Source organism: Micromonospora sp. NPDC048839, assembly GCF_040649915.1.
GTDB lineage: Bacteria > Actinomycetota > Actinomycetes > Mycobacteriales > Micromonosporaceae > Micromonospora.
On sequence record NZ_JBEZGL010000005.1, the window covers coordinates 170,193 to 226,889 of the forward strand.

The window sequence follows — 56,697 nt, forward strand, 5'->3', positions numbered from 1 at the left end:
CTGGCTGCCGCCGCTGGTGAACACACCGTCCGCGGTGGGACCGAGCCCGATCCGTTCGGCGGTCCAGTCGATCAGCCGCCGCTCGATGAGTGTCGCTCCGGCGCTCTGGTCCCAGGTGTCGAGCGACGAGTTCACGGCGGTGAGCACCGCCTCGCCGAGCAGCGCCGGGATCGCCACCGGGCAGTTGAGGTGGGCCAGGTAGCGGGGGTGGTGGAACCAGACGGCGTCGCGCAGGTAGACGTCCTCCAGCTCGTCGAGCGCGGCGCTCGCGTCGCCCAGCGGCCGGTCCAGGTCCACCCGGTCCACCAGGGGGGCCAGCTCGGCCGGCGTGATGCCGGTGAGCGGGCGGTCCACCGTGGCCACCCGGCGGGCGACCCGGTCGACGCCCTCGGCGATGGTCCGCCGATACTGCTCGACCGAGCCGTCCTGCAACAGGTGGGCCCGCGCGGCGGCCGGCGCCGGTCGTGGCGCGGTGGTCTCGACGGGGTACGTCGGCACGGTCACTGGATGTCCTTCCACGTTCTCGACGAGGGCAGCCGGAACCACCCCCGGGGCGGTCGTGCGCCTCCGGGGGCAGTGCTGCCGTTCAGCTGACCTTTTTCGCGTTGCGGGTGGCGGACGTCGCGGCGTCGGTGCCGCGTACGGCCGACCGGATGGCCGGGGTGGCGACGCCACCGGCGCCCGGCAGGCCACCGCGAACGGGGCGACGGGCGGACGGGGCATCGGGCATGGTGGTGTCTTTCGATCAGGGGTGGCCGGGGTCGACCAGGGCAGCGAGGTTAGGTTAGCCTAACCTCGGTCATTGTCAACAGCGGTTCGCCGTCACACCACTGGGGAGCCCACACGTGAATGCTCGGCGTTTCCGCGACCCGTGGGGCGTACCGCACCTGCGGGCCGACGACCCGCTCGCGCTGGCGGCGGCGCAGGGCCGGGTGACCGCGTACGACCGGGCGTGGCAGATCGAGGTGGAACGGCATCGCGCCCAGGGCAGCAGCGCCGCCTTCCTCGGCGTCGACGCGCTCGGCTGGGACCGGTTCGCCCGGCAGGTCCGGCTCGACGACACCGCACGCCGCTGCCACGCGGCACTCGACCCGGCAACCGCCGAGTGGGTGGGCGCGTACGTGGACGGGGTCAACGCGGGCCTCGCCGCCGGGGCGGCACGGACGCCGGAGTTCACCAAGACCGGGCTGCGACCGGGCCGGTGGGAGCCGTGGACACCGCTGGCGGTCTGGCTGGGCCACCACATCCTGTTCGCGGGGTTCCCGGGCAAGCTCTGGCGTGAGCACGTGGCGCAGCGGCTCGGCCCGGAGGCGGTCGACGCGTTCGCCACCGACGGTCCCGCCGTGGCCGGCAGCAACGGGTGGCTACTCGCCGCCGCGCGCACCGGCACCGGCGCGGCGCTGCTCGCCGGTGACCCGCACCGGTTCCTGGAGGATCCCGGCGTCTACCAACAAATCCGGTTGGCCTGCCCGGAGTACGACGTGGTCGGGTTGGCGGTGCCGGGCGTGCCGGGCATCGCGCACTTCGGGCACACCGGTGCGGTGGCGTGGTCGATCACCAACGCGATGGCCGACTACCAGGACCTGTACGCCGAGCAACTGCGCCGCGACGGCGACCACGTGCAGGCCCTCGGCCCGGACGGTTGGCGGCCGGTGCACGCCCACGTCGAGACGATCCTGGTGGCCGGGGCCGACCCGGTCCAGGTCGAGGTGGTGGAGACCGATCGGGGTCCGGTGATCAGCGGCGGGCCGGACGACGCGACGGCGATCAGCCTGCGTTACCCGCCCCGGGTACGCGCCGAGCTGGGCTTCGCGACGCTGCCGGAGCTGCTGCGCGCCCGCACCGTGACCGATGTGGACCACGCGCTGCGGCACTGGGTGGAGCCGGTCAACGTGGTGCAGGCGGCGGACACCGCCGGTGGGCTGCTGCACCGGGTCGCCGGGGCGGTGCCGGTGCGGCATCCGGACAACGGCCGGCGGGTGGTCCCCGCCTGGGAGGCCGCGCACGCCTGGCGGGGCTGGTACGCGCCGATGCCCCGAGCCGAGGTGGTCGGCCGGGCCGTGATGGCCAACGAGCGGGGGCTGGCCACGCCGCTCGGCGTCGAGTTCGCCCCACCGCACCGGGCACACCGGATCGCCGAACTGCTCGACACCGGGCACGCCTGGACGGCCGACGAGATGGCCGCGGTGCACACCGACACTCACCTGGGCTCCGCCGGGCCGCTGCTGGCGGTGCTGGCCGAGTCGACCGGGCTCGGCCCGACCGCCGCGGCGCTGCGCACACGGCTGCTGCGCTGGGACCGACGGATGGCCGCCGACAGCACCGACGCGGCGGAGTTCGCCCTCCTGCGGGCCGCGGTCGTCCGCCGGTTCGCCGCCCACCCGGCGCTGGCCGCGCTGGCCGAGCCGCCCCCGTACCCGGAGGTGTTCGCGCCCTGGTTGGCGCTGACCCCGCGCGTCGGTCACGCGCTGGAGCACCTGCTCGGCGCGGCCCCGCTGCCCGGCGTGGACGTGGCCGCGCTGGTGCGCGCCGCGGCCGAGGAGGTCGCCGAAGCGGCGGACGGCCCGGTGCGGTGGGGGGACCTGCACCGGCTCGCGGCCTGGCGGGCGCTGCCCGACCCGGACGCCGGACCCGGCCCCGGACTCGACGGCGACCACGACTGTGTGCTGGCCACCTCCAGCGTGCCCGGGGTCACCCACTGGTGCTTCCGAGGGCCGGCGGCGCGCTTCGTCTGGGATCTGGCCCGGCGCGAGGACAGCCGCTGGGTGGTCCCGCTGGGCGCCTGCGGGGTGCCCGGCGACCCGCACCACGACGACCAGACTCCCGCCTGGCTGGCCGGAAAACTGTTGCCGGTGACCACGTCCTGGGACCAGCTCACCGAGGAGCGGGAATAGGACGGCCGCCGGCCGGGATGCCGAGGCACCCGACCGGCGGCCGGTCACACGGGCGTCAGCGCAGGCCGAACGCCCGGGTGATGTGCTGACTCACGGTGTTGCCGGCGGCGTCCCGCGCGGTGGTGCGCAGGCTCACGAAGCCGGCCTTCGCCGGTGCGGCGAGCGAGGTACGCCAGCCGTCCCCGTGCCGGCTCAGGCGCTGCTTCTGCCAGGTCGCCCCGTCGTCGTAGGACACCTCGACGGTGACCACGCCGACCGTGCCCGAGACACCGGGCAGGTGGGCGGCGACCACCGTCAACGGTGCCCGCCGCGACGCCCTGCCGGCGGAGTCGAGGGCCACCCGGTAGTCCAACTGGATCATCGGCAGCACCGCCGACGACTCCTCGCCGGTGGCGGCCGAGGTGAAGCCCCACTCGGTGCGGGTCTGCCGGGAGTACGGGTTGGTCCAGGCGGCCCGGTCGTTCTCCACCACCAGCCGGTACGGCAGACGCTGCGCCGCCAGGCCGGAGACCTGGAGATACTCGGCGTTGCCCCAGTTCAGCTCCCGGTCACCCTGGTAGAGGGTGGTCCGGTTGACCATGTCGTAGTTGGCACGCGCCTCACCGATGTGACCACCCCCGTCGCCCCAGCCGGGCGCCGGCAGATAGAGGGTGTCCAGGTAGCGCACCGGCACGTAACCCCCGCCCATCCGGGGTCGCTGGATCGGCCCGAACCACTCGACGGCGCTCGGCCGGCCGGCCGGATAGGTGGCCACCTCCATCAGGTGCTGGCCCGTCTCGCCGACGATGAACGCGTCGTCGATCCACCGCTCGCCGGCGGTCACCCAGTCGGTACGCCGACCCTGGGCCGGGACGGTCTCCTGGTTGCCCGAGGCCATGCCCTTCCAGACGTCGGTGCGGAACTCCAACGCCTTACCCGGCCGGTAGTTGCGGAACTCCACGTCGACCCGGGCCAGGTCCCGCTTGGCGGGCCGGTAGGTGGGGTCGGCCGGCACGGTGCCCGTCCAGTGGTGCGCCACGTCGTACAGGTAGGTGGTCTCCGGGTGCGACTCGGCGGTCAGCCGCACCGGGCCGTGGCCCAGCGCCGCGATGAGCTGGTCGCCCTCGTCGGCGGTCAGCGTCGCCACGGTCACCGGGGCCGGGCTCTGCGGGCTCCACGGCGTCTCGTCCCAGGGGTCGAGCCGACCGACGCCGTCGTTGACCACCAGCAGCAGCTTCGCCCCGGCCGCCGCGACGGCCCGCGCCTGGGCGGCGATGTCCACGGTGTCGCTGCGCCGGACCACCACCGCCCGGTCCCGGACCGGACGCTTGGCCAGCCCGGCCGCCGAGGTGTCGGCGACGTAGACCGCGTCCAGCTGGCGACGACCGGCCGGCAGCGCGGGGGTCGCCCGCTTCACCAGCAGATCGTCGTACGCGCGGCCGGCCGCGGAGATCGTCAACGCCGGCTGTTCGAGCCGCCACCGGGCACCGAACTCGAACTCGCCGTCGGTGACCGTGCGGCTCGTCGGCAACGCCCACATGCTGTCGTACGAGTCGTTGGGCAGCACCTGACTCTCGGTGAGGCCGTTCGCGGTGGACCGGTGGATGTCCATCCGCAGCGAGGTGGCCGTGACCTGCTGCGGCACCGTGGCCCGTACCTGCCGGGCGGCCCGCGCGTCCAGGGTGACGGTGCGGTCGCGGTCCAGGTCGACGTCGGTGAAGCTGAGCATCGCCATGCCCTTGGAACGCGGCCCGTTCACGCCGCGCACGTCCGCGGTGATCCAGCCGGTCCAACTCGCCACCGGCAGCCGCAGCGTGGCGGTGCCGCTCTCGGGCAGGTCAACGGCGGTGAACAGCCCGTCGGTGGTGAGGATGACCTTGCCGACGAGCGGTTTGCCGTCCCGGTCCTTGGCGACGAGCGTCAGGTTCTGCCGCTGGCCCTCCTTACCGGCACCGATCAGGGTGCGACCGCGGACCACGCCGGCGTCGTCGGTGGCGACGATCATGCCGCTGACCTGCTTCTCCACCGGCAGCTTGTCGTACGCCGCGGTCAGCGTCACCGTGGCGGTGCCGCCGGCGGGCACGGTGACCCGGTCGGCGGAGAGGGCGAAGAGGCCGGCCGGCGCGGTGGTCGCGTCGAGGGCCAGCTTCAGCGTGACCGGCGTGGCGCCGAGGTTGGTGTAGGTGACCGTCCGGTCGACGGTCCTCCCCGGCTGCTGCGGCCAGGCCTGGAAGCCGGAGTACGCGCTCGGGGTGGCGAAGACGGTGGCCCGGGTGGCGGCGACCGCGTCGACCCGACCGGCACCCGCCTGGTACGGGGTGTACTGCGGGGTGGCCTTGACCGTGCTGACCAGCGCCTCCTTGATGCGCTGACCGGTCCAGTCCGGGTGCGCCGCGGCAACCAGCGCCGCCGTGCCGGCCACGTGTGGGGTGGCCATCGACGTGCCGCTCATCAGCGTGTAGTCCCCCGACCCACCGCGTACGTAGTGGGAGCGGGCCGCCAGGATGTCCACGCCGGGCGCGGTGATCTCGGGCTTGAGCCCGCCGTCGCCGGCGCGTGGCCCCTGGCTGGAGAAGTCGGCGAGGTGGTCGGTGGCGTCCACGGCCCCCACGGTGAGCGCGGAGTCCGCGGCTCCCGGGCTGCCGATGGTGGCCGGGCCACTGTTGCCGGCGGCGATCACGAACAGCGCGCCGGTCTCGGCGCTGAGCCGTTCGACGGCCTGGCTCATCGGGTCACTGCCGTCAGTTGCCTCACCGCCCAGGCTCATGCTGACGACCCGGGCCTTCTGCTCGCGGGCCGCCCACTCCATGCCGGCGATGATCCACGAGTTCTGCCCGCTGCCCTCGCTGTTGAGCACCTTGCCGATGTGCAAGCGGGCACCGGGGGCGACGCCCCGCTCGACCCCGCCGGACGCGGCGCCGGTGCCGGCGATCGTCGAGGCGACGTGTGTCCCGTGGCCCTTGTAGTCGAGGATGTCCGGCTCCTCGGGCACGAAGCTGCTGGACTCGGCGATCTGCCCGGCGAGGTCCGGGTGCTCGGCGTCGGCACCGGAGTCGAGGACCGCGACGTCGACACCGGTGGCGGTGTTGCCCTCGGCCCAGACGGTCGGGGCGCCGATCTGCGCGGTGGAGTCGGCCAGATCGGCGTGGACCCGTCCGTCCAGCCAGACCTTGGCGATGCCGTTGGCGAGGGTCGGGGCGGCACCCGTACGCCGGGCGGTGCCGGCGGTGAGGGCGGTCCAGAACCGGTCGGCGGTGGCGCGCTGTCGCGTCAACGCGGCACCCCGCACACTGTCGAGCGGGCGGACCAGCTCGGCGCCGTCCACTGTGGGGCGGGTACGGGCGCGGACCGCCGCGTCGGTCATCGTGACGATCAGCGGCAGCTTGTCCGTGTGGGTGTCGTCGTAGCCGTCGGCGATCAGCTCGGTGACGTTGAACAGTTGCCGGTCCAGCACGCCGCTGGTGACGTACGGCAGCGCGCTGTCCGGGTAGACGTACGTGTCGCCGTTGAGCACGGTGCGGTGGAAGGTCGGCGTGCTGCCGTCCGGGCGGCGCACGGTCGACACGGTGCTGCCGTCCGCCGCGGTGGTCACCGTGACCGTGTCACCGGTGATCAGCGTGACGGTGGACGCACGTCCGGCGGCGGCCGGGGGAAGGCCGACCGGACGGTCGGGGATGGTCGGCGGGGCGGCGGACGCCCCCGCGGCGGGTGGGGTGAACCCGGCCGCCAGGGTGAGGGCGGTGCCGAGGGCGATCAGCCCGGATCGGCGACGCCGGCGAGACAGAGCCAAGATGACCTCTTTGCGTCGAGAAGTGGTACGCCGCACAGCATCGACGCAACACCCACCCTCGATGCCCACCAACCCCCGACGCACTTACGCCATGGCACAAACCCGCCACCCCCACTCCCCCGCACCGGCCAGCACCAACTGGATCACCAAGACCATCGGCGTCTCCGCCCAAGCGCTGCGGATGGACCGCATCCTGCACGAAGCCATCACCACCGCCGGAGACGTGCGCCGCCAGACCGACATGTTCGGCGTGTCCGTTCCCCGCCGAGTGGTACGCCTTCACCGGCATCGAACCCGCCGAACCACATACCAGAACGCCGCTGCCGTAGGGTGCCCGCATGGAAATCCCCGGCCTTGGAACGGTGACCGAGGACCTCGACGGGTGGTACCGCAGCGAACCCATCACCGTGCGAGCCCTGGGCGATCGCATCCTCTACGTGATGGTCAACGGCTACGACGACGACCCGGCCAAAGAAGACTTCCACGCGGCCATCGCCGCGTTCCTCAGCATCGACGGCTCCGTCCTGGAGGCCGCCGCACCAGCAATCTTCGACTACTACCAGGACGTCGAATCCGAGTTCGCCGACGGCTCCATGCCCATAACGATCTCCAGCTCTGACCAGGTCTGGGCGCACATCCACCCTGTCGAGGTTGCCGTCGAGCGAGACAGCTTCCGCGACCAGCACGTCTACGTCACGGTCGAGTGCAACTGCGACTGGGAGCCCGAACACGGACTCCAGATCGTTCTGCGAGACGGCCGAGCAGTGACCAAGGTCGGCCCATACGACGGCCACCTCACCAACGCAGCCGCCTTCAACCGCGACGACCTTGAAGGCGTCGTCTACCACCGACTGAGGCCGTCCGGCACCCGCCGCCCTCAATCGACGGACGGCGATCATCCTGCCGTCAGTTCGTGAACCACGGACTCGGATAGCCGCATAGCTGCGTACCTCCCGTCAGTTCCGGCGCAACGACACTTCGGAATTCGCGAACTCGCGGACGTTACGGCGGGAGGAGGAGTCAGCGGGAGGGGCGGGTCAGCTCGGCTAGGGCGTCGAGCTGGGTCGGGTCGGACAGGGCCGAGCCGACCGCCACCACCCGTACGCCGGCCTGGAGGAACGCCTCGGCGTTGCCCGCGTCCAGGCCACCGGTCGCGACGAAGCGCAACTGCGGCAGCGGGCCGGCCATGGCCTTGAACCAGGCCGGCCCGAGCGAGATCGCGGGGAACGCCTTGAGCCAGGTGAGCCCGTGCCGCAGCGCCTGCTGGGCCTCGGTGGGAGTGGCCACACCGGGCAGGTGCGGCAGACCACGGGCGGCGGCCGCGTCGGCGATCGCGAGGTCCAGGCCGGGCGCCACGGTGAACTGGGCGCCCGCGTCGGCGGCAGCCGTGACCTGCTCGACATCGAGCACGGTGCCCGCGCCCACGATCCGGCCGCGCGCGGTGCCCGCCTCGACGGCGGCGCGCAGCGACGCCACGGCGTCCGGGGTGGCCACCGGCACCTCCACCACGTCGATGCCGAGGTCCCAGGCGCGCTCGGCGAGCCGAACGGTCTCGGCGACCGGCAGGCCGCGCAGGATCGCCATCACCCGGGCGCTGCCGAAGATGTGCTCGAAGTCCGCTGTGGTCATGGTGCACTCCATCCGAGATCGCGGTGAATCTGTTGCCTGCTGGCCCGGTCGAACGCCGACCTGGCCGGGTCGGACGGCGACGGCATGACTCAGGTCGTCGCCCGGGCGCCGGTCAGGTCGAGCGGCGACCAGGCCTCGACGGGGGCGTCGATCAGCCTCTCGAACCAGGCCCATGCCGGGACCGGGGCGTTGTCGCCGCTGCTGGTCAACGCCTGTGCCGCGACGAGATGCCCGAGGCGCAGGCGTCGCACGGGATCGAGGCCGCGCAGCAGCCCGGCCAGGTAGCCGGCCGCGAACGCGTCTCCGGCGCCGACCGGCTCCACCACCGCCACCAGAGGCGCGGATACGAAGACCGGCTCGGCGTCCCGGCACAGTGCGGTGGCACCCACCGCGCCATCCTTGACCACCACCGTCTCCGGCCCGGGCAAGAGCCGGCGTACGGCCATCGGATCGGCGGTGCCCCACAGCGTCTCCGCCTCGTCCTGCCCGACGAAGACCAGGTCGCTGCGGTCGGCCAGGTCGCGCAGCACCGGCGCGGCCTGCTCGGCGGGCCACAACCGGCCCCGGTGGTTGACGTCGAAGCTGACAAGCGCCCCCGCCAGCGGCCGGTCCGCCACGGCGTGCTCGACAAGCGCCCGGCAGGAGGCGGAGAGCACCGGCGTGATGCCGGACAGGTGCAATACCCGGGCACCGGCCAGACCTGGTGCGGCAAGCGTGTCGGGACCCATCCGGGAGGCCGCCGAGCCCGCGCGGTAGTAGTGCACGGCGGTGCCCTCCGGGCTCGGGTCCTTGACGTACAGGCCGGTGGGGGCCGCGGAGTCCACGCTGACCTGGTCGACGCGGACGCCGGTGGCGGCGACGTGCCGGACGACGGCCCGGCCGAAGGGGTCGTCGCCGACCCTGCTCGCCCAGGCCGCCCGGTGCCCCAGCCGCGCCAGGTAACCGGCCACGTTGGACTCCGCGCCGCCGACCGAGACAGCGACCCGGTCGGCGTGCTCCAACGGCTCGCCCGGCGCGGGGCAGAGCACCACCATCGTCTCCCCGACCGTGGCCACCTCGATCGGCGCGGAGCCCGGGACGGTCGCGTCGTCAGGTGGGGAGTCGGTCGGCATCGGGCACACGTCCTCGCGGCGGGGGTGCTGGGCGTCGCCGAGCCTAGGTGTTCGGACGCGAGACGGGCAACCCGTCATACGTCACACCTCGACGCTCACGGCACCGTCAGCGCGTACGCGGCCAGCACCTCCCCGATCGGCTGGTAGTAGGTGGTGCCGCCGGAGGTGCAGTTGCCACTGCCGCCGGAGAGGATGCCGAGGATGGTGCCGGTGGAGGCCACGTAGAGCGGCCCACCGCTGTCGCCCGGCTCGGCGCAGATGTTGGTGCGGATCAGGCCGTAGATCACGCCGGTGGCGTAGTTGACGGTCTGGTTGAGGCCGGTGACGGTGCCGCACCGCACGCCGGTGGTGACGCCGCTGCGACAGACCGCCTGACCGACGTACGCGGTGCCGGGTCCGTGGATGGTCAGCAGACCCGGGTACGTGTAGACCGCGCTCGGGTGGGCGATCCGCCCGGTGTAGCGGATCAACCCGTAGTCGTTTGTCGGATAGCTGGTGGCGGTGCGGGTGCCGAGCACGGTGGTCCGCGCGCTGTCGGTGTACCAGGTGGCGGCGGCGGTGGTGCAGTGCCCGGCGGTGATCACGTAGTAGGTGCTGCCGCTGCGCGCGTTCGCGCCGAGCGAGCAGCGCGCACCACCGCCGTAGATGCCCTGCCCGCCGGCGATCAGGGGGCGCAGCGTTCCGGGTTCGCGGCGCAGCGCCACGCCGGCCCGGTCGGTCACCGCCCGCAGTGCGGCCAGCTCGCTCGGGGCCACGGTGTCGTCGACGGTGAGGGTCATCCGGCCGGTGGCGGGGTCGAGACCCCAGGCGGTGCCGGCGGTGCGTACCCCGGTCAGTGTGGCCACCGCGTCGGCGGCCCGGTCCGGGACGGCGGCCCGCACCGTGCTGGGCGTGCCGAGCAGGAGGGTGGTCAGGACGAGGGCGACGAGCGGGGAGCGGCGCATCCGAACCTCCGCGAGGATCGAGCATGACGGATTCCCTCAAGCATCGCCCCGGGTCCGCCGCCATGGCAACCTCCGGCCGCCCCCTCCCCGACCGGCGGGAATCGCCGATCCGGAGACGGACCCCGCCGACGCCGCCGATAATCCTCGGGAATACGGCGGGAGGCCGGGCATGACCACCGGAGAAGACGCGGCGCTGGTACGTCGGATGGAGGGGTCGACCCGGGCCACACTGCTGGAATTGCTCTTCGACGTCGTCTTCGTGGCCGCCCTCGCGCTGCTGTCGACACTGTTGACCGAGGAGCACACCTGGGCCGGCAGCGCCAAGGTGCTGCTGATGCTGACCGCCATCTGGTGGACCTGGTCGCTCACCGCGACCACCACCGAGTTCTACAACCCGCGGCAGCGCCCGATCCAGGCCGTCCTGATGATCGCCATGGTCGGCTCGGTGGGGATGGCGGTGGCGCTGCCGATGGTCAGCGTCGCCCACCTGCTGCTCTTCGTGATCTCGTACGTCGGCACGCACGTGACCCGCTGCATCATCCTGGTCGTCGCCCTGCACCGGCAGGGGCACCAGACGGCCAGGGAGCGGGCCACCCGCTTTCTGTTCTGGTTCACGGTGTCCGGCGTCTTCTGGGTCACCGGCGCGCTGTCCCCCCGTCCCAACTGGGGACTCTGGACCATCGCCATCACGATCGACCTGGTCGCCTCGGCCGCCCGCTACCCCACGCCCCGGCTGGGCAAGGTGCCCATCGACCAGTACAAGCGGATCACCGGGCACCTGGGCGAGAGGTACCAGCAGTTCGTCATCCTGGCCCTCGGCGACATCATCCTGTTGCCGACCCTGCAGGTCAGCCGCGGCGAACTCGAATTTCTCCGGGTCGTCGGCCTGCTCTGCGCATTCGCCACCATGCTGCTGCTCTGGCAGATCTACGTGTTCCGCGCCAGCGAGTTGTTGGTGGCGGCCGAGGCCAGGGCGCCCCGGCCGGTACGGCTGGCTCCGTACACCCATCTGGTGCTGCTGGCCGGTGTGGTCGCCACGGCGGCCTCGTTCGAGATGGTCGTCCGCCATCCGACCGGCACGACACCGGTGCGGTGGCTCGTGTTGATCATCGGCGGCCCGGCGCTGTTCGTGCTCGGTCGCGTCCTGTTCGCCCTGCTGGTGGGCTGGACGGTGCCGTGGCCGCGGGTGGCCTGGCAGCTCACGCCCCTGCTGGTGCTGCCGTGGGCTGGCGGCTGGCCGCCGCTGCTGGTCGCCGCCGTCGTGGCGCTCGCGCTGGCTGGTCACGTCCTCGTCCCCGTCGGAGACCGGGAGACCACGCCGGGGCTGAACGTCCGGCGAACCGACGACGACTGACCTCCGGCGAGGTGCGGGCCGACCCGACGCCGCCCTCCTCCCTGACCGGTGGGAATCGCCGATCCGGGGACGGTCTCCACCGGCACCGCCGATAATTCTCGGGAGACACGGCGGGAGGCCGGGCATGACCACCGGAGGCACCGCGGCACTGGTACGCCGGCCGGACGGGTCAACCCGGGCCACGCTGCTGGAACTGCTCTTCGACGTGGTCTTCGTGGCCTCACTCGCGCTGACCTCGACGCTGCTCGCCGAACGCCACACCTGGGCCGGCGCGGCGACGGTGCTGCTGATGCTGACGGCGATCTGGTGGACGTGGTCGGTCACCTCCACCACCACCGAGTTCTACGACCCGCAGCAGCGCCCCATCCAGGCCATCCTGATGGTCGCCATGGTCGGGTCGGTGGGGATGGGCGCGTCGCTGCCGAAGGTCACCAGTGGGCACGCGCTGGTCTTCGCCATGGCGTACGTCGGCACGCACGTGATCCGCGGCATCATCCTGGTCACGAAGTTGCACCAGCAGCGGCACCGGTCGGCCATGATCCGCGCCACCCGGTTCCTGTTCTGGTTCCTGGTGTCCGGCGTCTTCTGGATCAGCGGCGCGCTGTCCGAGACGGCCCTCTGGACCCTGTGGAGCATCGCCATCACGATCGACCTGGTCTCCGCGGCGGCCCGCTACCCCACTCCCGGACTGGGCCGGGTGCCCTTCGACCAGTACGAGCGGACCACGGCGCACCTGGGAGAGCGGTACCAGCAGTTCGTCATCCTGGCCCTCGGCGACATCATCCTGGTGCCCACCCTGCAGGTCAGCCGGGGCGAGTTCGCCGGGCTCCGGGTCGCCGCGCTGTTCTGCGCGTTCGCCATCATGCTGCTGCTCTGGCAGGTCTACGTGTTCCGGGCCGGCGAGCTGCTGGAGGCCGGTGCGAAGGCGGGTCGGCCGGCGCGGGTGGCGCCGTACACCCATCTGGTGATGCTGGCCGGCGTGGTCGCCACGGCGGCCTCGTTCGACCGGGTCGTCACCCGGCCGACCGGCACGACACCGGTGGGGTGGCTCCTGCTGATCCTGGGTGGTCCGGCGCTGTTCGTGCTCGGCCGCGTCCTGTTCACCCTGCTGGTGTCCATGGTCGTGCCGTGGCGGCGCATGCTCTGCCTCCCCCTGCCGCTGCTGACGCTGCCCTGGGCCGGCCGGTGGCCGCCGCTGCTGGTCACCACGGCCGTCGCGCTCGCGCTGGCGGCGCACATCCTGATACCGGGGGCGGCCCGGGAGACCACGCCGGGCCTGCGGGTGCGGCGACCCGACGACTGACCCGGCCCGGTCAGCCGAGGTGTCGGCCGGCCCACTCGGCGAGGTCCCGGGCGCACGCGTCCACCGACTCCCGCCAGGTGCGCGCCGCGCCGTCCCCCGCCTCGTCGCTGACCTGCTTGACCAACCGGCACGGCACACCCGCCTGCGCGGCCGCCCACGCCACCGCGTACCCCTCCATGTCGACCAGGTCGGCGCGCTGCGCCAACCGGTCCCGCGCCGCGTCGTCGGCCACGAACGTGTCACCGGTGGCCAGCACCGCGCCCTCGGCGGTCAGGGCCAGCGGCGCACCGTAGGTCTCGCCGGTGAGCGTCCGCAGCAGGTCGGTGTCCAGATCGTGCTGGAGCACGGTGGCGACCTCGTGGATGCCGGCCCACCCGGGGCGCAGCGCGCCCGCCGTACCCAGGTTGAGCAGCAGGCTGGGGCGCGGCCCGGCAGCCAGCACGGCGGCCACCGCGCTGGCGGCGTTCACCTTGCCCATGCCGGTCAGCAGCACCGGCAGCTCGGGCGGGAGATAGCGGGCCTCCTCCCCGACGGCGAGCACCACCAACGGACGATCGGCGCGGACCGTACCCCGAAGATTCACCGGAGCATCGTACGAGCCGGCTTCGGGGCCGGCGACGTCAGTCCGTGGTGAAGCGGTACACGACGAAGTCCTTGTCCGCGCCGCAGGCGATCACGTGGGTGTTCCACGAGCAGGACGAGCTACGGACGTCCTTCAGCTCGCCCAACTCGTCGACCTCCCCGGATTCGGCCCACACGCCGGCCAGCACCCGGTTGTCCGCGACGACGCTGGGCGCCTTGGCGAAGACCAGCAGGTTGCCCGCGTCCAGCCGGACCCCCACACCGCTCCGGTCGCGCAACACCGGCTGGCCGGAGGCGTCGAAGAGGGTGAACGCCGGCTCCGGGTACTCCCGCTGGGCGAGCAACTGCTCCCCCACCGGCACCAGGTCGGTCACGCCCGGCGCCGGCCAGTGGTCCGCCTGTTCGCCCTCGGTGGCCGCCACCACCTCGGTGCGCTGGACGTCGCTGTTCGGGACCTGCAACAGGCACGCCCGCCGCTCACCGCAGGCCACGAGTGCCTTCGGGCGCTGCTCGTCGTTGCCGGAGCGGTAGAGCACCACCGGTTCCGCGGTGGACCCCAGGTCGTACGCCAGCAGCTGGTACCCGCCCTCGTTGGCGGCCACGAACAGGCGGTCCTCGTGGGCGACCACCAGATCGTCGAGGTCGGCGACGTTGCCCCACTGGCGGAGCACCTTGCCGGATGCCAGGTCGAGCAGTCGCACCGACCGGTCCGCACCCACCTGGACCAGTCGCCGCCCCTTGTCCGCCCACGGGTCGCGGGGCGTGCCGTCGAGGAAGGCGGGTCCACCCGCCGCCTCGTCGCTGCCCACCGGCCGGACCACGGTGCGACTGCTGTCGTACTGGTCGCGGGGATTCGGCTGGTTCCACTTCTCGGTGCCGTCGCTCAGGCGCAGCCCGACCAGCCGGGCCGCCCCCCGGTCCACCAGCACCGCCGTGTCGTCCGCGACGTAGATGTCGTCGTCACCGCGCACTGTGCGCTGCCAGCGCTGGGTGCCCGAACGACCGTCCAGGACAGCCAGCGGGCGCGGGGTGCTGTCGCCCGGCGCGTCGGCGAGGACCGCGACCGCACCGGGGGCGGCGATGATCGCCTTCCAGTCGTCGGCCCGCACGTCGGTCGCCCTGCGCCACAGCTCGTCGCCGGTGCCGGTGTCGACCGCCACCACCTCCAGCCGGTCGTCCGGCAGGGGGAACCCGAGGTAGGCCCGGTTGCCGAGGACCGCCGTCCACATCTCGGGCGGTCGCTCGCCGCCGGCCGTCGGCCGGGACAGTTCGCGCAGCGACGACGCGAACTCCAGGTCCGGGTAGCGGTCCCGGGTCAGGTACAGCGTCGCGGCGGCGCCCACCCCGAGCAGGGCCAGCACCGCGCCCAGCACCACCCAGCGCGCCCGCCGCAAACCAGGAGCGCCCGCCGGGCCCTGCGGCGCGGCACCCGCCCAACCGGGCGCGGGCGAGCCCGGCGGAGCACCCGCCCAGCCTTGCGCGGGCGAGCCCGGCGGCGCGGGCGGACCGGCCGGTGGGGCACCCGCCCAACCCGGTCCCGGCGCGGGCGAGCCCGGCGCGGGCTGCGACGGCACGGCCCCCGCCGGCCCCGCCGGCGCGGGCGGACTCACCGGAGCCGGTGGGGCGAGCTGCGGTCCGGCGTACGCCGGTGTGGGCACCTGTCGGCGCAGCGGGAGGTCGGTCAGCGCACCCTCGGCCACCGGCAGCTCGGGCTGGTCGAGCACCGTCGGCGCCACCCCCAGTTCGGTGTGCAACATGCGGGCCACGAGGGGGATCCGCGACGAGCCACCGACGAGGAACAGCCCGGCGAGCTGGTCGGGGCTGAGCCCGGCGGCGGCGATCACCTCCCGGGCCCGGTCCACCGCGCGGCGCAGCAGCGGCGTGGCCGCCCGCTCGACGTCGGCCCGGGTGAGCTGGACAGCTTCGGGTACCCCCGGCACCGCGACCGGCGCCACCGTCGAGCGGGACAGCGTCTCCTTCGCACCTCGTACCTCGTCCCAGAGCCGCACCTGGTCGCGGCGTTGCGTCGGGTCCTCCGGTCGGATCAGCCGGGTCCACTGCGCGGCGTGCCGTTCCCCGACCAGTTCGCCGACCCGCCGCACCAACGCGGCGTCGAGATCCAGACCGCCCAGGTCCGGCAGGCCACCGTCGGCGACCACGCTGAACCCGGAGTCACCCCAGGGGTCCGCTCCCTCGTTGCGCAGCACCGCGACGTCGAGCGTGCCGCCGCCGAAGTCGAACACCGCGATCGCGTCGCCGACCGGCACCGGACGATGCAGCACCTGCGTGTAGTAGCGGGCGGCGGCCACCGGTTCCCGCAGCAGCCGGGTGCCCGGCGGCGTGGGCCCGGCGAGGGTGTGCTCGGCCACCTGCGGCCAGCCCGCCAGCAGCAGGGCGTCGGCGAGCACCTGCCGCCGCGTCGCGTCCCAGGCGGCTGGGCAGGTGAGCACGGCCGGGGGCAGGAACCCCACCGCCCCCACCGCGGCCCGCGCGACCGCCGCCAGCACCGCGGCGAGCAGGTCGGCCGGCGGGTACGAGCGGTCGCCGAGCACGATCGTCGGCTCGTCCACCCGGCGCTTCGGGTTCGCCTCGAACCGGGCCGGATCCGTCTGTGCCAACCGGCGGGCGTCCCAACCGGTGTGCAGGGTGCCGTCCGGGTCGGCGTACACGGCGGACGGACTGAGTGGCTGACCGTCCATCAGCAGCGGACGGGTCCGCCCGTCCGGCCAGCGCAGCACCGCGACCGTGTTGGACGTACCGAGGTCGACGCCGAGGGCGAAACCCTCGTGCTGGCCTGCCATCTGCCCGATACCTCCGCCGCGACGAGGGGAACTCGACCCCGCATCGTACGCAGGCCCCGCCGCACCGCTGATCAGTCGGTCAGGTGCCGGATCCCGACGATCTCGCCGCCGCTGGTCTCCCCGGTGGGACGAAAGCCGAGCTTCAGGTAGAACCGCTCCGGGCCGTCCGTCCCCGGTTCCCACGTCGTGAACACGCGGTCGTGCCCGCGGTCGCGCGCCTCGGCACAGACGGCCCGCACCGCGAAGCGGCCGTACCCGCGACCCTGGTGCCCGGCGGCGATGTTCAACCGCCACAGGCCCGAGCGCCTGTCGTCCGGGCTGGCCGGGTCCCACACGATGTCGAAGAAGCCCATCAGGAAGCCGACGATGTCGTCTCCCTCGACGATCAGCCGTGGCCACGCGATGTCGGGCTGCGCGTACGCCTCGGCGAGAGACCAGGCGACCGGAGACGAGAACTTCTCCTGCTCCGGTCGCACGCTCACCCGGCAGGCGGCTTCGACGTTGTCCGGGGTGATCTGCACGAGTCGCGGCACGCGGGCCACCCTATCGGTGCCGGGCCGGTGCGGGCCTACTGCCAGCTCGGCCGTTCGGCGAGGACGCGGTCCCAGTCGACAGTGCGGACCCACTCCGCGTATCGGTGCCAGACCACGTCCGGGTACCTGGCGCGCAGCCCGTCGATGTCGACGAAGTCGGTGTTGTCCTCGAACCGCTGGAACATGTCGGCGATCTCGTCGCCGGCCCACTGCCGGACCTGGTCCAACGGCATCTGCTGGTACGGGATCTCGCGGCCGAGCACGTCGCTGAGAATGCGGGCCGCCTCGTCGCCGGTGACCCGGTCGGAGGCGACGTCGATCCGTTCGCCGACGAACCGGTCCGGGTGCTCGACGGCGTGCACGGCGAGACCGGCGATGTCGCGGACGGTCACCTGGTCCAGCGGCTTGCCGGCCGTCAGCGGATTGGCCAGGAAACCGTCGGTCAGGCGGCTGAACCCGACGTTGAGCGCGTTCTCCATGAAGTACACCGGCCCGAGGACTGTGGCCCGGACCTGCTGATCCCGCAGGTACGCCTCGACGAGTTGCTTGCTGTCGGCATGGTCGAGGTCGGTGGGCGTCAACCGGCCGGCACCGCGTACGGACGAGTAGACCAGGTGCGCGTCGACCCGCGCCGCGACGTCGACCAGGTGGCGTCCCTGGGCGACCTCCTCGTCCTTTCCGCCGGATCCGAACGGAACGGACAGGCCGAAGATCGCATCGACGTCCTTGGCGGCGTCGGTGAGGCCCTCGGGGTGGGCCAGGTCGCCGGTGACGAGCCGGACTCCGGCGGTGGAGAGCGCCACCGCGGCGGGCGAATCGGGTGACCGCACGTAGGCGACGACGTCGTGGCCGTGGTCGAGCAGCAGGTCGGCGACGGCACCGCCCTGCCTGCCGGTGGCGCCGATGACGAGAACGTGTGCCATGAGGGTGCTCCCTGACTCGCGGTTCTGGACGCCACCGATTCTCTGGCCTCAACCTCGATTGAGGTCAAGTTCTAGGCTTGGCCCCATGCCCAGGGCGCGCACCACGTTTCACGAACTCACCGTCGGCCAGGTCGCCGACCGCAGCGGAGTCGCGATCTCCGCGCTGCACTTCTACGAACGCAAGGGCCTGATCCGCAGCAGCCGGACGGCGAGCAACCAGCGCCGGTACGCCCGTGACACGCTGCGCCGGGTGGCGTTCATCCGGGCCTCCCAACACGTCGGCATCTCGCTCACGGCGATCCGGGAGGCCCTGGACCAACTGCCGAGCGAACGCACCCCGACCCGCGACGACTGGGCTCGCCTGTCCGCCGACTGGCGCAGCGTCCTCGACGCGCGCATCGAGCACCTGCGGGCACTGCGGGACGACCTCAGCGCGTGCATCGGGTGCGGCTGCCTCTCCCTGCGGGACTGCCACCTGACCAACCCCCGCGACGTGCTGGGCCGCGAGGGTCCCGGCGCCCGCCGCCTACCAACACCGCAACCGCCGTCCCCGCCCCCGCCCCCGCCCCCGCCGATCATGAGGTTGGCGGGTCCTCCGGAGATCCAATGACCCGCCCACTTCATGATCAACCAGGACGGTCCGGGTCAGCTTTCGGTGCAGCGGTCGGAGAGGGCGTAGCGCAGGAGCACCACATCGCCGATCTGGCGGGCCTCGACCAGCCGGGCGCGGCGGCCCGGGTGCCAGGGGAAGCTCCCCTCGCCGACGAACCGGGGCGCCCGGCCGTCGCCGACGAAGAACGGGGCGACCACCAGGTGCAGCTCGTCGGCGAGACCGGCGGCGAGGAACTGGGCGTGCACCGTCCCGCCGCCCTCCACCATCAGCCGCCGTACGCCCCGCGCGGCCAGGTCGCTCAGCAGCCACGTGGGGTCGACCGGCTCCCCCGCGTCGACCACGGTGGCCAGTCGACCAATGCGTTCCCGGGTCTTCTCCAGCGCGCCGGTGGCGCAGTAGACGAGCCGGGTCGGGTCGCCCGCGGTGAAGAACCGGGCGGTCGGGTCGAGGTCACCGCGGGCGGTCAGCGTGACCTTGGCGGGCGAGGCGGGCCGACCACCCGCCACCCGTTCGGCCCGGCGGCTCGCGGAACGCACCAGCAGCCGGGGATCGTCACGGCGGACGGTGCCGGCGCCGACCAGGATCGCGTCGCAGCTGGCCCGAACCGCGTCGACCCGGTCCAGGTCGTCGTCGTTGGACAACAGCAACCGCTTGTCGGACGCGTCGTCGATGTACCCGTCGATCGAGGCGGCGCAACTGAGCAGCACGTACGGCCGCGTCGGCGCCGGGATGCGGCTCACTTGTCGACAGGCAGGTCGGGCCCGACCGAGACGACCTCCGCCGCCTTGGCAGCCTTGGCGGCCAGGTATTCGGCGTTGGCTGGCGACAGGAAGACGCTCGTGGGCACCTCTTCGGCGACGTCCACCCCGAGGCGGGTCAGCTGCACGGCCTTGTCCGGGTTGCTGCTCAGCAGTCGGATCCGCGGCACCCCGAGCGTGCTCAGCATCTGCGCGGCGGCGGTGTAGTCCCGCTCGTCCTCACCCCGGCCCAGCGCGACGTTCGCCTGGTAGGTGTCCAGCCCGGCGTCCTGCAACGCGTACGCGTCGAGTTTGGCGTACAGGCCGATGCCGCGGCCCTCCTGGCGCAGGTAGAGCAAGAAGCCACCAGCCTCGGCGATCCGCTGCACCGCCTCGCGCAACTGCGGCCCGCAGTCGCAGCGTTGGCTGCCGAACACGTCGCCGGTCAGGCACTCGCTGTGCGGGCGGACCAGCGGCGGCTCTCCCCCGGCGGCGAGCCGGTCCAGGGCGCCCGCCCAGTCGCCGAGGCCGAGCGCGAGGTGCTCCCGGCCGTCCACCAGGCCCTTGAACGAGAACACCCGGACCGTCGTGGTGTAGCCGTCGGGAAACGTCAACGGCACCGTGACCTGGGTACGGATCGTGGCTACCGGCAATGCTTCGGGCATGGGACTCCTTTGTCCGGCGTCACCGACGTGCGGCGACGCGTACGTCTCACAACCGATCAACAACCGCCGGCGGGGGCGGCTTCCCGGGCGGCGGCCGGGTGTCGGTTCCGTCGCACCAGCAGCACCGCGGCTCCGGGCAGGCTGGCGACGAGGATCAGGGCACCGTAGACGGTGGCGGTGGCGACGCCCTCGGCCGCGCTGAGGCCGGCCGCGCCGAACACCCACGCGGCAACTCCCTCACGGGGTCCGAAACCGGCGACGTTCAGCGGCAGGCCCATGGCGAGCAGGGCGAGCAGCGTCAGCGGCAGCAGCCGTGCCAGCGGGGCGTCGGATCCGGCGGTACGGGCCGCCACCAGGAAGGTGGCCAGGTGACCGGCGACCATCACCGCGGAGGCGATCAGCACGCCGAGCCAGGTGCGCCGGGACAGCAGCCCGGACCGCACGTCCGCCCCGGCGGTGCGCAGCGCCCGCGCCCAGCGCGAGGGGCCGGCGTTCGGCACGGCCCGGGCCAGCAGCACCGCGACCAGCCCGGCCGCGATCAGCAGCGCGACGGCGAGCGGCAGATACGCTCGCACCGGGGAGGGGAAGGCGGCGAGCACCACGACCGCGACGCCGACGAGCACCACCTGCCCGGCGGTACGTTCCCAGACCACCGCGCGGATGCCCCGGCTGACGTCCCCGGCGTCGCGGCCGTGGCGGACCGCCCGGTGCACGTCACCGAGCACCCCGCCGGGCAGGGTGGCGTTGAGGAACACGGCCCGGTAGCAGTGCGCCACCGCGGTCGCCAGCGGCAGCCGCACGCCCAGGCCCCCGGCGACCAGACTCCACCGCCACGCCGCGCAGACCGTGGTGAGCACCCCGATGACCAGCGCGGCGGCCAGGGCCGGCGCGTCGATCAGCTTGACGCCGGCGACGAACGGGCCGCTGCCCACCTGCCACAGCAGGACGGCGAGCAGACCCACCCCGCCGACCACTCGTGCCCAGGCCCAGAACATCGACGCCGCCCCTCCCCTTGAAGATCGTCCACTTGTTCTAGTGCACGTACCCAGGGGGTGAACGGTTCATCCACCCGCGAGGAGGTCACTGTGTTCGACAAGCACGCCGAGCCGACCGGCCGCCGCGTCGGCCAGTCGACGCCGGGCGTACGCCTCGGCCGGGCCGGCCAGGTCGGGGCGTTGCGCGCAGGCCGCGCCCAGCCAACCCCGGAACCACTCGGCGGCCAGGTCGGCCTGCTCCGGGCCGAGCCGCCACGGGCTGGGCCGTTCCCGCACGTCCACGCCGCGTCGGGCGAACGCGGCGGCGGTGGCGGCGGCGGCGTCCGGGCCGAGCAGTCGTCGGCCGTCGACGGTACGTCGTTGGTGGTCGTTGAACGCGGCCTCGACCGCCGCGTCCAACGGGTCGGCCGGGGTGAGTCGAACCCGCCCGGTCACCGAGACGGCGAACAGGGTGGGTCGGCCGACACAGGCGGCCACCACGCGTTCGATCTCCTCGGCGGTCAGCATGTCCAGCAGCGCGGACGCGGTGACCAGGGAACCGTCGGCCAGATCGGCGGCGCTGAGCCGGGTGAGGTCGCCGCACCGGGTGCGTACGGTGACCGGGGCACCGTCGGCGGCGACCACGCCGGTCATGCCCGCGGCGGCACGCGACAGCAGGTCGGCGTCGCGGTCGTGCAGCACCCAGTGCTGCGGGCCGGGCAGCCGGGTGGCCAGCCAGCGGCTCATCGAGCCGGTGCCACTGCCCAGGTCGTGGATCACGGTCGGCGTGGCACCGGTAAGCCGGGGACGGACGGCGTCCAGCAGGTCCTCGGCCCGCGCCGCCGCGTCGGCCGGCTCCCGCAAGCGCAACCAGTCGGCGAACGGCAGGGTCTCCTCGACGGTCATCGCGCGACCTCCTCCAGTACGGCGGCCAGCGACGCGGTCGTCACCGTCCAGTCGGTCAGGGTGTGCCGCCGGGCGAGAGCCGACCACCGCAGCCGGGCCCGCAGCAGCTCGTCGCCCAACCACCAGCTCAGCGCGCCGGCCAGGGCGGCCGGATCGTCCGGTGGCACCAGCAGCCCCGGCACGTCACCGTCGGCGGTCCGGCCGAGCGCCTCGGGTAGGCCACCCACCTGGGTGGTCAGCACCGGCAGGCCCCGGGCGAGTGCCTCGGTGACGACCATGCCGTACGTCTCGCCCCGGGAGGGCAGCACCAGCAGGTCGGCGGCGTCGTACGCGGCGTCGAGCGCTGCGCCGGTCAGCGGCCCGGCGAACCGCACCCGGTCGGCGAGGCCCGCGCCGACGAGCCGGTCACGCAGCCGGCGCACCAGCTCGGGTTCCCGGGTCAGCGTGCCGGCGCAGACAAGCGTCCAGGTCGACTCGGCCCGCACCGTCAACGCGTCGACGAGCACGTCGTGGCCCTTGTGGTGGGTGACCGCGGCCACGCAGAGCAGCCGGTTCCCGGCGGCCGAGCCGGGGGGCGCCAGCGGAGCGGGCGTCACGCCCGGCGGCGCGACCCGGATCCGGTCGCGGCGCAGCGGGTGGCGCAGCAGCAGGCGGCGGCGGGTCCACTCGCTGGTGGTGACGACGGCCCGCGCGGCGGCCAGCGCCCGGCCCTCCGCCTCGTCGTCGAACGGCATGTGCACGAGGACGACCAGGCGCAACCGGTCGGCGTGCGGGGCGAGCAGGTCCGGCACGGTCGAGGCGACCAGGCCGTCGAGCAGCACCACGGCGTCGTCCGGGGTGGCGGTGAGCACCGCGGCCAGTGCCGCCCGATCGGCCGGCCCGGGGCTCGGCCAGGCCCCGGGCACCGCGTGTTCGTGCACCGCCCAGCCTCGGTCGGTGAGCCCCGCGCAGACGCGCCGGTCGTAGGTGTTGCCGCCACTGGGTGTGGCGGGGTCGTCGATGTCGCCGGGCAGGATGACGTGCACCGTACGGCTGGTGCTACCCGAGCCGGCGGGGGGCGTCGCCCGGCCCGCATCGATCACAGTGACCGCTCGTAGCTGGCCCAGGCGACGTGTGACTCGTGCAGGGTGACGGTGATGCCGGCGAGCTCGCGGGCGCCGGCGCCCAACTGGCCGGCGTGCACGCGCTCGGCCAGCCGGTCCGCGACCGTGCGGGCCAGCACCTCGGTGGTGGTGTTCACCCCGGCGAAGGCCGGCTCGTCGTCGAGGTTGCGGTAGGTCAGCTCACCCAGGACGGCCCGCAGCTGCTCGGTGGCCAGGCCGATGTCGACCACGATGCCGTCGGCGTCCAGGTCGGCGCGGCGGAACGTCGCGTCCACCACGAACGTCGCCCCGTGCAGGCGTTGGGCGGGACCGAACACCTCGCCCTGGAAACTGTGGGCGATCATCATGTGATCCCGAACGGTCACGCTGAACACGGTCACTCCCCGTCGTCGTAGGTGATGAGGTGGCAGAGGGCGGTCAGGTCGCCCGCGCTCAGTCTGGTGAGGACGTCGGGCAGCTCCGCGAACCGGGACGCGCCGGTGATCAGCGCGTCGAAGGCCGGATCGTCGAGCAGGTCCAGGGCGAGCGCCAGCCGGTCGGTGTAACTGCGCCGTCCCCGCCGGGCGGGAGCGACCATGCCGACCTGACTGCTGCGTACGGTGAGCCGACCGGAGTGGAACGACCCGCCCAACGACACCTGCACCGGGCGGTCGCCGTACCAGCTCAGCTCGATGACCGTGCCCTCCGGCGCGAGCAGGTCCAGGGCGTGTTGCAGGCCGGCGCCGGTGGCGCTGGCGTGGACGACCAGGTCGCGGTCGCCGCTGGCGTCGGCTGGCTGGGCGAACCCGACGCCGAGCGCGCCAGCCACCCCGGCGCGGCGAGTGTCGACGTCGACGAGTTCGACCTGCACGCCGGGGAACCGGGCGAGCAGGGCGGCGACGCAGCAGCCCACCATGCCCGCGCCGATCACGGTGACCCGGTCGCCGACCAGCGGCGCGGCGTCCCACAGCGCGTTGATCGCGGTCTCCACCGTGCCGGCGAGCACCGCCCGGGCGGGCGGCACCCCGTCCGGCACGGGCACCACGGCGGCGGCCGGCACGACGTAGGCGCTCTGGTGCGGGTGCAGGCAGAACACCGTGCGCCCGAGCAGCTCCGGCGGACCCTGTTCGACCTCGCCGACGCTGAGATAGCCGTACTTGACCGGGCCGGGGAAGTCACCCTCCTGAAAGGGCGCGCGCATCGCGGCGTACTGGTCGGTGGGCACCCGGCCGGCGAAGACGAGCGTCTCGGTGCCCCGGCTGACCCCTGAGTAGCGGGCCCGGACCAGCACCTCGTCGGGGCCTGGCGTCGGCAGCGACACCGGCCGGATCTCCGCCGTGCCGGGCTCGCTCACCCAGCAGGCGTACGCCTCGCGGATCACCGTCGCGCACCTCACCTTTTACTCCCGGCCAAACAGCTCGGCCGTCCCCGGTCGGGTCGTCGATCATAAACACGGAGGTACCGCGTCCACAGTTCGACGTTCTCCGGTGATCGGCCGGGGGGCGTCGCCAGCCGTGCTGGCGATGCGGCACCGGTCTCGTGCCTCGGCTGTGCTCAGAGGTCCGATGCCGCCCGGGTGCCATCGCCTGCCCCGATGCGTTGATCATGGATCAAGGGGCGTTGGCTTTCGGGCATCCGCCACCCTATGGTGGGGGGATGCCGTGGGTGACCTTCCGCTCGCCAGCCGTCACTGACGTGATGGCTGGCAGTGCTGTCCGCGTCGTGACGATTCCGCGCGGCAAGGCGTGCATGGGGGTGCCGATCGTCGGCGCCTTGTACATCGTGCCCACGCTCGGGACGTCGAGCCTGGCGCGTACCGGCCGAGGCCCTCCCGCGGAATCGTTGCATCCCAGAACGACCGCAGGGCGAAGCTACTCAGGCTTCGGCCCTTTTTCTTTTCCTCGTCTTTCTGAAGGGCAGACCATGAGCATCGATCAACGCGCTGTCGAGCACGGCTGGCTGGCTGATCTACGAGCGTCCCTGACGGACGAAGTCGCGACGCAGACGGCTCGACTACGGGAACTGACCGAACTCAACGACGACACCGGCGACCCGGGCGAGGCCCACAACCAGGCCGCCCTGCTGGTGGCCACCCGCCGCCACATCGAGCAGATCACCGCTGCGCTGAGCCGGATCGCGGATGGCACTTACGGTGCCTGCGAGAGGTGCCGCGAGAGCATCCCGGCCGAGCGCCTCGAAGTCCTCCCGCATGCCCGCTTCTGCGTGCCGTGCCAGGAGAAGCACAAGGGGTGACACCTGGGCTGGTGCGAACTCGCGCGGGCCGGAGCGGAGGGGATCCGAGCCGGCCCGCGCGGCCCGCCACCCGGGACGATCTCGGCTACGGCCAGTCGACCGGCTAAACGGACAAATGCCCGTTAAATACCCTTTTCTCCCTATACGCTCCCCTGGCACATTCGAACCAACGGGGGCGTGATGAGGATTTCTTCGTGGGGTAGTCGCAGGTCACGGGCCGCGGCGCTGGTCGCCGTCGGCGGCGTGCTGGCAGTCAACACGCTGCTGGCGTTGACGCCGGCCGAACCCCCGCTGGGCCAGGTGCTGGTCGCGGCCGAGGACATCGGGCCGGTCAACCCGGTCGCCGAGGCGCTGAGCTTCGGGGTGATGACCGAAGGCAACGCCGGTGTGTTCAGCGACGAGAACGAGGGCACCCTCGCCGTCGGTGGTGACCTCACCTTCGGCAGTTACCAGTTGGCCGGGGCCACCGCCGGGTCGTTCGTCGTGCCGGGCGACGCCAACCCGACCGCCCTGGTCGTGGGTGGACGGGTGAACTTCGCCGGCAGCGTCGGCGGCAGCCGGCTCCAGGTACTCAACAGCGGGTACGCCAAGGTCGGCGACCTGACCGGCACGTTCGTCCGGGACACCGACAACAACGGCGCCCAGGTCAACACCCGGATCCTGCCGTCGGACAACTACGACGCCGCACCTCGCGTCGAGTTGGTCACCCGGCAGCCGGTCGCCAGCGTCGGACCCGCCTCCCCGATCAACTTCGCCGGCGCCTTCGCGAGTTTCCGCGACACCACCGCCGGGCTGGCCACCTGCGACAACACGGTGGTGCTGCGCACACCGAACGGTGACGTGCTGCCCCGGCCGATCCCGGCGGGCAGCAACGCCGTGGTCACCCTGACCCCCGGTGTGACGAACGTGCTCAACCTCAGCGCGAGCGATCTGAGCAACATTCAGACGCTGACCTTCGCCAGCCAGCCCACCGCGGACACTCCGCTGCTGGTCAACGTGGACACCAGCGGTGTCGGCAACGACTTCGCCTGGACCGCCCCGAACTTCTCCGGCATCGGCGGCGCGCAGGCGCGCTACATCCTGTTCAACTTCCCGACCGCCACCGCGCTCACCCTCACCCAGGGGGCGGCCACGGTCGAGGGCACCATCTACGCCCCCAACGCCAGCCTCACCGACCTCTCGGCCAGCAACACCGAGGGCAGCGTCATCACCCGGACGCTGGACCACCGCGGCGGCGAGATCCACTACTTCCCGTTCAGCACCACGCTCGCCTGCGCGGGTGGCACCCCGGCGGACATCGACCTGGTCAAGTCGTCGACCACCACGGTGATCACCAGCGTCGGCCAGCAGGTCCCGTACTCGTTCCACGTGGTCAACACCGGCGGCGTCCCGCTCACCAACATCTCGGTCACCGACACGCAGACCCCGCCGTCGTCGAACGGCAACCTGGGTCCGATCACCTGCGCCGTCACCACCCTCGTCCCCGGGGCGCGGACCGCGTGCACCGCCACCTACACCGTCACCCAGGCCGACCTGGACAACGGCGGGGTCACCAACGTGGCCACCGCCCAGGGCACACCGCCAGGTGGTCCCCCGGTCGTCTCCGAACCGGAGACCCTGACCATCCCGGCGCAGGGGCTCACCGCCGCCGTCACCGTGGTGAAGTCGTCCACCACCGCGTCGATCGGCTCCGTGGGCCAGCAGGTGCCCTACCGCTACCTGGTCGCCAACACCGGCGGCGTGACCCTGACCAACATCGCCATCACCGACGTGCAGGCACCGCCGTCGTCGAACGCGAACCTCGGCCCGATCACCTGCCCGCTCACCACGCTGACTCCGGGCCAGACCACCACCTGCACCGCCACCTACACGGTGACCCAGGCCGATCTGGACAACAACGGGGTCACCGACACCGCCACCGCCCGGGGTACGCCGCCCAGTGGCACACCGGTCACCTCGCCACCCTCGACGCTTACCATTCCCGAGGCGGGGCTGACCCCCTCGATCGCGGTGACGAAGACCTCCACCACCGCGTCGATCACCACGGTCGGGCAGCAGGTGCCCTACTCGTTCCACGTGGTCAACACCGGCGGACTCACGTTGACGAACATCAACGTCACGGACGTGCAGGCGCCGCCGTCGTCGAACGACAACCTCGGGCCGATCACCTGCCCCGTCACCACTCTCGCCCCCGGGGCGCGGACCGGGTGCACCGCCATCTACACCGTCACCCAGGCCGACCTCGACAACGACCAGGTCACCAACACCGCCACCGCCCACGGCACCCCGCCCGGGGGCGGCACGCCGGTGGACTCACCACCCTCGACGCTGACCCTGCCGGAGACCGGCCTGGTCGCCTCGATCGCGGTGGTGAAGACCTCCACCACCACCGCGATCACCACTGTCGGGCAGCAGGTGCCGTACTCGTTCCACGTGGTCAACAACGGCGGGTTCACGCTGACCAACGTCGGCGTCACCGACGTGCAGACGCCGCCGTCGTCGAACGACAACCTCGGCCCGATCACCTGCGCCGCCACCACCCTCGCCCCCGGCGCGCAGACGGCGTGCACCGCCACCTACACGGTCACCCAGGCCGATCTGGACAACGGCTCGGTAAGCGACACCGCGACCGCGCAGGGCACCCCGCCCGGCGGTAGGCCGCCCGTGCAGTCCCCACCATCGACGTTGATCATCCGCACCGACGCCGTCTTCCCGGCCATCGCGCTGGTGAAGTCGTCCACCACCGAGGCCATCAGCTCGGTGGGGCAACAGGTGCCCTACCGCTTCCTGGTCGCCAACACCGGCGGCGTCACCCTGAACAACGTCAACGTCACCGACGTGCAGGTACCCCCATCGTCCAACGCGAACCTCGGCCCGATCACCTGCGCCGCCACCACCCTCGCTCCCGGTGATACCACCGTCTGCACCGCCACCTACACGGTCACCCAGGCCGACCTGGACAACGACGAGGTCACCAACGTCGCCACCGCGCACGCCATCCCGGCGGGGACAGAGGAACCGGTCGACTCGGACCAGTCCGTGCTGACCATTCCGGCGGCCGACGTCACCCCGTCGATCGCCGTGGTCAAGTCGTCCACCACCACGTCGATCACGACGGTCGGGCAGCAGGTGCCCTACCAGTTCCTCGTGATCAACAACGGGGGCGTCACCCTGACCTCGGTCACCGTCACCGACGCGCAGACGCCACCCTCGTCGAACGCGAACCTCGGGCCGATCACCTGCCCGCAGACCACGCTCGCGCCCGGTGCGGTGACCGCCTGCACCGCCACCTACACCGTCACCCAGGCCGACCTGGACAACAACGCGGTCGTCGACGTCGCCACCGCGCACGGCAACCCGCCGGGCAGTGACACTCCCATCGACTCGCCGCCCTCCACGCTGACCATCCCGGAGACCGGACTGGCCGCCGCGATCACGGTGGTCAAGGTCTCCGAGACCGTCACGATCGGCGCGGTCGGGCAGCAGGTGCCCTACCGGTTCCACGTGGTCAACACCGGCGGGCTCACCCTGACCACCGTCAACGTCACCGACGTCCAGACGCCGCCGTCGTCGAACGCCGACCTCGGGCCGATCACCTGTACGACCACCACCCTCGCCCCCGGCGCGTCCACCGACTGCACCGCGACGTACACCGTCACGCAGGCCGACCTCGACAACGGCGGGGTCACCGACACCGCCACCGCACACGGGACGCCGCCGGGCGCCACGCCGGTGAACTCGCCGCCCTCGACGCTGACCATCCCGGAGGCGGGACTCGTCGCCGACATCGAGGTGATCAAGTCGTCGACGACGGTGGCGATCACCGCGCCGGGGCAACAGGTGCCGTTCACCTTCCTGGTGGTCAACACCGGTGGCCTCACGCTCACCGGCGTGACCGTCAACGACACCGTGCTGCCGCCGTCCGAGCGCGTTCTGCTCGGGCCGATCACCTGCGGTCCGCAGGACATCCCGAACGGCACGGTGACGCTGTCGCCGGGTGCCTCCATCCAGTGTCGGACTACCTACACGGTGACCGCGGAGGACTTCGCCGGCACGGCGCTGATCAACGTCGCCACCGCCACCGGCACACCACCGTTCGGGCCGCCGCCGGTCTCCCCGCCGTCGTCGCTGGACATTCCGATCCCGCACCCGGAGATCGCCATCACCAAGGCGGTGACGCCCAGCGTGGTGTCCGCGGCCGGTGACACCGTCACGTACCAGTTCGTGGTGACCAACACCGGCAACACGTCGCTCAGCGCGGTGACGGTCGACGAGACCGCGTTCTCCGGCACCGGCACGCCCGGGGCGATCACCTGCGGCACGCCGCCGGTGGCCAGCGGCGACGTCACCCTGCCGGCCGGAGGAAGCACCACCTGTACGTCGACCTACACCGTCACCGCGGCCGACATCGAGGCCGGCAGGATCACCAACACCGCCGTCGCCGCCGGCACGCCGCCGACCATCCCCGGGCAACAACCACCGGGACCGGTACGCTCCCAGCCGGCCACCGCCGAGGTCACGGCCACCCGGGGTGCCGCGATCACGGTGGTGAAGTCCAGCAGCACCGACAAGATCGGCCGACCGGGTCAGCAGGTGCCGTTCCAGTTCGTGGTCACCAACACCGGCCAGGTGGCGCTGACCGGTGTGACGATCACCGACACGCTGACCGCCCCGGCCTCGGCGGCCAACCTCGGGCCGATCACCTGCGGCCCGGAGCGGACCCCGAACGGCTCCGTCACGCTGGCCGCCGGCGCTGCCGTGACCTGCACTGCGACGTACACGGTCAGCAAGGCCGTCTACCACCACGGCTCGCTGCGCAACACCGCGACGGCCACCGGCACCCCGCCGGACGGTCCGGCGCCGGTCTCCCCGGAATCGACCATCACCATCCCGGTGAAGGGCAAGCTCCCGGTGACCGGCGAGTCGTTCCCGATCGGGGGCTGGATGACCGCCGGCCTGCTGGCGGTGCTCCTCGGCGCCACGTTGCTGCTGATCGTCCGGCAGCGTAGGACCCGCGCCTAGCGCGGAACGATCGCGAGGGTCGGACCGGAGGGGAACCGGTCCGGCCCTCGCGCCGCGTCACCACCATCACCGCCTGCTGCGGCATGGCCCGCCGGACACGAACGTCAGACGGTGCTGTCGTCCCGCAACCAGTCGACGAAGGCGCCCATCCGCTCGGCGCTCCAGCGTCTCCGGGCCGAGTACCCGTACCAATTACCTTCGGTCAGCTCGAAGCGCAACCGCGTGAAGAGCCCGGGGCGATAGGCGGGGAGACTGATGCCCAACCGCCTCACGAATTCCTCCGCGCCGCTGATCAGGCGATCGAGGTGGCCGGGCTTGAGCTCGAGATCACGCACGGCGGTCATGACCACCGCCAACTCCGCGATGCCCGCATACGCGGATGGGCCGCCGTCGTCCGGCACCTCTCCCATCTCGCAAAGGATGAGTTGCGACACCTCATCCGCGGGCACGCCGTACGTCGCGTAGGTGTACCTGGTCACCCGCTCGGCGAACTGGCGAATCTCGGCATGGTTGCGTGGGTCGGGGTCGAGCCATTCGAGCGCGACCCGGAACATCCCCCTCACCACACCCCCCAAGGCTCGTCGGTCCAGGAACGCCCTCGGTTGCAGGCGACGCGCCAGCGAGCGATTTCCGAGCAGGACGGCGTGCCAGTAGTAGCCCTGCACCGAACTCAGCCCGCTCGCCCGTCCCGTGGTCATGCCCGGAGGGTACGAACGATCTGCCAGCGGCCAGGGCCGCAAATAGTCAACACGAGGTCGCTGAGGTCCGGGTGTCCGGCGTCCTGGATGCCCCGAAGTCACTGATCCGGTGTTGATCCGGCCGGTCGGGCGCGGACGTGCAGCCGCTCGCCCTGCGGGCCGAAGAGGCTGAGGGCCTCGGCGACACCGGGACCGGGGTTGAGCACGAGGTGCGGGATGCGGGTGTCGAACTCGGCCACCTCGCCCGGGCTCAGGGTCAGGTCGCGGTCGCCGAGCAGCAGGCGCAGCCGGCCGGAGAGCACGTAGAGCCACTCGTACCCCTCGTGGGTCTGCGGGGTCCGCTCCCCCGCCGTCGGATCCGGCGGGAAGATCTGTTTGAACGCCCGCAGGCCACCCGGCCGGCGGGTCAGCGGCAGGAACGTGATGCCGTGGATGACGATCGGCTTGGGGCGGACCCGGGGGTCGCCGGTGGTCGGCGCGTCCACCAGCTCGTCCAACGCCACCTGGTAGGCACGGGCCAGCGGGAGCAGCAGCTCCAGGGTGGGCCGGCGACTACCGGACTCCAGCCGGGACAGGGTGCTCACGGAGATGCCGGTCAGGTCGGCGAGCTGCGTCAGGGTGGTCCCGCGCTGGTGGCGCAGGGCGCGCAGCCGTGGGCCGACGGCCGCCAGCGCGGCAGTGTCCTCGTTTGCCATAACAGCAACAATAGTTGCCACTTTTCCGGAGGCGACGGATCGTGGGCTCAGCCGACAAGGTCAGAGGGAGATACCGGTGGACGAGACATACGACGTGGTGGTGGTGGGCGGTGGCGCCGCGGGGCTCAGCGGAGCCCTGGCGCTGAGCAGGGCGCGACGGTCGGTGCTGGTGATCGACGCCGGCGAGCCGCGCAACGCGCCCGCCGGCCACGTGCACAACTACCTGGGACGGGAGGGAACACCGCCGGGCGAGCTGCTCGCGGTCGGGCGGGCCGAGGTCGCCGGGTACGGCGGACAGTTCCGCGCCGGCCGGGTGGAGGCCGCGACCCGCGACGACGACGGGTTCCGGCTCGACCTCGACGACGGGAGTGCGGTGCGGGCCCGTCGACTGCTGGTGACCACCGGGCTGACCGACGAGTTGCCCGACGTGCCCGGCGTGGCCGAGCGGTGGGGCCGCGACGTGCTGCACTGCCCGTACTGCCATGGCTGGGAGGTCCGGGACCGGCGCATCGGCGTGCTGGCGACCGGGCCGCTGGCCGTGCACCAGGCCGAGATGTGGCGACAGTGGAGTTCCAGCGTGCTGCTCCTCCTGCACGACGCTCCGGCGCCGGATGCGGAGACCGCCGAGCGGCTCGCCGCCCGGAGCATCGCGGTGGTGCCGGGTCCGGTCGCCGCGCTGGAGGTGACCGAGGACAAGCTGACCGGCGTACGGCTGGCTGACGGCCGGGTGGTGGCGCTGGACGCGGTGGTGGTCGCGACACGGCTGACTCCCCGCGCCAGCCTGCTGGTGGGGCTGGGCCTCGCGCCGGAGGAGGTGATGATGGGCGAGCACGTCATCGGCGCCCAGATCCCGGCCGATCCCACCGGCGCGACGAGCGCCCCGGGCGTCTGGGTGGCCGGCAACGTGGCCGACATCCGTGGCCAGGTGATCACGTCCGCCGCGGCCGGCCTCACCGCCGCCGCGGCGATCAACGCCGATCTCATCGCCGAGGACACCCGTGCGGCGGTGACGGCGTACCGCCAGATGGTGGCCACGGCGTTCGAGGAGCCGGCGTGGGAGGAGCGCTACCAGTCCCGGCCCTCGGTGTGGAGCGGCCGACCCAACCCGCAGCTGGTCGCCGAGGTCGCGGACCTGACGCCGGGGCGCGCGCTGGACGTGGGCAGCGGTGAGGGCGGCGACGCGGTGTGGCTGGCCGAGCGGGGCTGGCGGGTGACGGCGGTGGACATCTCCACCACCGCGTTGAGCCGGGCCGCCACGCACGCCGACACCGTCGGCGTCGGCGACCGGATCGAGTTCACCCACGCCGACCTACGCGACAAGCCACCCGCCGAGCAGGCGTACGACCTGGTTTCCGCGCAGTTCATGCACCTGCCGCCGGTGCAGCGGCAGGAGTTGTTCGCCCGACTGGCCGAGGCGGTGGCGCCGGGAGGTCTTCTGCTGATCGTCGGACACCACCCGTCGGATCTGTGGACGTCGGCGCGCCGGATGCACATGCCGGACATGATGTTCACCGCGGAGGACGTGGCCGCCACCCTGGACCCAACGGTTTGGGAGGTGCTGACCGCCGAGGCCCGCCCCCGTCCGGCCACCGACCCGGACGGCCAGCCCCTCACCCTGCACGACGCGGTCCTGCTGGCCCGCCGCCGCTAGCGCCCGAAAGCCGTCGATCGTGGAGTTGTGGTGCCGGAATGATGGTGGTCCACGACCTATGTCAGCCGCCACAACTCCACGATCGAGGCGGGAGCGGGGGACGATACGAGACGTGGTGGGGCGGGACTTCGCATGTGGTGGGCTCGGCGGTAGCGTTGCGCCACACTGACGGCCCGCGGGGCAGGCGACCGCCCACCCGCACGCCCCCGATCGTACGGAGGATGGTGCATGTCCATCGGCGCTGAGCCGCACGCAGCACGCGACGATGCGGCCTCGCGGCCGAGCTTCGAGCTCGCCCTGCGCGGCTATGACAAACGCCAGGTGGACCGGCACCTGGAGCAGCTCGACGGCCAGATCACGATGCTGAGCGGCGAGCACGGCCGCTCCGCGGTCCGGGTCCGGGAGCTGACCGCCGAGGTGCAGCGGTTGCGCACCGAACTGGCCGAGATGCGGGAGCAACCAGTGCAGGTGGACCGCGCCTCGATCCACGATCTGGGTCCGATGGTCGCCGAGATCATGACGCTCGCCGACAAGCAGGCCGCGATGATCATCGAGTCGGCCACCGACCGGGCGAACGAACTGCGCAGCGAGTCGGAGCGGATCCTCACCGACACGCGGGAGCGGGCCGCGCAGGCACGGCAGGACCTGTCCGAGGAGTTGGCGACCCGGCGTTCCGAACAGGAGCAGGCCCACGAGGAGCGGCGCACGCTGGCCGAGGCCGAGTTGACCGCGATCCGCGAGCACGCCGAGCAGTTGCGCGCCGACGGTGAGGCCGCCCACGAGCGCGCCCAGCACGAGGCGAAACGGATCACCGAGCAGAGCGCCCAGCAGCTGAACCAGACCCGGGTCGCCGCCGACGCGCTGATGAAGTCGGCCCGTACCCAGATCCAGCAGGAACTCCAGTCGGCCCGCGCCAAGAACCAGCAGGAGATGGCCCAGTGGCAGGCCAGCGTGGAGCGGGAGGTCAACGAGCGGCGGACCGCCGCCGAGCAGGACATCGCCGAGCAGCAGGCCGCCACCGAGCAGGAGCTTGCCGAGCAGCGCAGCGCGACCGAGCAGCAGATCGCCGCTCTGCTGGCCGAGGCCGAGCAGCACGTCACCGAACTGCGTAACCGGGCCGACGAGCAGGCTGCCAGTCACCAGGAGCAACTCACCGCCCTCCAGCAGGACATCGGGGAGCGCCGGCAGGAGGCCGGGGAGCTGCACGCCGAGCTGGACACCGCCCGCCAGCAACTCGCCGAGATCCAGCAGGAGGGCGAGACGCTGGAGAACGAGCTGTCGCGGATGCAGCAGCGGCTCAGCGAGGTCCGCCGGGACCTCACCGCCGAGAGCGCCCGACTGGAGGAGGCCCGTCGCGCCGGCGACTCCGCCGAGCGGCACGCCAAGGAGGTACGCGCCCGGGTGCAGCGCGAGGCGAAGCGGGTCGCCGACCTCGCCGCCGCCGCGGTCATGGCGGCGGCAGCCGGTGGTCCGGAGACCGCCGAGTATCCGATGGTCGGCACCCGGTCCCACCTCGACCGGCCCAGCACCGACCGGCCGAGCACCGACCGGCCCTTCGTCGACCGGGACGGTGGCGGGCGGGCCGAGAGCGACCAACCCGGCAACGACCAGTCCGTTACTGATCAGTCGAGGACCGACCGGTCCGATGCCGACCCGTCCGACGGTGAGCGCTCCGGTGCCGACCTGTCCGACAGTGAGCGCTCCGGTGCCGACCTGTCCGACGGTGAGCACCCCGGCGGTCGGACCACGGTGGACGAGCCGGTGGCCGCGTCTGCCGACCGGGCGGCCGGCCCCGGCGGGCACATGCAGGAGCCCGAGCGGATCTTCACCCGGCCGGACGCTCCGACGCCCGTGCCGTTCCTCGCCTTCGGACAGCCGGTCAGCGAGAACGGCGCGGCCCGGCACTGACCTCGACCACGGTCGTCCCGGGTCCGCAGCGAACTCGCACGGTCCCGGGACGATCAAGATCATCCTCGTCAACTCCTGTCGACCCAGTTACATGATCACCGCCGGTGATCTTGGATGGATCCGGCCCCTCCGGGGGCACTTTCGTACCAAGATCTACTTGTCGGCCACGTACGTGCGCTGAGTCGCACCCCGGCCGCCGGTCGACGCCCCGCCTCACGAGGGAGGTTGGGCTGACCGAGCCAGATAGCTCCGCAGCTCGGCGACCTCCGCAGCGGTGAGGACGGGGGTGAAGTCGAGGTGCTCGCTGGGGTGGATGGCGGTGCCGGAGCCGGCCACCGTGACGAACCAGGCGCCCTCGTGCCCGAACCAGTGGAATCTGGATGCGTGGCCTGATGACGATGCGGTGCATGGCGGAACATGCCACGGAGGCATGTCCGGCCAATTGGCGTAGTCCAGTCCGGCTGCGGCGTTGGGGACCAACAGATCGTCATCACGATCGGTGCACGGATCTTCCGCTGACAAGGCGCGGCGATCGTGAGCGTGCTGCCTGATCGACCGATGCGGCTGCGGGAGCAGTGCTGGCGCCAACCAAACACTGGCCCGCAGCCCGCAGTTCCGCCCCCCGGCGGACTCGATTGGCCGCCCACCTCGTCGCCCAGCTGCCGGACACGGCCTACACGCTCACCGACCTGGGCCGCGGCGCCTACCAGGCATTGCGTCCGCTCGTTCGCTGGTCCGACGTGTGGGCCTCGGCCCTGGGCGAGGACGGCGAGAACTGAACCGCGCAGCACCACCCCTGGCGCTTCGGAAACCGAATCGTTACCGTGCTTCTGAATCCGAAGCATCTGGAAGGTGGCCATGGCTCGCATCCCAGCGCTCGAACCGCCGTTCGCGCCGGACGTGGAGACACAACTCGCCACGATGATGCCGGCCGGCATGCCTCCTATCGGCCTGTTCCGGACGTTCGCCAAGAATCTGCCGATGACCATCGCGATGAGCCACTGGGGCAGGTACGAACTCGGCCGTGACCTGTCCCTGACACTCCGCGAGCGGGAGATCGTCATCCTGCGCACCTGCGCGCGCTGCGGCTGCGAATACGAGTGGGGCGTCCACGTGATGGTCTTCGCTGACCGTGCCGGACTCACGCCGGCCGAGGTCACCTCGCTCACCTGCGGATTGCCTGATGATCCTTGCTGGACGGCCGGCCGCGAAGCCATGCTCATCCGAATGACGGACGCCCTGCACGACTCGTGCGACATCGACGACGAACTGTGGCGATCCACGCAGGAATTTTTCGACGAGCGGCAACTGCTCGACGTGGCGCTGCTGTGCGGGTGGTACCACGCGATCTGCTTCGCCGCCCGCACCGCTCGCGTCGACCTTGAGCCCGGCGCTCCCCGCTTCGCCGACGTCGCGGCCGCCTAATGGCCGGCCCACCAGTGGCGGTGGTAAACGCCTGCACCCGCGATGGGCAAGGCAGCAGCCCCACCGCAGTCGTGATCGACGACGCCACTCTCACCGACGACGACCGACACGCCATCGCCTGCAGGACCGGCACCTCCCATACCGCGTTCATCGACGCCAGCACAGCGGACACGCTCACGGTGCGGTTCTTCACCAGCGCCGGGGAACTCACGAACTGCGGCCATGGCATCATCGCTGCCCAAGCCGTCCTGCTGCACCGCAGCGGTGCCGCCGAGCAACACGGGCGTCAGCGCACCGGAGGCCGCACCTTTGCCACGACCAGAGAACCACTACTTGCTTCAGCACACTGAGAACGCCCCAGCACACCAGCTACAACAGTCGCGAGCACCCGAGAGAAGCGCCGGCGTGCAGAGCTCGACGCTCCTGCTGCTCGCCGCCCAGGGCACGATCCCCGGGTTCGAAGCGGCGATCTTCGCCGACACCTCCTGGGAGCCGACAGCGGTCTACCGGCACCTGGACCGCCTGACCGGCATCGCCGAACAGGCCAAAGTCGAGGTGGTGCGCGTCAGCGGCGGTGACATCCGAGCTGATGCGCTCGACCCAAGCCACCGGTTCGCCTCCATGCCCCTGTTCTCCCTCGGCTCGAACGGTGAGCGGGGTATGGCCCGCCGACAGTGCTGAGTTAACTGCACCAGGCAACTACTTGATCATGGTGCAGTTCACCATGACTCAGGGAGCTGACGTTGATCTACGTGTGCTGCTGGTGGAAGGCCAAGGAACCGTCACACCAGCACCCCCCCGCCCCGGCCACGTCGACAACGGTGCCGACCCGTGAACCCTGACGACCGGCGTCGAGCTGGGGCGATTCTGCCCGGAACGGGGCCGCCGACCTGCTCGGAACTGGCAGGCTGGGCTGGCCGCCGCGCACCAGCGGTGGCCGCCGGTCTGCCCGGTGACCGAGAGGAGCGCCCGGTGACCGACCAACCGGAGGAGTTCGACCTGCTCGTCGTGGGCGGCGGTAAGGCCGGGAAGACGTTGAGCATGGACGTCGCCCGCTCCGGGCAGCGGGTCGCCATGGTCGAACGCGGCATGATCGGCGGCAGCTGCATCAACGTCGCGTGCATCCCGACGAAGGCCCTGGTGACCAGCGCACGGGCGGCGCGCCTGTTACGTGACGCGTCCGCGCTCGGCCTGACGGTCGACGGCGGCCGGGTCGACGTGGACCTGCTGCGCGCGCACAAGCAGGACGTGGTCGAGGGGATGGTGGCCGCCAACCGGCAGCAGTTCCTCGACTCCGGCCTGCACCTGGTGATCGGTGAGGCCCGGTTCGTCGGCCCCCGGACCGTGCGGGTGTCCCTCGCCGACGGCGGTGAACGGCTGCTGCGCGGCGACGACGTGGTCATCAACACGGGTACGCGTCCGCATCTGCCCTCGGTGCCGGGGATGGCCGAGGCCGGGGTGCTGACAAGCGACGAACTGCTGCGCCTGGATCGGCTGCCGGCCCGGCTGGTGGTGCTCGGCGGCGGCACCGTCGGGGTGGAGTTCGCGCAGATGTTCGCGTCGTTCGGCAGCGCGGTGACGCTCATCGAGGGCGGCCCGCGACTGCTCCCCCGGGAGGATCCCGACATGAGCGACGCGGTGCTGCGCGTCTTCCTCGACGACGGCATCGACGTGCGCGTCGGCATCGCTGTCGCCCGGGTCGACCGTGACGTCGACGGCAGGCTCCGGGTGACGCTCGACGACGGCAGCCTGGTGACCGGGGATGACGTGCTGGTGGCGGCCGGCCGGGAACCGGTCACCGACGGACTCGGCCTGGACGTGGCCGGCGTACGGCTCAACGAGCGGGGCTTCGTGCTCGTCGACGAGTACCTGCGCACCAGCGCCGAGCGGACCTGGGCGGCCGGCGACGTCGCCGGCAGCCCACAGTTCACCCACGTCTCGCTGGACGACTACCGGATCATCCGCGTCAACCTGGCGGGCGGAGAACGCAGCACCGCCGACCGGCTGATCCCGTACACCGTCTTCACCACCCCGGAGCTGGCCCGGGTCGGGCTCACCGAGACCGAGGCGAGCCGCGCCGGGTACGACATCCAGGTCGCCCACCTGCCGGTCGCCGCGATCCCCCGGGCACGCACCCTGCGCCAGACCCAGGGCATGTGGAAGGCGGTCATCGACACCAGCACCGACCGGATCCTCGGCGCGGCGCTGCTCGGCGCCGAGGCCGGTGAGGTGATCACCTCGGTGCAGCTGGCCATGCTCGCCGGAATGCCGTGGACCGCCCTGCGCGACGCGATCATCACCCACCCGACCATGACCGAGGGGCTCAACCTGCTCTTCGCCTCGCTCAAGTCCCGCCCGGTCCGCTGATCCCCGCGCCCTCGTCGGAGCGCTCACACAGTTCACCTACGCGTCTAGCATCCGGGCATGGCCCTGACCTACGTGACAAGCCACGGCCACGACGCGGCACGCCTCTTCGGGCCGCTCGTCGACCTCTACGAGAGTGTCTACGCCGAGCCGCCGTACGAAGAGGGCCCCGACCAGGTGTCCCGTTTCCGCGACCGCCTGCCCTCCGAGGCCGTCCGGCTCGGTTTCACCCTCGTCACCGTCGCGCAGGGCTCCTCGCTTGTCGGTGCCGCGTACGGTTGGACCATGCCGGCCGGGGACTGGTGGTCCCGCGCCGAGGGCGACCCGCCCGCCGGCATCCGGGCGGCGTCGAAGTTGGCGGTCATGGAGTGGATCGTCCACCCGCTGCACCGGGGCGAGGGAATTGGCGCGGAGCTGATGCGCCGGCTGCTCGCCGACCGGCCGGAGCGGTACGCCACCCTCGCCTCCGACCCCCGTTCCCGGGCGAGGGAGGTGTATGCGCGCAACGGGTGGCGGCAGGTCGGCACAACGAGCCTGCCGTGGGGTCCACCCATGCACCTGCTGGTCCTCGACCTGGAAACGAAGTCGGACCGCTGAGTGCCGCAAGACCCGCCTACGCGGCGGCGATCTCGTCGCGTACCCGTTGTTGGAAGGCGCGGGCCTGCGCCCCGGTGGGCGGCGGGCCGCCGTGGCGTGCGGCGACCGCCTGACGGATCACCTCGGCCTGGTGGTCGGTGGCGATCAGCCGCTGACCGGCCGCGACCTTGGCCAGCCAGACGCCGTCGCGGTGGCGCACCAGCGACCGGCAGGCGCCGAGCACGGCGTCCTCCGTGCCGGGCGCGGGCTGGTCGTCCGGCGGTGTCGGCAGGGCCAGCCACCAGGTGAGCGCGTCGACGAGCAGGCGGCCCAGGTCGGCGGGGGCGAGGTCGGCGAAGACCTGCCGCGCCGGCGGACCCAGCAGCGACAGTCCACTCTGGTGCAGGATGCTGCGGTCCAGGCCGTACCAGAAGCGGCCGTCGGCGGCCGGCCGGTCGGCGGGGTCGAGGGTGCACCGGAACGGCATGCCGGGGCCGGTGTTCAGTTCGACCTCGAAGCCCGGCTCGGGGGTGCCGGAGGCGGCCACCACACGCCGGTACGCGACCAGTTCCAGCCCGCGCGCCGGGCAGGGCAGGGTCTCGTGCCGCAGCCGGGCCACCAGCGTCCGTTTGGTGGCGTCGGTGAGCGGTCCGGCGCTGACCAACGCCACGTCCACGTCGCTGCGGCCGGCCTGGTACGCGCCGAGCCCCACCGAACCGGCCGCGTACGCGCCGACCAGGTCGGCGCCGAGCACGTCGCGGGCGGCGGCGACCAGGTCGTCGAGGTAGTGCTGAAGATCAGTGTGCACGGGTCATCATGACGCACGGGTCGGAGCCGGGCGGGACTACCCCGCGTAGAGCAGCAACAGACCGCCGACGGTGTACGCGACCATCAGCGCCAGCAGCGGGAGTTGACCGGCCACCGCCCGAGCCCGGGGGAACAGGTACAGGGCGCGGTCGTGGGCGAGCAGCGTGCCGACCAGGTGTCCCAGGATGATGACGGTGACCTGGAGGGTGGCCACCCCCGAGGGCGTGACCAGCCCGGTGTGCGGCTCCCAGTCGGCGGTGCCGAGCCAGTTGGCGTCGGTGCCCAGCGGGTCGGAGAGCAGCGCGACGGTGCGTTGGCCCTCCAGGATCAGCAGTGAGTAGTAGTGCGCCACCACGTAGCCCACCGCGATCGGCACGATCGAGTGGGCGATCTCGCCCGGTACCGCTCGGGCGTCGGCCGGGTCGGCCCGGCCGATGCGCGCCGCGGCCGCGGTGGCGAGCAGGTACGCCACCGCGACGGCGGCGATGACCAGGACCAGTCCGCCGCTGCCGGTGGCCGCCGGGTGCAGGCCGTTCTCCTGGCTGAAGCGCAGCCAGGCTGGCGCGTTGGAGAGGCTGTCGTACATGGTCGAGCCGAGCAGCACGATCACCACGGCGACCAGCCCGGGGCGGGGCCGCAGCCCGGCGATCCCGTCGAGCGGGTTGCGCCACACCAGCACGCCGTCCGCGGCACGGCCGATCGGGGCGAGCTGACCGATCAGGGAGCTGTACGCCTCGAACGGGTCTGCGTGGTCGAACCAGGCGGCGCCGAACAGCGCCGCCCCGACCAGCATGACCACCGCGTACGCGGCCAGCCAGGCGGTGATGACCGGCAGGGTGGCCCGGTCGGGTGCGACAAGCTCCAGCCAGACGAACCCGAACAGCGTGCCGGCGGCCGGCCACCGGCCCACACCGGGCGGCAGCTCACGAACCCCACGGTCCGGGTCACGGCGCAGCGCCAGCGCGGCGAGCAGGTGCACGGTCCGCAGCGGGTTGAGTGCCCGCCAGACCGGGCCGAGCAGCAGCGACAGTGGCGCCAGGCCGACCCAGAGCAGCACGTAGAGCGCGCCGGCCGTCGGGTTGTCGGCGGTGTCCGGCCCGCCCAGCAGACCCACGCAGAACCAGGCGGCGGCGAGCAGGCCGAGCCCGCGCAGCGCCCAGCGAAAGGTGGGCGCGTCGATGAGCCGGGCGAGCCGGCGCGGCACCGGGCGACCGCCGACGCCGTCCCGGTCGAGGCGGGGTTCGCGCCAGAGCAGGCCCAGCGCGAGGAACGTGACGACGAGGGTCAGGGCGGCGGCGACGACCAGCTGCGGCAGCGTGATCGGCAGGTCCTGTCGGCCGCCGACGCCGTGCGCCAGCACGGTTGCGGGGGTGGTCATGTCGGTCAGCGGACGACGAGTTGGAACAGCACCAGCTCGGTCTCGTGCGTCTCCACCTCGAACAGACCGGTCTTGTCGGCCCGGAACTCCACCGAACCGGGCTTGCCGGCCGGCAGTCGGGCGCCCAGGTCGTAGCCGTGCACGTGCAACTCGTCCGCCGCGTCCGAGGTGACCGTGATGCGGACCAGTTCGCCCTTGTCCACGGTGATCCGTCCGGTGGGCGGATTGATCCGCCCCTTCGCGATCGTCACGACGATCTCGCGGTCGGCCGCCGGTGCGCTGGGGGTGGGGCTGGCCGTCGGGCTCGGCGCGGTGGTGACGGCGCTCGGCGGGGCGGCGGACGTGGTTGGCGCGGAGGGGGTGGCCACGGACGGGTCGTCGTCATGCCCACAACCGGTGACCAGCAGGGCGGTGAGGACGCCGGCGGCGAGGGCGGCAGAGGCGCGGGTGGCGGGGGTACGGACGAACACGGGCGGACTCCGAACGACGCGAGGGGGACGGGTGTCGAGGTGAGAGTCGGGGAGGAGAACTCTACGTCTTGTTCGGCGGAGGGGAAATGACCATGATGAACGGATGCGATCGAGGTTGGTCACTGCGTGTAACGCGCTGAGCCGTGTGCTGGCGGCGGTGGCCGCGACGCTTGTGGTGTCGCTGCTGCTGCCCGCCGCACCGGCGTCCGCGCACGGCCAGTTGGCCACCTCCACCCCGCTGACCGGCACCGTCGTGCGCGAGCCCCTGACCCAGTTGGCCCTGTACTTCACCGAGAAGCCGGCCACCAACGCGCACTTCGCCATCAGCGGGCCGAACGGCTCACGGGTGGACAACGGCTGGTCCTTCGGCGAGCCCAAGCGACTGGACAAGCCGGTCACGGAGTACTTCATGGTCAACGGTGTGTTCGAACCCCGGCTCTACCACACCGGTTTCCCGGCCATGGTGACCGTCGCGCACTGGCCGGCGAAGGGTCGCTACACCGCCAGCTACCTCTCCGTCGCCTCGGACGGGGAGGCGGTACGCGGCGAGGTGACATTCGACTACCAGGGGCGTACCACGGCGACGCCGGCCGGTTGGACGGCACCGACGGCCGGTCCGGATCCGGCGCTGCTGGCGCTGGCCGAGGGCGAGGGGCGGGCGTCCGCCGCGGTGACCGGCAGCCCGGCGGGTCCTACCGGCGCTCCGCCCGCTGCCAGCGAGGAGCGCTCCGGTGGCGGGTTGCCGGCCTGGCTGGTCCCGGCCCTGATCGTCGTCGTGGTCTCCGCGATCGTGCTGGTGGCGGCACGCCGCCGACCCGCACCGCGCGGGGCCTCGGCACCGGTCCGTCGGCCCGCCAGCAAGTCCCGTACCCCAGCAGCCAAGGCCGCTCCCCCGCGCAAGACCGGTGGTCCGGTGCGGCGCGGCCGGCGGTAGACCGCCGCAACAGTCGGGCATTCTCCGCGTACCGCCGCGAACTTTCGCACGGACATCGGGAACTTTTGATGTATCGACGCGAAGCCATGGACACTCCAATCGAAACACCTTAATGTCTCGACTCACCAACCCGGTGTTTCCGCAATGTCACTCGTCGGCGTCGAGGACGTTACGGAGCCGGAGCCGACGGCCATCCTCACCGCTGCCTCGCATCGGCCGTCGGACACTCCACTGCCTCCTGGAGGAACGATGGGTCCACGCCTGCAACGCCGACTCCCCCATCCCGTCCTGGGTGCGCTCGCACTCGTCCTCACCACCGGCCTCTGGGCCGCCCCGGCCACCGCCGCCCCGGCGCAGGAGCCCGGCGTCACGCTGCGCGTCTTCGACGTGCAGGTGCCCCTCTCCGAACTGTGCACCCTCAAGCCCGCGCAGACCCCCAACGTGGACAAGCTCATGTCCACCATCAACTGGACCTCAGCGTCCGACTTCGGCTTCGAGGACAACTTCGTCTCGCAGGTGCTCGGCAACATCACCACCACCCAGGCCGGCAGCTACACGTTCCGGCTCAGCAGCGACGACGGATCCAAGCTGGCGATCGACAACACCGTCGTGATCAACCATGACGGCCTGCACGGCGCGACGCCGCCGAAGGAGGGCACCGTCACCCTGACCGCCGGCCTGCACCCGCTGCGCATCGACCACTTCGAGCGAGGCGGCGGGCAGCAGATCACCCTGGAGTGGAAGACGCCGGGGTCGTCGTCCTTCGTGGTCGTACCGAACTCGGCGTTGAGCACCGACGCCGGCGTGGTCCGGGTGACCGCGCCGGGCCGCAAGGAGTGCGAGGGCATCGCCGACACCCCCGGCGACGGCCTCCCGCTGACCGGCGTGCACCCCGGCTACACGCTCACCAATCTGCGACCCAGCGGCTTCCAGCCGAAGGTCACCGGGATGGACTGGCTGACCGACGGCCGGCTGGTCATCTCGACCTGGGGCGGCAGCGACCAGTCCGGCACCTCCCAGGACGGTGAGGTCTGGATCCTCGGCAACACCGGCGGCGCGACCACCCCGGGCGCCGTGACCACCAAGAGGATCGCCAGCGGCCTGAAGGAGCCGCAGGGGCTCAAGGTCGTCGACGGGGTGGTCTACGTCTCGGAGAAGCAACGGCTGACCCGGTTGGTCAACACCGGCGGCGACGAGGTGGCCGAGCGCCTGGAGACCGTCGCCACCTGGCCGTACGGCGGCAACTTCCACGAGTTCGCGTTCGGGCTGCTCTACCAGGACGGGTTCTTCTACCTGAACCTGTCGGTGTCGATCAACTCCGGCGGCGCCACCACCAACCCGCAGCCCGCCGTCAACCGGGGCACCACCCTCAAGGTCAACAAGGACACGGGCGCGGTCAGCTACGTCGCCGGCGGCCTGCGTACCCCGCACGGCATCGGGTGGGGTCCGGAGGGCGGCATCTTCGTCACCGACAACCAGGGCGGCTGGCTGCCCTCGTCGAAGTTGGTGCACATCAAGCAGGGGCGCTTCTTCAACCACTACACCAACCCGGCCGGCCCGTTCGACACCGCGCCCGTCACGTCCCCGGTGCTCTGGATGCCGCAGAACGAGATCGCCAACTCGCCCAGCACACCGCTGTACCTGACCAGCGGCCGATACGCCGGCCAGTTCGTCATCGGCGACGTGACGTACGGCGGCCTCCAGCGGGCCAACGTGGAGAAGGTCAACGGTGAGTACCAGGGCGCGCTGTTCCGGCTCACCCAGGGCCTGGAGGCGGGCGTCTCGGAGGTCAACGTCGGCCCGGACGGCGCGATCTACGTCGGCGGGCTCGGCGCGGGCGGCAACTGGGGTCAGACCGGCAAGCTGTCGTACGGCCTGCAGAAGCTCACCCCGACCACCGCCACCACGTTCGAGATGCTCGCCATGCGGGCCACCACGACCGGCTTCGAGGTCGAGTACACCCAGCCCGTCTCGACGGAGACCGCCGCTGGACTGGCCGCGCGTTACAAGATCAAGCAGTGGCGGTACGTGGCGACGTCGAACTACGGCGGGCCGAAGATCGACGAGGAGACGCTGACCGTCACCTCGGCCACCCTCTCGTCGGACGGCAAGAAGGTGAGCCTCACGGTGCCCGGCCGCAAGGCTGGCCGGGTGGTGCACCTGCGCTCGCCGCGCCCGTTCGCCTCCACCAGCGGCCAGTCACTGTGGAGCACCGAGGCGTGGTACACGCTCAACTCCATCCCGGGTAGTCCTCCGCCGCCGACCGGCGGCACCATCACCGGCGCCGGCGGCAAGTGCCTGGACGTCGACAACTCCGGCCTGGCCGATGGCACGAAGATCCAGCTCTACACCTGCAACGGCACCGCCGCGCAGTCGTGGACGCGGGTCGACGACACGTACCGCGTGCTCGGCAAGTGCCTGGACGTGGACAACGCCGGTACCGCGAACGGGACGAAGGTCCAGCTCTGGACCTGCAACGGCACCGGCGCGCAGGTCTGGCAGCCACAGTCCGACGGGTCGATCCGCAATCCGCAGTCGGGCAAGGTCCTGGAGGCCGCCGGCGGCAGCACGGCGAACGGCACGCAGATCCAGCTCGGCACGTACTCCGGCGGCGCGCATCAGAAGTGGGTGGTCAGCAGCGGGGTTACCGGCTGACCTCGGCGGGGGCGTGGCCCGACCGGCGGGTCGGGCCGCGCCCCTCAGGGGCCGTGCGGCAGTGGCTGCGCCAGCGCCCGCAGCTCCGCCGGGAGTTGGGCCAGGGCATCCTCGAACTCCCGGTGCCCGACCACCCGGTGCATCGTCTGAAGGACGGCGCGGGCGCCCCGCTCGGCGGCGGGCCGGTCGATCCCGGCGCGGTCGGCCACCCGGCGCAGGAACTCGTCGCAGCCGAACGTCTCCGGCGGCTCCGCGGCCTTGACCAGCAGCGGGCTCAACTCGGTGGCGAAATGGGGGGCCAACGCGCCCGCCTCACCGCCGCTGAGGCGCTCGGTGAGGGTCCGTAGAACAGCCTCGGTCAGTGTGCGCGCCTGCTCCGGCGGGATGCCCGCCCGCGCCGCGACCTTGTCGACGAACCCCAGCTCGGCCATGCCCCCGCCCTTCGCTTCGGAAAGCCGTGCCTACCCGGGTCGACCGGCGGCAAACCCCGCCCACCGGCCCGGACGGCGTGCTCGGCACGTCCGCACCGCCCGCCCGGTCGTTCTGATCGTTGCTCCGCGCGGTGCCGTCCGCTTCTCGTACGGTGAGGTCGGACCGGGAACCCGACGGCTGCCCGACGGCGGCCCGTGCCGCAGGAGGAGCAGATGGCGCTGGACCTGCCCGACGTGATCGACAGGTACTTCCGGGCCGTCAACGACCGGGATCTGGATGCCTTCGTCGCCTGCTTCGCGGACACCGCGAGCGTCGCCGACGAGGACCGGCTCTACGACGGACGGGCCTCGATCCGCGCCTGGCGGCAGAAGACGATGGATGCCTACTCGTACTCTGCCGAGCCGGTCGGTGTCACACCGCAGGCGGGCGACTCGTACCTGGTCCGCACCCGGGTGTCCGGCGACTTTCCCGGCAGCCCGATCGAACTGCGCTACCGGTTCACCCTGCGCGACGACCTGGTCGGTGCGCTGGACATCCGCCCGTAGCAGCCGCCCATCCGCCAGCCAGGAGGAGACCACGTGCCGCGAGTCTGGCTCATCACCGGTTGTTCCCGAGGTCTCGGTCGGGCGCTCGCCGAGGCCGTGCTGGCCGACGGCGACCACCTGGTCGCCACCGCCCGCAACCCGGCCCAGCTCGACGCCCTGAGCGACAGGTACGGCGAGCGGGTCCGGACGGTGGCTCTCGACGTCACCGACCCCGCGGCCGCCCACGCTGTCGCCCGCACCACCGTGGACACGTTCGGCAGCCTCGACATCCTGGTCAACAACGCCGGGTACGCCGACGTGGCCGCGATCGAGGACATGCCGGAGGACAACTTCCGGGCCCAGATCGAGGCCAACTTCTACGGGGTGGTCAATCTCTCCCGCGCTGCCCTGCCGGCGATGCGCTCCCAGGGGCGCGGGCACATCCTCCAGATCTCCAGCGTCGGCAGCCGGGTCGCCAGCACCGGCCTGGGCGCGTACCAGGCCGCCAAGTGGGCGGTCAGCGGCTTGTCCGGGGTGCTCGCCAAGGAGGTCGAGGGGTTCGGGATCCGGATCACCAGCGTGGAGCCGGGGGCCTTGCGGACCGACTGGGCCGGCTCGTCGATGAGCATGCTGCCGATCAGTGACCCGTACCGGTCGGTGATCGATCCGGCCGTGCAACGGCTCCGCCAGGCCAGCGGCAACCAGCCGGGCGACCCGGCCCGTGCCGCCCAGGCGATCATCCAGATCACCCGGGTCGACGACCCGCCCCTGCGGCTGCTGCTCGGCGCCGATGCCGTGGCGGGTGCCTCGGCTGCCGCCGAGGCGCTGGCCGCGTCCGACGCGCGGTGGCGCGAGCTGAGCGAGTCCATCGCCTTCGACCCGGCCCCCTGACCGGCGCGGCTCCCCCGACCGTCACCACCATTGGACGGGGGTGCGGCAGGCATGACCGGGCGTCGCCGGATCGACCGCCGAACGGGTGGGACAGCCCGCGCACCAACAGGTGACATGATGTGCCGACAAACAGCTGTCGCTAGGAGAAGGGTTGCTGCTGCCCGATGGCGCACTTCGCGGCTCGCATGATCCCCGCACCCGGGCCTGTCGTGGTGACGCTCGCCGACAACCCGCTGGCGGGCTGATGCCGGCCGAGCGACCGGAGGCCGTGGCCGAGCAGAACGTCCCCGCCCCTCTCGCGGACACCATGTCGTACCAGGTCGCGACGGACGTGCGAACGCTCCGCGCGTTCGTCAGCGTCGGGGCGCTGGCCCGGGGCCTGCCGCCCGAGCGGGTGGAGCTGCTGACGCTCGCGGTCAGCGAGCTGGCCACCAACACGTTGCAGCACACCACCGGGGGTGGCCGGGTCCGGCTCTGGGTCGATTCGGGTCAGCTGTTCTGCGACGTCGTCGACCGGGGGCCGACCCGGGCGCTGGGCCGACGCATGCCGGCCGCCGACGCGATACGGGGTCGAGGGCTGGCGATCGTGGAGCAGATCTGCGACGAGGTCGCCGTGCTCACCAGCCTGGACGAGACGGTCGTACGGATTCGCCTGAGCCTGTGACCGCCGCCGGCGATCCACCCGCCGAGGGTTCCGCCGGCTGCCACAATGCGGACAGCCCGGCCTGATGGTCACACCGGGCCGACACCGATCGGGAGGACGCCACGATGCCGGACAGCGCACGCGAGGCAGAGCTGCTCGACGCCGAGCGGACCCTGCAGGCCGCCCAGCGGGCCGGCGACGTGGCCGCCCTCGACCAACTGCTCGTCGACCAGCTGATCGCCGTCGGCCCGGACGGCGGGACGTACACCAAGCAGGATGACCTGGCCGCCCACCGGGACCGTCGCTCGGTGGTGGAGGAGTTGGTCGAGGAGGAGTTGGACCTGCTCGTCGTCGGCAAGACCGGGGTGACGTTCTTCCTGGGCCGGGTGGCCGGGGTGTACGAGGGGGCGGCGTTCGCGGCGCGCCTGCGCTACACCCGGACCTGGGTCCACGACGACCCGCACGGCTGGCGGGTCCTCGCCGCGCACGTCAGCCCGGTCTGAGCCGTCAGGTCTCGTCGTCGGTGTCGAGCAGGCCCTGCTCGTCGAGGAACGCGAACCACCTGTCGTCGCCGGGGGTCAGCTCGGCGTAACCCGGGCCGAGCAGGTAGTAGTCCACGAAGGAGCCGAGGTCGGGGGCGAGTTCCTCGAACGTGTCGGACATGAACCACTCGGTGCCGTTCGGCGGGAAGTACCAGACGGCGCCCGTGCCGCGGTCCAGGAAGATCGGCTCGTCGCTGCGGGTGCCGACCACCAGCCAGCCCGCCCGGTCCTCCGGGATGGACGAGAAGTCCGGCGCGTAGTCGAGGTGGTACTGGATCCCCGCGAGGGTCGACGCGGACGCCAGCTCGACCCGACCGGCGCGCAGCCCGTCGGCGACCAGCAGCAGGTCCCGCAGGTCGTCCGGCAGACCCGCCGGAACGGCATCGATGGCAGCGCCCTCGCCGAACTCGGCGAACGCCACGCTCGCCGGCTGGTCGGCCAGATCCACCCGCAGTTCTTCGATGAGCTGCCGCAGCTCGTGGATCAATCCACCACCTCTGTTCGGATCAGGTCCCGTCCGATCTGCCCTCAGCTCCGCGAACCCCGGTGCGCGTGTTGGTTCTACCACGCGCCGGCGGGTGCCGGAGTCACCTCGCCGAATCAGCCAGCCTGGCCGCCACCACCAGGTCGTTGAGCGGAGCCGCCCCGGCGGGCTGCGCGGGCAGCCGGGTGTCGTGCTGCGCCTGGTCGAGCCGTGCCGTCAGCTCGGCGAGGTCACGATCCAGGACGGCGCCGGCGACGAGGCCGGCCAGTCCGCCGTGTTCGGCGGTCCGCTTCGCCGCGATCAGGTCGGCCAGGTACGCCGGCGCCGTCTCGGCGTCGAGCAGGCTCGGCAGGTGCGCCACCACCCGACCGGTACGCATCAGGTGGATGCCGGTGAGCAGCGCCCGGAAGGCGTACAGCAGTGGTTTGATCTCACCGCTGGTGCCGAACAACCGTCGCTGGGTGGCGGCGAAGCCACGGTAGTGGTGGGCGTGGTGCCGGGTCAGCACCAGCGGCGCCAGCTCGACCAACGCCGCGTGCACCGTGGTGGTCCGCACCACGAGCGGGCTCAGCAGCTGTTCGAGAACGTAGCCGTTGCGACCCAGCATCAGCCGCACGAACTTGCGCAGGTCGTGCGTGACCAGATCCAGCTCGACGCCGTCGCGGTCGGCCATGACCGTACGCGTCTCGGGCGGCTGCGCCAGCCCGATCACCTCCTCGACCGGAAGCAGGTGCGTGCCCCGCAGGTCGACGTCCGAGTCGGTGGACGGGAAGCCGTACAGGTGGGCGCCGGAGATGGTGGCGAACACCAGCGGGTACGGCTGCTCGTCGACGATCGCCGTCAGGTCGATGCCGGCCGGCAGACCCGCGGACCCCCAGGTGCTCACGCCGGGCACCGCACGGAACGGTCCCGGACCGAAATCAACCACTGTTCCACCTTCGTCTCGTCCGGCCGCTCGGGCAGCGGGCTGGTGGCCAGGTCCGCTGTCATCCGGCGCACCAGCCGGTCACGCCAGGCCACGATCTCGTCCCAGGGCACCACACCGGCCTTGATCGCCAGCAGACGGTCCCGGTCGGTGCCCACGTCCAGCACCAGGCGGCCGGTGCGGACCAGGTCGCCCCCGGCGGTCAGCAGGCGGATCAGGTGCATCACGTGCCGCCACACCGGCGTGCCGTCGCGGGCGATCCCGCGTTCGGCCTTGCCGAACTGGGCGGTGGCGTACCGCAGGTAGGTGTCGGCCACCCGGCGGGACAGGAAGGCCTGCGTGAGCGCCCGCAGCTCCGCGCCCAGTGGGGTGCACGTCTCGACAAGCGGAGAGTGCAGCACCTCCAGGACCGTGGGGTTGGCCGCCAGGCCCAGCGCGCAGACCCGCTCCACCTCCCACCGCATCTGCTCCGGGAGCGGCCCCTCGTGGTGCGAGGCGGGTTTCCGCAGCCCCCAGAACGCCGAGGCGGGCAGCGCGTACACCCCGCGCCGGTCGGTGTCCGAAGCGGCACCGGCCAGACCGAACGCCCGGGACCCCACCACCACCTGCAGGATCGTCCGGTCGTCGACCTGCTGATCCGTCAACGACTGCTGCATTGCCACTCCCCCCGGGCGCTGGTCGGCCGCGCCGACCGGGCGGTGTCCGGTGCACACCATGCCGGTCCGGGGGCACTACCGTCGAGTCGTTTCCTCAGCTCACCACGGCGTCGATCGGCCCGATGCGCAGGGTCCCGTCGTTGAGTGGCGTGCAACGGATGCCACCGGTGGTGCGCAACGCCTTCCACGTCCCGGGGCCGACGGTGACGTCCATCCAGGCGCAGGGCCGGGCCGCCCGGTTGACCCGCAGGCTCACCGGGCCGTCGCCGGAGTCCAGCACCAGCACCCTGCCGATCAGTTCGTCCACGGCGATACCGGTGGTGAGGATGTTGCGCCGGACCTCCGCCAGGCCGATGCCGACCGGCAGTGACTCCCGGGCGATGACCGTGACGCTGGCGTCACGGTGCGCCTGCTGGCCGAAGTACCGGTCGCCGACGATGCCGAGGTGTGCCCGGATCCGGACGACGTCGACCAGCTCACCGGGTGGGGCCGGCGCGGGGCCGTCGGCGGGCCGGCCCAGGAAGCGGTGCACGGGCGAGGCCAGCAACTCGACGATCTCCGGCATGGCAGGGATTCTACGAACCGGGGAAGACTCTGCGGGCCAGGTCGGCAGAGCCCGCCGCCGGCTCACACGGCCAGGGCCGCCCGGACCTCCTGCTCCGCCGTGACACCCCCGTCGCCGTGCGAGGTGACCCGGCCGGACTCCAGCACGTGGTAGCGGTTCGCCACCCGCAACGCGAAGCCCAGGTGCTGCTCGACGAGCAGCACGCTGAACCCGGACTGCCGGGTCAGCTCGACGATCCGCTCCTGGATCTCGGCGACCACCGACGGCTGGATGCCCTCGGTCGGCTCGTCGAGCATCAGCAACCTCGGCCGGGTGATCAACGCCCGGGCGATGGCCAGTTGCTGCCGCTGACCGCCGGAGAGCAACCCGGCCCGCCGCCGCAGCAACGGCCGCAACGCCGGAAACAGGTCCAGCACCTCCGCGGTGGCCACCGCACCGTCGCGCCGCCCGTCGGCGACGAGCCGAAGGTTCTCCGCGGCGGTCAGGTGCGGGAAGCTCTGCTGGCCCTGCGGGACGTACGCCATGCCCCGCGCCACCCGCTCGTGCGGCCCGAGGCGGGTGACGTCCTCGCCGTCCAGCTCGACGGTGCCGGCACTCGGGCGCAGCAGTCCGGCCGCGACCCGCAACAGGGTGCTCTTGCCGGCGCCGTTGTGCCCGAGCACGGCGGCCACCCCGTCGGGCGGGACGGCGAGGTCCACCCCGTGCAGCACCCGAGAGCGCCCGTACCCGGCGTGCACCCCGCGCAGCGTCAGCATCATGCCTCCCGGATCGTGGGGGCCGACCCGGCGTCGACCGGGTGGCCAAGGTAGACCTCCTGTACGCGCGGGTCCGCCTGGACCTGCGCCACCGTGCCCTCGCTGAGCACCCGACCGGCGTGCAACACCGTGACGGTGCGCGCGAACCGGCGCAGGAAGTCCATGTCGTGCTCGATCACCACCACCGTGCGGTCCCGGCTCACCGTCTCCAGCAGGGCGCCGGTGGCGTCGCGTTCCTCGTGGCTCATCCCGGCGACCGGCTCGTCGAGCAGCAGCAGCCGGACGTCCTGCACCAGCAGCATGCCGATCTCCAGCCACTGCTTCTGGCCGTGCGCGAGCGTCCCGGCGAGGTGCCCGGCCCGCCCGGTCAGCCCGATGGTCTCCAGCGCCGCGGCCACCTCGTCGGGAATGGTGCGCCGACGACGGGCCAGGGTCGCCCAACTGCGACGGGCCCCTGCCGCGATGTCGAGGTTCTGCAACACCGACAGCTCCTCGAAGACCGTCGACGTCTGGAACGTGCGCCCGATGCCCAACCGGCTGATCCGGTGCACCGGCCGGCCCAGCAGCTCGTGCTCGCCGAAGCGGACCGAACCGGTGGCCCGGACCAGGCCGGTGATCGCGTCGACCAGGGTGGTCTTGCCGGCGCCGTTCGGCCCGATCAGGAACCGGATGTCACCGGCGGGCACCTCCAACGAGACACCGTCGACGGCGGTGAACCCGTCGAAGCTGACCCGCACGTCACGGACGGACAACCCGTCCAGCCGCTCCTCGCTCATGCCGCCGGCACCTCCGCCCGCTCGGCGCGTCGCCGGCTCGTCGGTAACCACCCACGTCGCCGCGCTGCCACGCCGCCGCCCTCCCGGCGGCGGGCCAGCGCCCACAGCGACGCCAGGCCACCGGGAAGGAACGCCACCACCACCACGAAGAGCAACCCCTGCAGGTACGTCCAGGTGCCGGGAAAACGCTCCGACAGGGCGGTACGCGCCCAGGCCACGGCCACCGCGCCGAGCACCGGGCCGAGCAGGGTGGCCCGGCCGCCCACGGCGACCCCGATGACGAACTCGATCGACGGGACGATGCCGATCAGCGCGGGCGAGATGATGCCCACCGCCGGCACGAACAGCGCCCCGGCCAGCCCCGCCATCCCGGCCGCCACGACGTACGCGACAAGCTTGACCGACGCCGGGTCGTAGCCGAGGAACCGGACCCGCTCCTCACCGTCGCGGACCGCCACCAGCAGCTCCCCGTAGCGGCTCTGGATGAGTTGGCGGGCCAGCGCGAGCAACGCCAGCAGCGTGCCGGCGATGATGAAGTAGACCATCCGCTGATTGACCGGGTCGTCGAGGTTGTAGCCGAAGAAGCCCTTGATGTCGGTCAGCCCGTTGGTGCCACCCGTGGTGCCCTGCTGCCCGATCAGCAGGATCACCATGGCGGCCGCGAGCGCCTGGCTGAGGATGGCGAAGTACGCGCCCCGGACGCGGCGGCGGAAGACGAGCGAGCCGAGCCCGAAGGCCACGGCCATCGGCAGCAGCACCGTCGCGGGCAGCGCGAACCACGGGCTGGCGAACGGCCGCCACCACAGCGGCAGTTCGTCGAGCTGCCCGTACAGTTGCATGAAGTCGGGCATCCCACCGGGACCCGCGTCGGCGAGCTTGAGGTGCATGGCCATCGCGTAGCCGCCGAGGCCGAAGAAGACGCCCTGGCCGAGGGTCAGCATCCCGCCCCGGCCCCAGGCGATCCCGATGCCCACGGCCACCATGGCGACGCAGAGATACTTCGCGAGCAGGGCCAGCCGGAAGTCCGACAGCGCCAGCGGCGCCACGGCGAACAGCAGTGCCGCGCCGAACGCGAAGCCGGCGGCGGTCCGCAGCCGCGAGCGACCACCGGTCCGGGCCGGAGGTGCGGGGCGGGTGGCCTCCGGACCGGTGTCGGTGCTGGGTGGCGCGGGGGTGACGGCGGTCATGCGAGGCTCCTGGTCCGCAGGGTGAACAGGCCCTGTGGCCGCCACTGAAGGAACGCGACGATCGCCACGAACACGATCACCTTGGCGACGCTGAGGGTGGTGAGGTACTCCCCGGTGGCCTGGAGCACGCCGAGGGCGAAGGCGACGATCACACTGCCCTTGAGCTGGCCGATGCCGCCGACCACGACGACCAGGAAGGCGTCGATGATCAGGTTGGTGCCCATGGTCGGGCCGATCGGGCCGAGCAGGGTCAGCGCCACCCCGGCCAGCCCGGCCAGGCCGGAGCCGACGAAGAAGGTCGTCCGGTCCACCCGGGCGGTCGGGATGCCGGACACCGCGGCGAGGTCGCGGTTCTGCACCACGGCGCGAATGCGGCGCCCCAGCGGGGTGAGCCGCAACGCCAGGGTGAGCGCCGCGACGGCGGCCAACGCCAGGGCCAGGATGAACAGCCGGTTGTTGGCGATGGTCAGCCCTCCGGGCAGCGCCACGTTGCCGGTGAGCAGTTCGGGGGCGCGGGTCTGCACGTTCGGGCTGCCGAACACGTCGCGCGCCAACTGTTGCAGCATCAGCGACACACCCCAGGTGACCAGCAGGGTGTCCAACGGTCGGGCGTAGAGCCGGCGGATGAGCAGCATCTCCAGCAGGACGCCCATCGTGCCGGCGACCACGAACGCCACCGGCAGCGCGACCACCAGTGACAGGCCGGCCCCGGTGATGCTCTGTTGCAGGACGTAGGTGGTGTACGCGCCGGCCATGATGAACTCACCGTGCGCCATGTTGATCACGTTCATCTGGCCGAAGGTCAGCGCGAGGCCGAGAGCGATGAGCAGCAGCACCGCGCCGATGCTGATGCCGGTGAAGAGTTGTCCGAAGAGGACTGTCACGGTGGGTACTCCGTACTGCTGGTCGGGGTGCCCGGGCGGACCGCGCGGCAACGCGCTCCGCCCGGGCCGGCATCGTCAGCTCAGGCCACTCGCCCAGGGGTAGGTCTTGAGGAACGGGTCCGGCTGCACCGGCTTGCCGGAGTTCCACACCTCGCTGATCAGGCCATCCGCGCCGATCTTGCCGATCCGGGCGGTCTTGGCGATGTGCTGGGTCGGGCCGTCGACGGTGACCATGCCCTCCGGCGCGTCGAGGGTGATCCCCCCGGAGGCGGCGCGGACCTTCTCCACGTCGAAGGCGCCGGCCTTCTCGACCATCGCCTTCCACAGGTGCACCGCCACGTACGCGGCCTCCATCGGGTCGCTTGTCGGCTTGTCCGCCCCGTACTTCGCCTTGTACGCGGCCACGAACTTCGAGTTCGCCGCCCCGGGCGTGGTCTGGTAGTAGTTCCAGGCGGTGAGCTGGCCCTCCAGGTACTGGGTGCCGATCCCCTTGACCTCCTCCTCGGCGATCGACACCGACACCACAGGCATCGCGGCGGCGGTCAGCCCAGCCGACTTGTACTCCTTGAAGAAGGCCACATTGCTGTCACCGTTGAGGGTGTTGAACACGGCGTCGGCTCCGGCCGACTTGACCTTGTTGACGATCGTGCCGAACTCGGTGGACCCGAGCGGCGCGTAGTCCTCGCCGGACACCGTCATCCCGTTGGCGGCCGCGTACGCCTTGATGATTTTGTTGGCGGTGCGGGGAAAGACGTAGTCGCTGCCGACCAGATAGACCGATTTCGCGCCCTGCGCCTTGAGGTAGTCGAGCCCGGGAACGATCTGCTGGTTCGTCGTCGCACCGGTGTAGAAGATGTAGGGCGACTGTTCCAGACCCTCGTACTGCACGGGATAGAACAGCAGCGCCTTGTTCTTCTCGAACACCGGCTTGACCGCCTTGCGGCTGGCCGACGTCCAGCAGCCGAAGACGGCCGCGACCCGGTCCTCGGAAATGAGCTTCTCCGCCTTCTCGGCGAAGGTGGGCCAGTCCGAGGCGCCGTCCTCGCCGACCGGTTGGATCTTCTTGCCGAGGACGCCCCCGGCCGCGTTGATCTCGTCGACGGCGAGCATGATGGAGTCGCGGACGGTGACCTCGCTGATCGCCATGGTCCCGGAGAGCGAGTTGAGCAGACCGACCTTGACGGTGTCGCCGGAGACGTCGGCGGTGACGCCGGTCGCGCCGCCCTCGTCGGAGGTCTTGCTGCCGCACGCGGTCAACGCGGCCGCGGCGACCAGGGTCATGGCACCCGCCAGGATGCGGCGGCCCCGGAATAATGACATCTACTCTCCCTGCGGTGCGCTCAAGTGGCGTAAGGACGGTCGGTGCGGTCCGATGGAGCTGAGGTGGGCGATGCCGAGGTCGACGGGTGGACGCCGCTTCGGGCACCGGCTCGGTTATGGGCACCGAAAGCGTCGACCGGCATGATTGCGCGTGTGTTTCCCGGTCCTTAATTGACTGTTTCCGAGCGGCCGGACGGCACACGCAAAAAACGGCCGACACCGTTGGGGAGGAAACGGTGCCGGCCGTTCGGAAAGATGCGGAATAGGTGCCACCACAATGGTCGACGGGCAATTCTGTCGACGGTGGGGACACGGCGGTGAGATCCGGCCCGCAGGCCAGATACTTCACGCAGGAAGTATTTTAGGGCGGGATCGGGTGGCGCTGTCAAGGGTCCGACCGGGCCGGCCGGCAACGCCCGGTCTCAGAGCTGGGCGAGCACGGTGAAGTCGAGCCCG

The 56,697-nt window shown here is 72.1% G+C and carries 54 protein-coding genes and 1 pseudogene (2 of these 55 running past the window's edge); 22 read left to right on the forward strand and 33 right to left on the reverse strand.

Translation table 11 applies throughout. The features are described from left to right. A protein-coding gene (locus tag AB0C25_RS12020; RefSeq protein ID WP_357372297.1) for an aspartate aminotransferase family protein crosses the window boundary here: on the reverse strand, nucleotides 1-504 show its 5' portion. It extends 1,035 nt beyond the left edge of the window; 504 of the gene's 1,539 nt are visible here — the first part of the coding sequence; it begins with the start codon at nucleotides 502-504; its stop codon lies off the left edge, out of view. A gap of 82 nt (nucleotides 505-586) precedes the next feature. Beyond that, complete coding sequence (locus tag AB0C25_RS12025; RefSeq protein ID WP_357372298.1) at nucleotides 587-730, reverse strand: hypothetical protein; 144 nt, start codon at nucleotides 728-730, stop codon at nucleotides 587-589. A 115-nt stretch (nucleotides 731-845) separates the two neighbouring features. On the opposite strand from AB0C25_RS12025, the gene AB0C25_RS12030 reads away from it, so the two are divergent. Next, nucleotides 846-2,894, forward strand: coding sequence for a penicillin acylase family protein (locus tag AB0C25_RS12030; RefSeq protein ID WP_357372300.1), 2,049 nt, complete (start codon nucleotides 846-848; stop codon nucleotides 2,892-2,894). Between the two features lie 55 nt (nucleotides 2,895-2,949). On the opposite strand, the gene AB0C25_RS12035 is transcribed toward AB0C25_RS12030, so the two are convergent. Beyond that, complete coding sequence (locus AB0C25_RS12035) at nucleotides 2,950-6,663, reverse strand: S8 family serine peptidase (RefSeq protein WP_357372302.1); 3,714 nt, start codon at nucleotides 6,661-6,663, stop codon at nucleotides 2,950-2,952. A gap of 362 nt (nucleotides 6,664-7,025) precedes the next feature. On the opposite strand from AB0C25_RS12035, the gene AB0C25_RS12040 reads away from it, so the two are divergent. Then, nucleotides 7,026-7,580 carry a hypothetical protein gene (locus AB0C25_RS12040; protein ID WP_357372304.1) on the forward strand — a complete coding sequence of 185 codons (555 nt, stop codon included), beginning with the start codon at nucleotides 7,026-7,028 and terminating at the stop codon, nucleotides 7,578-7,580. A 103-nt stretch (nucleotides 7,581-7,683) separates the two neighbouring features. Here the strand turns inward: AB0C25_RS12040 and AB0C25_RS12045 are convergent, their stop codons facing one another. The 3 genes from AB0C25_RS12045 to AB0C25_RS12055 form a co-directional block, all read right to left on the reverse strand. Beyond that, on the reverse strand, nucleotides 7,684-8,292 hold the full coding sequence (locus AB0C25_RS12045; protein ID WP_357372306.1) for a bifunctional 4-hydroxy-2-oxoglutarate aldolase/2-dehydro-3-deoxy-phosphogluconate aldolase: 609 nt from the start codon (nucleotides 8,290-8,292) through the stop codon (nucleotides 7,684-7,686). Nucleotides 8,293-8,381: 89 nt separating this feature from the next. Then, on the reverse strand, nucleotides 8,382-9,404 hold the full coding sequence (locus AB0C25_RS12050) for a sugar kinase (protein WP_357372308.1): 1,023 nt from the start codon (nucleotides 9,402-9,404) through the stop codon (nucleotides 8,382-8,384). A gap of 95 nt (nucleotides 9,405-9,499) precedes the next feature. Continuing rightward, complete coding sequence (locus AB0C25_RS12055; protein ID WP_357372310.1) at nucleotides 9,500-10,348, reverse strand: S1 family peptidase; 849 nt, start codon at nucleotides 10,346-10,348, stop codon at nucleotides 9,500-9,502. A 169-nt stretch (nucleotides 10,349-10,517) separates the two neighbouring features. On the opposite strand from AB0C25_RS12055, the gene AB0C25_RS12060 reads away from it, so the two are divergent. Next, complete coding sequence (locus tag AB0C25_RS12060; protein WP_357372312.1) at nucleotides 10,518-11,702, forward strand: low temperature requirement protein A; 1,185 nt, start codon at nucleotides 10,518-10,520, stop codon at nucleotides 11,700-11,702. Nucleotides 11,703-11,826: 124 nt separating this feature from the next. Further along, nucleotides 11,827-13,005: a low temperature requirement protein A gene (locus AB0C25_RS12065; protein ID WP_357372314.1), complete on the forward strand. Its 1,179-nt coding sequence runs from the start codon at nucleotides 11,827-11,829 to the stop codon at nucleotides 13,003-13,005. Nucleotides 13,006-13,015: 10 nt separating this feature from the next. On the opposite strand, the gene AB0C25_RS12070 is transcribed toward AB0C25_RS12065, so the two are convergent. From AB0C25_RS12070 to AB0C25_RS12085, 4 genes are all read right to left on the reverse strand, one after another. Then, a complete protein-coding gene (locus tag AB0C25_RS12070) occupies nucleotides 13,016-13,588 on the reverse strand; it encodes a nucleosidase (protein WP_357372316.1) in 573 nt (190 codons plus the stop codon). 37 nt (nucleotides 13,589-13,625) lie between these two features. Then, nucleotides 13,626-16,388 carry an Hsp70 family protein gene (locus AB0C25_RS12075; RefSeq protein ID WP_357372318.1) on the reverse strand — a complete coding sequence of 921 codons (2,763 nt, stop codon included), beginning with the start codon at nucleotides 16,386-16,388 and terminating at the stop codon, nucleotides 13,626-13,628. A gap of 71 nt (nucleotides 16,389-16,459) precedes the next feature. Beyond that, the gene (locus tag AB0C25_RS12080) at nucleotides 16,460-16,921 is read right to left on the reverse strand and encodes a GNAT family N-acetyltransferase (protein ID WP_357372320.1); all 462 of its coding nucleotides are present in this window, start codon (nucleotides 16,919-16,921) and stop codon (nucleotides 16,460-16,462) included. A 35-nt stretch (nucleotides 16,922-16,956) separates the two neighbouring features. Next, nucleotides 16,957-17,844: an NmrA/HSCARG family protein gene (locus AB0C25_RS12085; RefSeq protein WP_357372322.1), complete on the reverse strand. Its 888-nt coding sequence runs from the start codon at nucleotides 17,842-17,844 to the stop codon at nucleotides 16,957-16,959. An 85-nt stretch (nucleotides 17,845-17,929) separates the two neighbouring features. Here AB0C25_RS12085 and soxR point away from each other — a divergent pair, with 85 nt between their 5' ends. Next, nucleotides 17,930-18,454: a redox-sensitive transcriptional activator SoxR gene (soxR, locus tag AB0C25_RS12090; protein ID WP_357372324.1), complete on the forward strand. Its 525-nt coding sequence runs from the start codon at nucleotides 17,930-17,932 to the stop codon at nucleotides 18,452-18,454. Nucleotides 18,455-18,489: 35 nt separating this feature from the next. Here the strand turns inward: soxR and AB0C25_RS12095 are convergent, their stop codons facing one another. The 7 genes from AB0C25_RS12095 to AB0C25_RS12125 form a co-directional block, all read right to left on the reverse strand. Then, entirely contained in the window at nucleotides 18,490-19,197 is a 708-nt protein-coding gene (locus AB0C25_RS12095) for a dihydrofolate reductase family protein (RefSeq protein ID WP_357372325.1), read from the reverse strand. Next, complete coding sequence (ribA, locus tag AB0C25_RS12100; protein ID WP_357372327.1) at nucleotides 19,194-19,859, reverse strand: GTP cyclohydrolase II; 666 nt, start codon at nucleotides 19,857-19,859, stop codon at nucleotides 19,194-19,196. The genes AB0C25_RS12095 and ribA overlap by 4 nt, the downstream gene beginning before the upstream one ends. A gap of 56 nt (nucleotides 19,860-19,915) precedes the next feature. Further along, a complete protein-coding gene (locus AB0C25_RS12105; protein WP_357372329.1) occupies nucleotides 19,916-20,854 on the reverse strand; it encodes a lysylphosphatidylglycerol synthase transmembrane domain-containing protein in 939 nt (312 codons plus the stop codon). Between the two features lie 66 nt (nucleotides 20,855-20,920). Next, nucleotides 20,921-21,739, reverse strand: a complete 819-nt coding sequence (locus AB0C25_RS12110; protein WP_357372331.1) for a class I SAM-dependent methyltransferase — start codon at nucleotides 21,737-21,739, stop codon at nucleotides 20,921-20,923. Further along, nucleotides 21,736-22,764 carry a glycosyltransferase family 4 protein gene (locus AB0C25_RS12115; RefSeq protein ID WP_357372333.1) on the reverse strand — a complete coding sequence of 343 codons (1,029 nt, stop codon included), beginning with the start codon at nucleotides 22,762-22,764 and terminating at the stop codon, nucleotides 21,736-21,738. The genes AB0C25_RS12110 and AB0C25_RS12115 overlap by 4 nt, the downstream gene beginning before the upstream one ends. Nucleotides 22,765-22,817: 53 nt before the next feature. Continuing rightward, nucleotides 22,818-23,216 carry a 6-carboxytetrahydropterin synthase gene (locus tag AB0C25_RS12120; protein ID WP_355029810.1) on the reverse strand — a complete coding sequence of 133 codons (399 nt, stop codon included), beginning with the start codon at nucleotides 23,214-23,216 and terminating at the stop codon, nucleotides 22,818-22,820. Nucleotides 23,217-23,218: 2 nt separating this feature from the next. Beyond that, nucleotides 23,219-24,202 (reverse strand): dehydrogenase, encoded by a 984-nt coding sequence (locus AB0C25_RS12125; protein ID WP_357372335.1) that lies wholly within the window; start codon nucleotides 24,200-24,202, stop codon nucleotides 23,219-23,221. A gap of 275 nt (nucleotides 24,203-24,477) precedes the next feature. On the opposite strand from AB0C25_RS12125, the gene AB0C25_RS12130 reads away from it, so the two are divergent. The 3 genes and pseudogenes from AB0C25_RS12130 (at nucleotide 24,478) to AB0C25_RS12140 (ending at nucleotide 30,096) form a co-directional block, all read left to right on the forward strand. Then, complete coding sequence (locus AB0C25_RS12130) at nucleotides 24,478-25,074, forward strand: TraR/DksA family transcriptional regulator (protein ID WP_357372337.1); 597 nt, start codon at nucleotides 24,478-24,480, stop codon at nucleotides 25,072-25,074. A gap of 180 nt (nucleotides 25,075-25,254) precedes the next feature. Then, a pseudogene (locus AB0C25_RS12135) lies at nucleotides 25,255-26,364 on the forward strand (choice-of-anchor A family protein); the annotation flags it as partial. Nucleotides 26,365-26,400: 36 nt separating this feature from the next. After that, the gene (locus AB0C25_RS12140; RefSeq protein ID WP_357372735.1) at nucleotides 26,401-30,096 is read left to right on the forward strand and encodes a hypothetical protein; all 3,696 of its coding nucleotides are present in this window, start codon (nucleotides 26,401-26,403) and stop codon (nucleotides 30,094-30,096) included. A 104-nt stretch (nucleotides 30,097-30,200) separates the two neighbouring features. Here the strand turns inward: AB0C25_RS12140 and AB0C25_RS12145 are convergent, their stop codons facing one another. Further along, the gene (locus AB0C25_RS12145) at nucleotides 30,201-30,794 is read right to left on the reverse strand and encodes a hypothetical protein (protein ID WP_357372339.1); all 594 of its coding nucleotides are present in this window, start codon (nucleotides 30,792-30,794) and stop codon (nucleotides 30,201-30,203) included. A gap of 98 nt (nucleotides 30,795-30,892) precedes the next feature. Further along, the gene (locus AB0C25_RS12150; RefSeq protein ID WP_357372341.1) at nucleotides 30,893-31,489 is read right to left on the reverse strand and encodes a helix-turn-helix domain-containing protein; all 597 of its coding nucleotides are present in this window, start codon (nucleotides 31,487-31,489) and stop codon (nucleotides 30,893-30,895) included. Nucleotides 31,490-31,565: 76 nt separating this feature from the next. On the opposite strand from AB0C25_RS12150, the gene AB0C25_RS12155 reads away from it, so the two are divergent. The 8 genes from AB0C25_RS12155 (at nucleotide 31,566) to AB0C25_RS12190 (ending at nucleotide 39,434) form a co-directional block, all read left to right on the forward strand. Next, on the forward strand, nucleotides 31,566-33,140 hold the full coding sequence (locus tag AB0C25_RS12155) for a bifunctional NAD(P)/FAD-dependent oxidoreductase/class I SAM-dependent methyltransferase (RefSeq protein WP_357372343.1): 1,575 nt from the start codon (nucleotides 31,566-31,568) through the stop codon (nucleotides 33,138-33,140). A 228-nt stretch (nucleotides 33,141-33,368) separates the two neighbouring features. Further along, on the forward strand, nucleotides 33,369-35,048 hold the full coding sequence (locus AB0C25_RS12160; protein WP_357372345.1) for a DivIVA domain-containing protein: 1,680 nt from the start codon (nucleotides 33,369-33,371) through the stop codon (nucleotides 35,046-35,048). Nucleotides 35,049-35,683: 635 nt separating this feature from the next. Next, the gene (locus tag AB0C25_RS12165; protein WP_357372347.1) at nucleotides 35,684-35,827 is read left to right on the forward strand and encodes a hypothetical protein; all 144 of its coding nucleotides are present in this window, start codon (nucleotides 35,684-35,686) and stop codon (nucleotides 35,825-35,827) included. Nucleotides 35,828-36,029: 202 nt separating this feature from the next. Continuing rightward, on the forward strand, nucleotides 36,030-36,473 hold the full coding sequence (locus AB0C25_RS12170) for a carboxymuconolactone decarboxylase family protein (protein ID WP_357372349.1): 444 nt from the start codon (nucleotides 36,030-36,032) through the stop codon (nucleotides 36,471-36,473). Next, complete coding sequence (locus tag AB0C25_RS12175) at nucleotides 36,473-36,823, forward strand: PhzF family phenazine biosynthesis protein (RefSeq protein ID WP_357372351.1); 351 nt, start codon at nucleotides 36,473-36,475, stop codon at nucleotides 36,821-36,823. Before AB0C25_RS12170 ends, AB0C25_RS12175 begins: the two co-directional genes overlap by 1 nt. Nucleotides 36,824-36,878: 55 nt before the next feature. Continuing rightward, a complete protein-coding gene (locus AB0C25_RS12180; protein WP_357372353.1) occupies nucleotides 36,879-37,154 on the forward strand; it encodes a hypothetical protein in 276 nt (91 codons plus the stop codon). A 291-nt stretch (nucleotides 37,155-37,445) separates the two neighbouring features. Then, on the forward strand, nucleotides 37,446-38,840 hold the full coding sequence (locus tag AB0C25_RS12185; protein ID WP_357372354.1) for an FAD-dependent oxidoreductase: 1,395 nt from the start codon (nucleotides 37,446-37,448) through the stop codon (nucleotides 38,838-38,840). Nucleotides 38,841-38,897: 57 nt separating this feature from the next. Next, entirely contained in the window at nucleotides 38,898-39,434 is a 537-nt protein-coding gene (locus tag AB0C25_RS12190; RefSeq protein ID WP_357372356.1) for a GNAT family N-acetyltransferase, read from the forward strand. Nucleotides 39,435-39,450: 16 nt separating this feature from the next. On the opposite strand, the gene AB0C25_RS12195 is transcribed toward AB0C25_RS12190, so the two are convergent. Genes AB0C25_RS12195 through AB0C25_RS12205 form a run of 3 tightly spaced genes read right to left on the reverse strand, consistent with a single transcriptional unit; the run spans nucleotide 39,451 to nucleotide 42,068 of the window. Beyond that, nucleotides 39,451-40,221 carry a nucleotidyltransferase domain-containing protein gene (locus AB0C25_RS12195; protein WP_357372357.1) on the reverse strand — a complete coding sequence of 257 codons (771 nt, stop codon included), beginning with the start codon at nucleotides 40,219-40,221 and terminating at the stop codon, nucleotides 39,451-39,453. Between the two features lie 36 nt (nucleotides 40,222-40,257). Continuing rightward, nucleotides 40,258-41,598 (reverse strand): hypothetical protein, encoded by a 1,341-nt coding sequence (locus AB0C25_RS12200; RefSeq protein WP_357372359.1) that lies wholly within the window; start codon nucleotides 41,596-41,598, stop codon nucleotides 40,258-40,260. Nucleotides 41,599-41,603: 5 nt separating this feature from the next. Continuing rightward, nucleotides 41,604-42,068: a hypothetical protein gene (locus AB0C25_RS12205; protein WP_357372361.1), complete on the reverse strand. Its 465-nt coding sequence runs from the start codon at nucleotides 42,066-42,068 to the stop codon at nucleotides 41,604-41,606. A 103-nt stretch (nucleotides 42,069-42,171) separates the two neighbouring features. On the opposite strand from AB0C25_RS12205, the gene AB0C25_RS12210 reads away from it, so the two are divergent. Then, nucleotides 42,172-43,002, forward strand: a complete 831-nt coding sequence (locus AB0C25_RS12210; RefSeq protein WP_357372363.1) for a copper resistance protein CopC — start codon at nucleotides 42,172-42,174, stop codon at nucleotides 43,000-43,002. A 249-nt stretch (nucleotides 43,003-43,251) separates the two neighbouring features. Continuing rightward, nucleotides 43,252-45,657, forward strand: coding sequence for a ricin-type beta-trefoil lectin domain protein (locus AB0C25_RS12215; protein WP_357372365.1), 2,406 nt, complete (start codon nucleotides 43,252-43,254; stop codon nucleotides 45,655-45,657). Nucleotides 45,658-45,701: 44 nt separating this feature from the next. Here the strand turns inward: AB0C25_RS12215 and AB0C25_RS12220 are convergent, their stop codons facing one another. Then, complete coding sequence (locus AB0C25_RS12220) at nucleotides 45,702-46,088, reverse strand: DUF2267 domain-containing protein (protein WP_357372368.1); 387 nt, start codon at nucleotides 46,086-46,088, stop codon at nucleotides 45,702-45,704. A 213-nt stretch (nucleotides 46,089-46,301) separates the two neighbouring features. Between AB0C25_RS12220 and AB0C25_RS12225 the strand changes: the two genes are divergently transcribed. From AB0C25_RS12225 to AB0C25_RS12240, 4 genes are all read left to right on the forward strand, one after another. Next, entirely contained in the window at nucleotides 46,302-46,634 is a 333-nt protein-coding gene (locus AB0C25_RS12225; RefSeq protein ID WP_357372369.1) for a nuclear transport factor 2 family protein, read from the forward strand. Between the two features lie 33 nt (nucleotides 46,635-46,667). After that, nucleotides 46,668-47,504, forward strand: a complete 837-nt coding sequence (locus tag AB0C25_RS12230; RefSeq protein WP_357372371.1) for an oxidoreductase — start codon at nucleotides 46,668-46,670, stop codon at nucleotides 47,502-47,504. 244 nt (nucleotides 47,505-47,748) lie between these two features. After that, complete coding sequence (locus tag AB0C25_RS12235) at nucleotides 47,749-48,168, forward strand: ATP-binding protein (RefSeq protein WP_357372373.1); 420 nt, start codon at nucleotides 47,749-47,751, stop codon at nucleotides 48,166-48,168. 104 nt (nucleotides 48,169-48,272) lie between these two features. Beyond that, complete coding sequence (locus tag AB0C25_RS12240) at nucleotides 48,273-48,650, forward strand: nuclear transport factor 2 family protein (protein ID WP_357372375.1); 378 nt, start codon at nucleotides 48,273-48,275, stop codon at nucleotides 48,648-48,650. A gap of 4 nt (nucleotides 48,651-48,654) precedes the next feature. Here AB0C25_RS12240 and AB0C25_RS12245 read toward each other — a convergent pair whose 3' ends face one another. The 10 genes from AB0C25_RS12245 to AB0C25_RS12290 all read right to left on the reverse strand — a co-directional run. Continuing rightward, nucleotides 48,655-49,176: an SUKH-4 family immunity protein gene (locus tag AB0C25_RS12245; protein WP_357253264.1), complete on the reverse strand. Its 522-nt coding sequence runs from the start codon at nucleotides 49,174-49,176 to the stop codon at nucleotides 48,655-48,657. 100 nt (nucleotides 49,177-49,276) lie between these two features. Beyond that, the gene (locus AB0C25_RS12250) at nucleotides 49,277-50,035 is read right to left on the reverse strand and encodes a nucleotidyltransferase domain-containing protein (protein WP_357372737.1); all 759 of its coding nucleotides are present in this window, start codon (nucleotides 50,033-50,035) and stop codon (nucleotides 49,277-49,279) included. 20 nt (nucleotides 50,036-50,055) lie between these two features. Further along, the gene (locus tag AB0C25_RS12255; protein ID WP_357372377.1) at nucleotides 50,056-50,754 is read right to left on the reverse strand and encodes a nucleotidyltransferase domain-containing protein; all 699 of its coding nucleotides are present in this window, start codon (nucleotides 50,752-50,754) and stop codon (nucleotides 50,056-50,058) included. A gap of 94 nt (nucleotides 50,755-50,848) precedes the next feature. Then, the gene (locus tag AB0C25_RS12260; protein WP_357372379.1) at nucleotides 50,849-51,319 is read right to left on the reverse strand and encodes a molybdenum cofactor biosysynthesis protein; all 471 of its coding nucleotides are present in this window, start codon (nucleotides 51,317-51,319) and stop codon (nucleotides 50,849-50,851) included. Between the two features lie 62 nt (nucleotides 51,320-51,381). Continuing rightward, on the reverse strand, nucleotides 51,382-52,077 hold the full coding sequence (gene urtE, locus AB0C25_RS12265; protein ID WP_357372381.1) for an urea ABC transporter ATP-binding subunit UrtE: 696 nt from the start codon (nucleotides 52,075-52,077) through the stop codon (nucleotides 51,382-51,384). Beyond that, nucleotides 52,074-52,850 carry an urea ABC transporter ATP-binding protein UrtD gene (gene urtD, locus AB0C25_RS12270; protein WP_357372383.1) on the reverse strand — a complete coding sequence of 259 codons (777 nt, stop codon included), beginning with the start codon at nucleotides 52,848-52,850 and terminating at the stop codon, nucleotides 52,074-52,076. The genes urtE and urtD overlap by 4 nt, the downstream gene beginning before the upstream one ends. Continuing rightward, on the reverse strand, nucleotides 52,847-54,037 hold the full coding sequence (gene urtC / locus AB0C25_RS12275; protein ID WP_357372385.1) for an urea ABC transporter permease subunit UrtC: 1,191 nt from the start codon (nucleotides 54,035-54,037) through the stop codon (nucleotides 52,847-52,849). Before urtC ends, urtD begins: the two co-directional genes overlap by 4 nt. Beyond that, on the reverse strand, nucleotides 54,034-54,921 hold the full coding sequence (urtB, locus tag AB0C25_RS12280; RefSeq protein WP_357253273.1) for an urea ABC transporter permease subunit UrtB: 888 nt from the start codon (nucleotides 54,919-54,921) through the stop codon (nucleotides 54,034-54,036). The genes urtC and urtB overlap by 4 nt, the downstream gene beginning before the upstream one ends. A 75-nt stretch (nucleotides 54,922-54,996) precedes the next feature. After that, on the reverse strand, nucleotides 54,997-56,241 hold the full coding sequence (urtA, locus tag AB0C25_RS12285) for an urea ABC transporter substrate-binding protein (RefSeq protein WP_357372387.1): 1,245 nt from the start codon (nucleotides 56,239-56,241) through the stop codon (nucleotides 54,997-54,999). A 422-nt stretch (nucleotides 56,242-56,663) separates the two neighbouring features. Beyond that, nucleotides 56,664-56,697, reverse strand: the final stretch of a protein-coding gene (locus AB0C25_RS12290) for a substrate-binding domain-containing protein (protein WP_357372389.1). 1,049 nt of this gene lie beyond the right edge of the window; the window shows 34 of its 1,083 coding nt (coding positions 1,050-1,083); the start codon falls outside the window, past its right edge; it ends in the stop codon at nucleotides 56,664-56,666.

Coding starts and splice junctions, on each gene's coding strand:
- AB0C25_RS12110 (WP_357372331.1), bottom strand. CDS start 21,739: ATGACCGTCGAGGAGACCCTGCCGTTCGCCGACTGGTTGCGCTTGCGG.
- AB0C25_RS12235 (WP_357372373.1), top strand. CDS start 47,749: ATGCCGGCCGAGCGACCGGAGGCCGTGGCCGAGCAGAACGTCCCCGCC.
- AB0C25_RS12105 (WP_357372329.1), bottom strand. CDS start 20,854: ATGTTCTGGGCCTGGGCACGAGTGGTCGGCGGGGTGGGTCTGCTCGCC.
- AB0C25_RS12130 (WP_357372337.1), top strand. CDS start 24,478: ATGCCGTGGGTGACCTTCCGCTCGCCAGCCGTCACTGACGTGATGGCT.
- AB0C25_RS12025 (WP_357372298.1), bottom strand. CDS start 730: ATGCCCGATGCCCCGTCCGCCCGTCGCCCCGTTCGCGGTGGCCTGCCG.
- AB0C25_RS12060 (WP_357372312.1), top strand. CDS start 10,518: ATGACCACCGGAGAAGACGCGGCGCTGGTACGTCGGATGGAGGGGTCG.
- AB0C25_RS12210 (WP_357372363.1), top strand. CDS start 42,172: ATGCGATCGAGGTTGGTCACTGCGTGTAACGCGCTGAGCCGTGTGCTG.
- AB0C25_RS12170 (WP_357372349.1), top strand. CDS start 36,030: ATGACCATCGCGATGAGCCACTGGGGCAGGTACGAACTCGGCCGTGAC.
- AB0C25_RS12145 (WP_357372339.1), bottom strand. CDS start 30,794: ATGACCACGGGACGGGCGAGCGGGCTGAGTTCGGTGCAGGGCTACTAC.
- AB0C25_RS12050 (WP_357372308.1), bottom strand. CDS start 9,404: ATGCCGACCGACTCCCCACCTGACGACGCGACCGTCCCGGGCTCCGCG.
- AB0C25_RS12160 (WP_357372345.1), top strand. CDS start 33,369: ATGTCCATCGGCGCTGAGCCGCACGCAGCACGCGACGATGCGGCCTCG.
- AB0C25_RS12045 (WP_357372306.1), bottom strand. CDS start 8,292: ATGACCACAGCGGACTTCGAGCACATCTTCGGCAGCGCCCGGGTGATG.
- AB0C25_RS12190 (WP_357372356.1), top strand. CDS start 38,898: ATGGCCCTGACCTACGTGACAAGCCACGGCCACGACGCGGCACGCCTC.
- AB0C25_RS12220 (WP_357372368.1), bottom strand. CDS start 46,088: ATGGCCGAGCTGGGGTTCGTCGACAAGGTCGCGGCGCGGGCGGGCATC.
- AB0C25_RS12075 (WP_357372318.1), bottom strand. CDS start 16,388: ATGGCAGGCCAGCACGAGGGTTTCGCCCTCGGCGTCGACCTCGGTACG.
- AB0C25_RS12225 (WP_357372369.1), top strand. CDS start 46,302: ATGGCGCTGGACCTGCCCGACGTGATCGACAGGTACTTCCGGGCCGTC.
- AB0C25_RS12255 (WP_357372377.1), bottom strand. CDS start 50,754: ATGCAGCAGTCGTTGACGGATCAGCAGGTCGACGACCGGACGATCCTG.
- AB0C25_RS12055 (WP_357372310.1), bottom strand. CDS start 10,348: ATGCGCCGCTCCCCGCTCGTCGCCCTCGTCCTGACCACCCTCCTGCTC.
- AB0C25_RS12065 (WP_357372314.1), top strand. CDS start 11,827: ATGACCACCGGAGGCACCGCGGCACTGGTACGCCGGCCGGACGGGTCA.
- urtE (WP_357372381.1), bottom strand. CDS start 52,077: ATGATGCTGACGCTGCGCGGGGTGCACGCCGGGTACGGGCGCTCTCGG.
- AB0C25_RS12175 (WP_357372351.1), top strand. CDS start 36,473: ATGGCCGGCCCACCAGTGGCGGTGGTAAACGCCTGCACCCGCGATGGG.
- urtD (WP_357372383.1), bottom strand. CDS start 52,850: ATGAGCGAGGAGCGGCTGGACGGGTTGTCCGTCCGTGACGTGCGGGTC.
- AB0C25_RS12215 (WP_357372365.1), top strand. CDS start 43,252: ATGGGTCCACGCCTGCAACGCCGACTCCCCCATCCCGTCCTGGGTGCG.
- AB0C25_RS12085 (WP_357372322.1), bottom strand. CDS start 17,844: ATGGCACACGTTCTCGTCATCGGCGCCACCGGCAGGCAGGGCGGTGCC.
- AB0C25_RS12260 (WP_357372379.1), bottom strand. CDS start 51,319: ATGCCGGAGATCGTCGAGTTGCTGGCCTCGCCCGTGCACCGCTTCCTG.
- AB0C25_RS12200 (WP_357372359.1), bottom strand. CDS start 41,598: ATGACCACCCCCGCAACCGTGCTGGCGCACGGCGTCGGCGGCCGACAG.
- soxR (WP_357372324.1), top strand. CDS start 17,930: ATGCCCAGGGCGCGCACCACGTTTCACGAACTCACCGTCGGCCAGGTC.
- urtA (WP_357372387.1), bottom strand. CDS start 56,241: ATGTCATTATTCCGGGGCCGCCGCATCCTGGCGGGTGCCATGACCCTG.
- urtC (WP_357372385.1), bottom strand. CDS start 54,037: ATGACCGCCGTCACCCCCGCGCCACCCAGCACCGACACCGGTCCGGAG.
- AB0C25_RS12240 (WP_357372375.1), top strand. CDS start 48,273: ATGCCGGACAGCGCACGCGAGGCAGAGCTGCTCGACGCCGAGCGGACC.
- ribA (WP_357372327.1), bottom strand. CDS start 19,859: ATGCCCGAAGCATTGCCGGTAGCCACGATCCGTACCCAGGTCACGGTG.
- AB0C25_RS12150 (WP_357372341.1), bottom strand. CDS start 31,489: ATGGCAAACGAGGACACTGCCGCGCTGGCGGCCGTCGGCCCACGGCTG.